The sequence below is a fragment of the Clostridium tanneri genome, assembly GCF_033659955.1.
GTDB classification, from domain to species: Bacteria; Bacillota; Clostridia; order Clostridiales; family Clostridiaceae; genus Clostridium_AM; species Clostridium_AM tanneri.
This window is the reverse complement of sequence record NZ_JARUJP010000020.1, coordinates 1-57,671: the sequence shown is the minus strand read 5'-3', so window position 1 is coordinate 57,671 and position 57,671 is coordinate 1. Positions and strand designations below refer to the sequence as shown.

53 protein-coding genes, 1 tRNA gene, 1 rRNA gene and 2 other annotated features (1 of these 57 running past the window's edge) are annotated in these 57,671 nt (G+C 31.5%); of the genes, 14 read left to right on the top strand and 41 right to left on the bottom strand.

Annotated features, from left to right (window positions below):
- From prdR to P8V03_RS14970, 6 genes are all read right to left on the bottom strand, one after another.
- Positions 1-756 carry the start of a sigma-54 dependent transcriptional regulator PrdR gene (gene prdR, locus P8V03_RS14995; protein ID WP_318798781.1) on the bottom strand. 996 nt of this gene lie to the left of the window's left edge, so only the first 756 of its 1,752 coding nucleotides appear in the window; its start codon is at positions 754-756; its stop codon lies off the left edge, out of view.
- Between the two features lie 47 nt (positions 757-803).
- Entirely contained in the window at positions 804-2,966 is a 2,163-nt protein-coding gene (locus P8V03_RS14990; protein WP_318798780.1) for a hypothetical protein, read from the bottom strand.
- A gap of 70 nt (positions 2,967-3,036) precedes the next feature.
- Positions 3,037-7,116, bottom strand: coding sequence for an AAA domain-containing protein (locus P8V03_RS14985; RefSeq protein ID WP_318798779.1), 4,080 nt, complete (start codon positions 7,114-7,116; stop codon positions 3,037-3,039).
- A gap of 204 nt (positions 7,117-7,320) precedes the next feature.
- Positions 7,321-8,316: a LacI family DNA-binding transcriptional regulator gene (locus tag P8V03_RS14980; protein WP_318798778.1), complete on the bottom strand. Its 996-nt coding sequence runs from the start codon at positions 8,314-8,316 to the stop codon at positions 7,321-7,323.
- Between the two features lie 238 nt (positions 8,317-8,554).
- Positions 8,555-11,662 (bottom strand): isoleucine--tRNA ligase, encoded by a 3,108-nt coding sequence (gene ileS / locus P8V03_RS14975; protein WP_318798777.1) that lies wholly within the window; start codon positions 11,660-11,662, stop codon positions 8,555-8,557.
- Positions 11,663-11,759: 97 nt separating this feature from the next.
- Positions 11,760-11,982 (bottom strand) — a binding site (T-box leader).
- Positions 11,983-12,083: 101 nt separating this feature from the next.
- Complete coding sequence (locus P8V03_RS14970; RefSeq protein ID WP_318798776.1) at positions 12,084-13,871, bottom strand: N-acetylmuramoyl-L-alanine amidase; 1,788 nt, start codon at positions 13,869-13,871, stop codon at positions 12,084-12,086.
- A gap of 301 nt (positions 13,872-14,172) precedes the next feature.
- Here P8V03_RS14970 and P8V03_RS14965 point away from each other — a divergent pair, with 301 nt between their 5' ends.
- Positions 14,173-14,805 carry an MBL fold metallo-hydrolase gene (locus tag P8V03_RS14965; protein ID WP_318798775.1) on the top strand — a complete coding sequence of 211 codons (633 nt, stop codon included), beginning with the start codon at positions 14,173-14,175 and terminating at the stop codon, positions 14,803-14,805.
- Between the two features lie 115 nt (positions 14,806-14,920).
- Here P8V03_RS14965 and nrdG read toward each other — a convergent pair whose 3' ends face one another.
- Positions 14,921-15,430 (bottom strand): anaerobic ribonucleoside-triphosphate reductase activating protein, encoded by a 510-nt coding sequence (gene nrdG / locus P8V03_RS14960; RefSeq protein WP_318798774.1) that lies wholly within the window; start codon positions 15,428-15,430, stop codon positions 14,921-14,923.
- A 77-nt stretch (positions 15,431-15,507) separates the two neighbouring features.
- Positions 15,508-17,625 (bottom strand): anaerobic ribonucleoside triphosphate reductase, encoded by a 2,118-nt coding sequence (locus P8V03_RS14955; protein WP_318798773.1) that lies wholly within the window; start codon positions 17,623-17,625, stop codon positions 15,508-15,510.
- 219 nt (positions 17,626-17,844) lie between these two features.
- On the opposite strand from P8V03_RS14955, the gene P8V03_RS14950 reads away from it, so the two are divergent.
- Entirely contained in the window at positions 17,845-18,021 is a 177-nt protein-coding gene (locus P8V03_RS14950) for a DUF3006 domain-containing protein (RefSeq protein WP_261670426.1), read from the top strand.
- Positions 18,022-18,085: 64 nt separating this feature from the next.
- Here the strand turns inward: P8V03_RS14950 and P8V03_RS14945 are convergent, their stop codons facing one another.
- The 12 genes from P8V03_RS14945 to P8V03_RS14890 form a co-directional block, all read right to left on the bottom strand.
- On the bottom strand, positions 18,086-18,274 hold the full coding sequence (locus P8V03_RS14945) for a ferredoxin (RefSeq protein WP_261670425.1): 189 nt from the start codon (positions 18,272-18,274) through the stop codon (positions 18,086-18,088).
- Positions 18,275-18,409: 135 nt separating this feature from the next.
- A complete protein-coding gene (locus P8V03_RS14940; RefSeq protein ID WP_318798772.1) occupies positions 18,410-19,255 on the bottom strand; it encodes an Mrp/NBP35 family ATP-binding protein in 846 nt (281 codons plus the stop codon).
- A 120-nt stretch (positions 19,256-19,375) separates the two neighbouring features.
- Positions 19,376-20,152, bottom strand: coding sequence for a YhfM domain-containing protein (locus tag P8V03_RS14935; RefSeq protein ID WP_261670671.1), 777 nt, complete (start codon positions 20,150-20,152; stop codon positions 19,376-19,378).
- 233 nt (positions 20,153-20,385) lie between these two features.
- Positions 20,386-20,973, bottom strand: coding sequence for a hypothetical protein (locus tag P8V03_RS14930; protein WP_318798771.1), 588 nt, complete (start codon positions 20,971-20,973; stop codon positions 20,386-20,388).
- Positions 20,974-21,108: 135 nt separating this feature from the next.
- On the bottom strand, positions 21,109-22,380 hold the full coding sequence (locus tag P8V03_RS14925) for a DUF7922 domain-containing protein (protein WP_261670422.1): 1,272 nt from the start codon (positions 22,378-22,380) through the stop codon (positions 21,109-21,111).
- 80 nt (positions 22,381-22,460) lie between these two features.
- Positions 22,461-23,297, bottom strand: coding sequence for a 16S rRNA (adenine(1518)-N(6)/adenine(1519)-N(6))-dimethyltransferase RsmA (gene rsmA, locus P8V03_RS14920; protein WP_318798770.1), 837 nt, complete (start codon positions 23,295-23,297; stop codon positions 22,461-22,463).
- 1 nt (position 23,298) lies between these two features.
- The gene (gene rnmV, locus P8V03_RS14915; RefSeq protein ID WP_261670420.1) at positions 23,299-23,841 is read right to left on the bottom strand and encodes a ribonuclease M5; all 543 of its coding nucleotides are present in this window, start codon (positions 23,839-23,841) and stop codon (positions 23,299-23,301) included.
- Between the two features lie 149 nt (positions 23,842-23,990).
- Positions 23,991-25,034 (bottom strand): resuscitation-promoting factor, encoded by a 1,044-nt coding sequence (locus tag P8V03_RS14910; RefSeq protein WP_318798769.1) that lies wholly within the window; start codon positions 25,032-25,034, stop codon positions 23,991-23,993.
- A 272-nt stretch (positions 25,035-25,306) separates the two neighbouring features.
- Positions 25,307-26,107: a TatD family hydrolase gene (locus tag P8V03_RS14905; RefSeq protein ID WP_318798768.1), complete on the bottom strand. Its 801-nt coding sequence runs from the start codon at positions 26,105-26,107 to the stop codon at positions 25,307-25,309.
- Positions 26,108-26,413: 306 nt separating this feature from the next.
- The gene (gene metG / locus P8V03_RS14900; RefSeq protein WP_318798767.1) at positions 26,414-28,348 is read right to left on the bottom strand and encodes a methionine--tRNA ligase; all 1,935 of its coding nucleotides are present in this window, start codon (positions 28,346-28,348) and stop codon (positions 26,414-26,416) included.
- Positions 28,349-28,432: 84 nt separating this feature from the next.
- Positions 28,433-28,690, bottom strand: a binding site (T-box leader).
- A 131-nt stretch (positions 28,691-28,821) separates the two neighbouring features.
- Complete coding sequence (locus tag P8V03_RS14895; RefSeq protein WP_318798766.1) at positions 28,822-29,340, bottom strand: spore maturation protein; 519 nt, start codon at positions 29,338-29,340, stop codon at positions 28,822-28,824.
- Between the two features lie 12 nt (positions 29,341-29,352).
- The gene (locus P8V03_RS14890; protein WP_318798765.1) at positions 29,353-29,931 is read right to left on the bottom strand and encodes a nucleoside recognition domain-containing protein; all 579 of its coding nucleotides are present in this window, start codon (positions 29,929-29,931) and stop codon (positions 29,353-29,355) included.
- Between the two features lie 170 nt (positions 29,932-30,101).
- Here P8V03_RS14890 and P8V03_RS14885 point away from each other — a divergent pair, with 170 nt between their 5' ends.
- Together P8V03_RS14885 and P8V03_RS14880 are read left to right on the top strand one after the other, a co-directional pair.
- On the top strand, positions 30,102-30,344 hold the full coding sequence (locus tag P8V03_RS14885) for a metal-binding protein (RefSeq protein ID WP_261670414.1): 243 nt from the start codon (positions 30,102-30,104) through the stop codon (positions 30,342-30,344).
- 12 nt (positions 30,345-30,356) lie between these two features.
- Positions 30,357-30,545 carry a hypothetical protein gene (locus P8V03_RS14880; RefSeq protein WP_261670413.1) on the top strand — a complete coding sequence of 63 codons (189 nt, stop codon included), beginning with the start codon at positions 30,357-30,359 and terminating at the stop codon, positions 30,543-30,545.
- A gap of 62 nt (positions 30,546-30,607) precedes the next feature.
- On the opposite strand, the gene P8V03_RS14875 is transcribed toward P8V03_RS14880, so the two are convergent.
- Positions 30,608-32,095: a glucosaminidase domain-containing protein gene (locus P8V03_RS14875; protein WP_318798764.1), complete on the bottom strand. Its 1,488-nt coding sequence runs from the start codon at positions 32,093-32,095 to the stop codon at positions 30,608-30,610.
- 283 nt (positions 32,096-32,378) lie between these two features.
- Here P8V03_RS14875 and rluF point away from each other — a divergent pair, with 283 nt between their 5' ends.
- The gene (gene rluF, locus P8V03_RS14870) at positions 32,379-33,110 is read left to right on the top strand and encodes a 23S rRNA pseudouridine(2604) synthase RluF (RefSeq protein ID WP_318798785.1); all 732 of its coding nucleotides are present in this window, start codon (positions 32,379-32,381) and stop codon (positions 33,108-33,110) included.
- Between the two features lie 19 nt (positions 33,111-33,129).
- On the opposite strand, the gene P8V03_RS14865 is transcribed toward rluF, so the two are convergent.
- Positions 33,130-34,026 (bottom strand): polysaccharide deacetylase family protein, encoded by an 897-nt coding sequence (locus P8V03_RS14865; protein WP_318798763.1) that lies wholly within the window; start codon positions 34,024-34,026, stop codon positions 33,130-33,132.
- 1,298 nt (positions 34,027-35,324) lie between these two features.
- Here P8V03_RS14865 and ispF point away from each other — a divergent pair.
- On the top strand, positions 35,325-35,807 hold the full coding sequence (ispF, locus tag P8V03_RS14860; RefSeq protein WP_318798762.1) for a 2-C-methyl-D-erythritol 2,4-cyclodiphosphate synthase: 483 nt from the start codon (positions 35,325-35,327) through the stop codon (positions 35,805-35,807).
- A gap of 58 nt (positions 35,808-35,865) precedes the next feature.
- On the opposite strand, the gene P8V03_RS14855 is transcribed toward ispF, so the two are convergent.
- Both P8V03_RS14855 and P8V03_RS14850 read right to left on the bottom strand, forming a co-directional pair.
- Entirely contained in the window at positions 35,866-36,417 is a 552-nt protein-coding gene (locus P8V03_RS14855; protein ID WP_261670669.1) for a DUF1836 domain-containing protein, read from the bottom strand.
- Positions 36,418-36,922: 505 nt separating this feature from the next.
- Positions 36,923-37,225, bottom strand: coding sequence for a hypothetical protein (locus P8V03_RS14850; RefSeq protein WP_318798761.1), 303 nt, complete (start codon positions 37,223-37,225; stop codon positions 36,923-36,925).
- 91 nt (positions 37,226-37,316) lie between these two features.
- Here P8V03_RS14850 and P8V03_RS14845 point away from each other — a divergent pair, with 91 nt between their 5' ends.
- From P8V03_RS14845 to P8V03_RS14835, 3 genes are read left to right on the top strand one after another with little or no spacing between them, the layout of a single operon-like run.
- Positions 37,317-37,493 (top strand): hypothetical protein, encoded by a 177-nt coding sequence (locus tag P8V03_RS14845; RefSeq protein WP_261670408.1) that lies wholly within the window; start codon positions 37,317-37,319, stop codon positions 37,491-37,493.
- Between the two features lie 16 nt (positions 37,494-37,509).
- A complete protein-coding gene (locus tag P8V03_RS14840) occupies positions 37,510-38,154 on the top strand; it encodes a PspA/IM30 family protein (RefSeq protein WP_261670407.1) in 645 nt (214 codons plus the stop codon).
- A 15-nt stretch (positions 38,155-38,169) separates the two neighbouring features.
- Positions 38,170-38,823 carry a DUF1292 domain-containing protein gene (locus P8V03_RS14835; protein ID WP_318798760.1) on the top strand — a complete coding sequence of 218 codons (654 nt, stop codon included), beginning with the start codon at positions 38,170-38,172 and terminating at the stop codon, positions 38,821-38,823.
- 454 nt (positions 38,824-39,277) lie between these two features.
- Here P8V03_RS14835 and fsa read toward each other — a convergent pair whose 3' ends face one another.
- Positions 39,278-39,922, bottom strand: coding sequence for a fructose-6-phosphate aldolase (fsa, locus tag P8V03_RS14830; protein ID WP_318798759.1), 645 nt, complete (start codon positions 39,920-39,922; stop codon positions 39,278-39,280).
- 716 nt (positions 39,923-40,638) lie between these two features.
- On the opposite strand from fsa, the gene P8V03_RS14825 reads away from it, so the two are divergent.
- The gene (locus P8V03_RS14825) at positions 40,639-40,884 is read left to right on the top strand and encodes an AbrB/MazE/SpoVT family DNA-binding domain-containing protein (RefSeq protein ID WP_261670404.1); all 246 of its coding nucleotides are present in this window, start codon (positions 40,639-40,641) and stop codon (positions 40,882-40,884) included.
- Positions 40,885-41,116: 232 nt separating this feature from the next.
- Here the strand turns inward: P8V03_RS14825 and P8V03_RS14820 are convergent, their stop codons facing one another.
- From P8V03_RS14820 to P8V03_RS14755, 14 genes are all read right to left on the bottom strand, one after another.
- Positions 41,117-42,181 carry a C40 family peptidase gene (locus P8V03_RS14820; RefSeq protein WP_318798758.1) on the bottom strand — a complete coding sequence of 355 codons (1,065 nt, stop codon included), beginning with the start codon at positions 42,179-42,181 and terminating at the stop codon, positions 41,117-41,119.
- Between the two features lie 259 nt (positions 42,182-42,440).
- Complete coding sequence (gene rsmI, locus P8V03_RS14815) at positions 42,441-43,286, bottom strand: 16S rRNA (cytidine(1402)-2'-O)-methyltransferase (protein WP_318798757.1); 846 nt, start codon at positions 43,284-43,286, stop codon at positions 42,441-42,443.
- 27 nt (positions 43,287-43,313) lie between these two features.
- A complete protein-coding gene (locus tag P8V03_RS14810; RefSeq protein WP_318798756.1) occupies positions 43,314-44,054 on the bottom strand; it encodes a tRNA1(Val) (adenine(37)-N6)-methyltransferase in 741 nt (246 codons plus the stop codon).
- A 161-nt stretch (positions 44,055-44,215) separates the two neighbouring features.
- Positions 44,216-44,983, bottom strand: a complete 768-nt coding sequence (locus tag P8V03_RS14805; protein ID WP_318798755.1) for a flagellar motor protein MotB — start codon at positions 44,981-44,983, stop codon at positions 44,216-44,218.
- A complete protein-coding gene (locus P8V03_RS14800) occupies positions 44,980-45,774 on the bottom strand; it encodes a flagellar motor protein (protein ID WP_318798754.1) in 795 nt (264 codons plus the stop codon). The genes P8V03_RS14805 and P8V03_RS14800 overlap by 4 nt, the downstream gene beginning before the upstream one ends.
- Before the next feature lie 196 nt (positions 45,775-45,970).
- The gene (locus P8V03_RS14795; protein ID WP_261670398.1) at positions 45,971-46,141 is read right to left on the bottom strand and encodes a DUF362 domain-containing protein; all 171 of its coding nucleotides are present in this window, start codon (positions 46,139-46,141) and stop codon (positions 45,971-45,973) included.
- An 81-nt stretch (positions 46,142-46,222) separates the two neighbouring features.
- A complete protein-coding gene (locus tag P8V03_RS14790; protein WP_261670397.1) occupies positions 46,223-46,426 on the bottom strand; it encodes a heavy-metal-associated domain-containing protein in 204 nt (67 codons plus the stop codon).
- An 11-nt stretch (positions 46,427-46,437) separates the two neighbouring features.
- Positions 46,438-47,352: a PSP1 domain-containing protein gene (locus P8V03_RS14785; RefSeq protein ID WP_318798753.1), complete on the bottom strand. Its 915-nt coding sequence runs from the start codon at positions 47,350-47,352 to the stop codon at positions 46,438-46,440.
- A 1-nt stretch (position 47,353) separates the two neighbouring features.
- Positions 47,354-48,298: a DNA polymerase III subunit delta' gene (locus P8V03_RS14780; RefSeq protein ID WP_318798752.1), complete on the bottom strand. Its 945-nt coding sequence runs from the start codon at positions 48,296-48,298 to the stop codon at positions 47,354-47,356.
- Between the two features lie 16 nt (positions 48,299-48,314).
- Entirely contained in the window at positions 48,315-48,644 is a 330-nt protein-coding gene (locus P8V03_RS14775) for a cyclic-di-AMP receptor (RefSeq protein WP_318798751.1), read from the bottom strand.
- A 168-nt stretch (positions 48,645-48,812) separates the two neighbouring features.
- A complete protein-coding gene (locus P8V03_RS14770) occupies positions 48,813-49,502 on the bottom strand; it encodes a dTMP kinase (protein ID WP_318798750.1) in 690 nt (229 codons plus the stop codon).
- Between the two features lie 80 nt (positions 49,503-49,582).
- The gene (locus tag P8V03_RS14765; protein WP_318798749.1) at positions 49,583-51,067 is read right to left on the bottom strand and encodes an aminotransferase class I/II-fold pyridoxal phosphate-dependent enzyme; all 1,485 of its coding nucleotides are present in this window, start codon (positions 51,065-51,067) and stop codon (positions 49,583-49,585) included.
- Positions 51,046-51,258: a sigma factor G inhibitor Gin gene (locus P8V03_RS14760; RefSeq protein WP_261670391.1), complete on the bottom strand. Its 213-nt coding sequence runs from the start codon at positions 51,256-51,258 to the stop codon at positions 51,046-51,048. Before P8V03_RS14760 ends, P8V03_RS14765 begins: the two co-directional genes overlap by 22 nt.
- A 143-nt stretch (positions 51,259-51,401) precedes the next feature.
- Positions 51,402-53,042 (bottom strand): cell wall-binding repeat-containing protein, encoded by a 1,641-nt coding sequence (locus P8V03_RS14755; protein ID WP_318798748.1) that lies wholly within the window; start codon positions 53,040-53,042, stop codon positions 51,402-51,404.
- A 151-nt stretch (positions 53,043-53,193) separates the two neighbouring features.
- Between P8V03_RS14755 and P8V03_RS14750 the strand changes: the two genes are divergently transcribed.
- The 3 genes from P8V03_RS14750 (at position 53,194) to P8V03_RS14740 (ending at position 56,370) form a co-directional block, all read left to right on the top strand.
- Complete coding sequence (locus tag P8V03_RS14750; RefSeq protein ID WP_318798747.1) at positions 53,194-54,360, top strand: zinc-binding metallopeptidase family protein; 1,167 nt, start codon at positions 53,194-53,196, stop codon at positions 54,358-54,360.
- Positions 54,361-54,492: 132 nt separating this feature from the next.
- A complete protein-coding gene (locus P8V03_RS14745) occupies positions 54,493-55,434 on the top strand; it encodes a magnesium transporter CorA family protein (RefSeq protein ID WP_261670388.1) in 942 nt (313 codons plus the stop codon).
- A gap of 18 nt (positions 55,435-55,452) precedes the next feature.
- Positions 55,453-56,370: a S66 peptidase family protein gene (locus P8V03_RS14740; protein ID WP_318798746.1), complete on the top strand. Its 918-nt coding sequence runs from the start codon at positions 55,453-55,455 to the stop codon at positions 56,368-56,370.
- Positions 56,371-56,437: 67 nt separating this feature from the next.
- Here the strand turns inward: P8V03_RS14740 and P8V03_RS14735 are convergent.
- Positions 56,438-56,511 (bottom strand) — tRNA-Cys (locus P8V03_RS14735).
- Between the two features lie 107 nt (positions 56,512-56,618).
- Between P8V03_RS14735 and P8V03_RS14730 the strand changes: the two genes are divergently transcribed.
- Positions 56,619-57,347 (top strand): NAD-dependent protein deacylase, encoded by a 729-nt coding sequence (locus P8V03_RS14730; protein WP_318798745.1) that lies wholly within the window; start codon positions 56,619-56,621, stop codon positions 57,345-57,347.
- 52 nt (positions 57,348-57,399) lie between these two features.
- Here P8V03_RS14730 and rrf read toward each other — a convergent pair.
- A 5S ribosomal RNA gene (gene rrf / locus P8V03_RS14725) occupies positions 57,400-57,516 on the bottom strand.
- Positions 57,517-57,671 lie beyond the last annotated feature (155 nt).

The following is a 57,671-nucleotide window of genomic DNA, read 5'->3' as shown; positions in this document are numbered from 1 at the left end:
TCTCTCATCCTCAAGCTGTTTAGTCAAGTTTACTGCCTCTGTAACATCTCTATCAGTTGATACTACAGCAATTAAATTATTTCTTGAATTATAAAGTGGTACTACACTTAACGCTACTAGCTTCCCTTTTACTGGTTCATGAATTACATTCTCAATTCTCTTTCCTAATTTTAATCCTTCTAAACTTAAAGCATTGGGGAAAAAGTCACCTATGAATTTATCTATAATGTTATTTGCTGTAACATTATAGAGTTTTTCAGCACTTCTATTCCAATACTTTACCAGTCCATTTTCGTCACATATACAAACAGCCTCATGAAGGTTATCAAAAACATTAGTTTGAAGATTGAAAAGTTCATCCATTTTTAAGTAAAAGGTGTCCCGTAAGTTTTCACTAGTTAAAATTCCTATAACTCTTCCGTTTTCCACTACCGGAAGTCTTCCTATATTATTATCTATCATTATATCTCTTGCATCTCTTGCACATGTATTGCAATCTATAGTAACTACATTTTTATTTGAAAACTCCACGACAGGTGAGCTGAAGCATATACCCTCATTTTTTAGTTTTGCTATATCTTTCATAGTGAAAATGCCAATTAAGTTTCCTCTTGCATTTGTAATTAAAACTTCATCCCTATACAACTCTATCATTTTATCTAATGCATCTTTTATACTTTCGCTTACAGGCACCTCTATAAAATTTTTAGTCATAATATCTCTGACTTTATAAACAATAAGATCGGATATACTCATTTTTTCACCTACCTTAGTCTTTTAATTTAATTATAGTGTTATATCTGCTATATTACAATTGGAATCTTTTTATATATACATTCTAATATATCCTGGAAGCTTATTCTAGTGTCTCCTTTATATATATTAGTATAACACTGAGAGTAGATTTCGAAAACCTTTCCAACTCTAATCAAATTCATATCTATAACAGATAAATTTTCATCTTCTAACTCTAGGTAGGTTTTTTGAAACTCAATTTCCACTTTTTCTAAAAATTCATTAATCTGTATTGAACAGTTATTATTATTTTCTTTTACCCTAGCCACTATAATAAGGTCATAATTCATTTTCTCTCTTCTGTTATCTATAAGTCCTGCTCTTAATTCTGTATGTACAGGATATGTCTTTTCTACTATAAAACCTGAGTTAAACATAGGCTGGGCTAAAGCCTGCCACCCTTCTGAACAACTGTTGTTATATGTAAGTATTAACGGTGCATCCTCCTTTAGAACTCTTTTTATTTCAGTAAAACATCTAGTTAACTTGAAAATGAACTCATCTTTAGTTATTCCTTTTGCTTCACTAACAGTGACCTCGTCATCGCTTATTATATGTTCCGATTGAAAAAAGTCGTATTTATTCTCTAAAATTAATTTAGACCAGGAATAGAAAAATTCACTTAGTTCTCCATAATTGATTGCTGAATAGTATGGTGGGTCTGTAATCACTGCATCTATCGATCTTGGCGGCAAAAATGATAGGTTTTCAGCAGAGCCATACCTCAATATAGTGTTTTTATTTTTGCTAGTTAATTCATTAAAGTCACTTGCAAACTCTGAGTGGAACTCTTCATTCTTTATAACCTTATTACTGTTTTTCCCGTCTACAATTAGTCTTTCGTAGGGAAAGTAATTGAATTTTTTACTTTGCAAAATCCCTTTAAAAGATTTTGTGAAACTTCCTCTGCCAAACCTTGTTCCCCATATATTGTTTTCCACAGGATTCATCACAGGTGCCATATGATGATCTCCAAATAAGGGTTCAATTTTCATACATTGAGAGTTATAAATACAAAACATGTTATTAGCGTTAATTGTATTAGAAAAAACACAAAGGAATAGTTCCTTTATTATTAGGTCTGGTATTTTATCTATCTCTTCTAGTAACCTTGACAAATAATATAATTGTCTATCGTTAAACATTTGTTTCCAATACCTATAATTATGATTTTGTATCTGTTTGGTATTGTACCCATTAGGTATTTTACTATGGGGAATAAACCTCGAAATATCAATTGTTATATTTTTAGCTTTCTTTCTTATAGCATTATATTTATTCAAATCCTCTTTATCAGGAACTTTAAACCCCTTTTTGCCAGTATCAGGATCATAATACTGTATAGCATACATGCTGGAAGAAAGGGGAGTTTTTCTTTTCCTCATTATATCTCTTATTAAATTAAATTTTTCACCACAACCTGAACATATAAAGTTTCTACCTTTATAGTTACCTCTGTCTTTTTCAAAATTAAGCCCGCAGTTACTGCAATGTAACTCTAATTCATTGCCTCTAACAATTTCTCCACACCGAGGACATACGTTATAATTTTCAAAACTTTTTCTATGAACCTTGGTTATGGAGTGTGTTGGAAATAGTCTTACATATTTTCCGCAACTGGGGCATTTAACTCTCTTTACCCAAAGTATATACATTATATCTACTTCTTTTCTAATTTTCTTATCTGAATCACATATTGTTGTAGTATAGATTTCTTTTATCTCTCTTCCAATGCTTTCTTCAAGTTTATGAAATTCCTCCTCTAATCTTCTTGTTAACTCTTCTATAGAATAATACTCTTCTCTCTTATTTCTATTTGGGAGCTGAAGCTCATTTTTAGTTATAAACCAAGCTACAGGATTAATATCTATTCCTACAACCTTTCCTCCAAATCTTAAGGTATTTACAAGAGTTACTCCCCCTCCCATAAATGGATCTAATATTATCTTTCCCTTTAAAACATCATGGTTATCCTTGTAATAATTATTACTAAACGTATCTATATTATCCTCGTCTAACTGCAATGATAAAAGTATACTTCTGAATATAGCATCTGTTTTCCTTCCAAACCACTTATGAACCTGGTATATAGGCTTCTTGCTATTTGCCTCTTTTTTAGAAATACCGGATATGAACTTTACGGGAATATTCTTATAAATCATCTTAACCATATAATCACCCTTGTATCAAAATAACATCTAATTATAATTATATACAGAAAATATTCTCCCTTAAATATTTTTACACAATTTTCAAATTGTTGCGAACATCATTTTTAACCTCATCCTGTTCTATTCCTATACTCCTTAACTTCCTTGATAACATCTCCATTGTTTCCTCTGGATTGTAATAAAACTCACATCCCCTGATTCTAAAAATATCCCACCCCATTCTTTTAAGCTCTAATTTTTCTTCTATACTCTCTTTCCTACTACTACTATAACTCCCCTCTCCCTCACATATAATCGCTGCCTCATTTCTTTCGCTTCTTATTATAAAATCTACTTTATATGTTCCTAAATTAACCTTAGGTATCACTGAATATCCTCTTTTAATCAGCATTTCATAAACATCTTTTTGAAGATTGGACTTAAAATAGAGTCCAAGATTATTGCCTTTAATAGGTTGACTTTTATGATTCAAACAATAGTTCAGTAAAGAATATCTTACGCAGTCTACCTTTAAATCCTTCAAATCTATAGAATGAAATAGCCACATTTGATTTTTTGCTCTAGTTGTTGCAACATTAAACCTCCTTATATCTGAATCCTTAGTAAGAGACGTAAACTTTACATTATTTGAAACTACCATAGATAAAAACATTACATCTCTTTCATCACCCTGAAAAGAATAGGCATCCCCGCAACTAATTTTTCTTTTAGCTATTTCATCCTGTCCTAATTTTTCTCTTATCATCTCTTCTATTAAGCAGCTTTGACTCTCCCCTAAAAGAGATATAACGCCAAAAGTCATTCCTGAATACCTTTTATCTTTACAACACTCTACCATTTTGTTAACTAAACACTCTGCTTCTAAAACATTTATTGGTTTATACTTATCTCTATATCCTCCATCAACTTTTATAGCCATGACTGGTGGCTTCAAACCTTCCCGGTATCCTGCATGCCTTAGTGAATTTATCGACTTAGAATAGCATGTTTCATTACTAAAATTAATTATCTCAGGTAAACATCTAAAATGCTCCTTTAAAATTAATCTATTAGGAAATACCCTTAGAGCTGTATTATATAGGCTGGTATGAAGGTCAAACAACTCATTGTTAGGTATCTTTTTTAGATACCTACTAATTAGAGCTTCAACTTGTTCGTAATTAATTCCAATTGGTTCAGGACTTAACTGTTTATCATCACCAACTATAACAGCTTTTTCAGCTCTAGCTAATGCACAAATAGAAAATATGTTACTTTGACTACTCTCATCGATAATTATCACATCAAATAGATTACATGATAAACTTATGTTTTCAATTACAGCATTTAGAGGCATAATCCATACAGGTATAGTGTCTTTACACTCCTCCATCTCCTTTTGAGCTATTTTTCTATACTCTAGTGCTGACTTTCCTGTTCCTCTACCAAGCTTTTTCATTGCTTGCATCCATGCAAAAAGACTTTTCTTTTCTCTTTCTGTAGTTTTTAATATCTGATTATATAGGGTTCTTTTTGCTACAATTTCCTCAATAATTTTTCTTTCTTTATCCTTTTCCTGATCTATAGAGTTTTCTATATTCTCAATGTCTATATCATTAATTCCTTTCAATAAACTATTCCACTTAGCCCACCTCCATGCATTTACCCAATCTTTATAAAGAATGCTGCTGTATTGCCAATTGTTAATTATTTTTTCAGCAGTTAACGGACATTTCTTCTGTAGCTTTTCTATAAGAATATTTAATTCTAAAAACTTATTTTTTAGTGCCTTAACTCTTTCTATCTTATTTAAAGCATGTTTTATTTTAATGGTATCTAACTCGTCAACAGCTGTATATAATTCCCGTAATTTTTCATTGTTACAAAGCCACTTTTTTGTTATTTGAATATAGGCTTTTAATCTATCATATTCATCCAAATTTCTTATAGCTTCAATACAACTTATTAGGTAATCATAGCTGTCCTTCTTATACCAATTAATATTATTAGGGGCAGAAATTCTACCTAGCATTGATATAACCTTACTCTTATAGTTCTTATTCCAATTAACCATTATATTTAGCTTTTTTATATACTCTTCAATTATTAGTAAGTCTAAATTACTTTCTACTTCTGTAATTATTTTTCCACCATATTGTTTTACGGTATTATTCCATAGTGCTTTTAATTCTCTCCAAATTATTTTTTTTTGAGCGTAAAGCTTAAGAATCGATACCTGTTCTATAGTTTCTATATTATTTCCATCAATTCTACACTCTCTAATAATATAGTTGCATTCTGGATGAGATAGTCTAAAAAACCTTCCTACCCTGCCTCTTAAAGTCAAGTTATTATATAATGTATTAAGGTCATTATTAAATCTATAAATATCAACATTTCCTGGGATTTGAACAATATGGTTTCCTAATCTATTTCTTATATTACTTAAAAGTGACATATAATCATTGCATTTGCGAGCTATATCATTAAAAGATTCATAAGCTATTTTATTATTGCTATAGTTACTTAATATGCCCTCAAACATGTCATTTTCCAATTCTTCTATTTTTGATCTGCATTGCTTCAATAGATTTAAAATACCATCGTAATTACATCTATTGTTATCAGGTACCCTCCATCCCTCTATATTACTTGTGTACTCTTTATATTTATTGCTTAATCTCTTAAATTCAGTTACTACTTTACATAATTTATCACTAATTGATAGCTTGTCTACTGTAACTGCTATGCTATCATATAACTCCATGTCTTCTTTTCTTATCTCCTTTAACAAAGATAGCAACTTGTTAAATTCACTTTCATTTAGAGGTATCTGTTGTTCCTTTTCTACATTATCTTCTATCCAAGAATATTCATTACCATGCTTTGTGACCCATTTAACAGCGTCTATAACCTTATAGTTTTGTCCTTGAAAACTAAAACCTCTATTTTCAACTTTTTCAATTTCGTCAAGCTTGTTGTACAAAAACCTTTCAGTTTCCTTACAATTTTTAAGTTGCATTTCAAGTTCTTCTAGTTTCTTATATACTTTATTCTTATCTAAAGTCAAATTAGCCGCTGTTCTCTTTATAGATTCTTCCAATTCCCTTAGAGAATTAGTATCCTTTCCTAAAATACTTAAACAAAAGGGCCTTACCTGCTCCGGTATTTTTTCAAGTAAGACTCTCAAAGCTCTATCCGTTTCACTAGTTACAAGTACTCTTTTGCCATTTGCCATCAAATGACATATCAAATTAGCTAAAGTATGAGTTTTTCCTGTTCCTGGTGTCCCCTGTACCACTACACCATAGTTTTTACTTATCCTTTTAACAATTTCTTTCTGCTCATCATTTGATGGTAAAGGAAAAAACAACCTTTCATTTAGCTTGTTCCACTTTTTAACATCTTGCTCATCCTCACTTAATTTTACATCTTTCACTAATGCCTTTATTGTTTTTGGTATTGGGTAACCTCTATCTAACTCTCTTACAATGTTAGTAATCTCCTTATTCCACAGTTTTGCATTGTTCCTTTTTATTATAAACACTGAACAATCATATATAACTGGATGATTTGGTATCTCCAGGTTTGAATTGAAGGCATCCTGTTTTATTACCTTTCCATCAACACTTAGATATGCTGTTAGTTCAGAAAAAATATTAATAATACTTTCTGTTTCTCTAGGGTCTAGGTCAATTTCTCTAATTCTACCTTCCATTTCGAATATACTTTTTAAATTGGGAACATCAATCCCACTAAAGATATCTGTCTCCATTAATGTTTTATGTTGTGGATTTAACGTAAAAACTTCTTTTTCAGAATTAAAATTCAGCTTCAGCTTAGTAGTTAAGATAGGATGGAGTATACCTTCATCAGCAACCTTCCATGCCATAAGTCCATGTCCCCAAACTATTTCTATGTCCTCATTTCCCTCATCTATTTCTCTATATAAACTAAGTAATCTTGTATATAACTCATTGGACTTTTTACCTACTTTAACCCACCACTTTTTATTTGGGTTTTTATTTATAACACATCCCTCTGTTTTCTTAAGCTGACTTTCCAAGTAAAACTTATCATATCCCCAAATATTCTTTACTACTTTTTCACCTAGTTTCTTTACATTAAGCAAATATAAGAAAATATCTTTAACACACTCTCTATACTCCATTTTATACCCTCCACAATTTAATCTGTAAGTATATTTACTTTTATGTAAAATTATACCATTTCATTTTAAATTGTTCAAAATTTTCGTTTACCATAATTCATTTTTTAATGACAGGGTTTTATAAGTATTACTAGAGTATTTTACATAAAAACAGTAAAAGACGACGTAACTTAGGAATTGTTCCCTAAATTACGTCGTCTTTTACTATTTACAAGAGTTTCTTTCTATTAATTCATGCTTAAGAACATAGTTTTTAAGCTCAACTTCCTGTTTATTTATTATTTTAATAAGCATTCTCATTCCCACTGATCCCATATCATACATAGGCTCGGCTATAGTTGTAATTTTAGGATAAAATATAGCTGCGGAATATATGTTATTAAATCCTATTACATCTACCTCTTCTGGAACCTTCATTCCTTTATCCCTTAAAGCATTTATTGCTCCCATAGCAATTTCATCACTAGCACAAAATACTGCATCTACTGTGTCTTTTTCTAAAATGCTTAGCATTCCCTCATAACCATCTTGAGATTTAAGTCCTCCAAAATATGCAAACTTATCATCTACTTTTAAGTTATTTTCTAATAGTGCTTTCTTATAACCTGTATATCTTAAAGCACTAGCATTTACTGCATCCTCGTGGGTTCCTATGTATCCTATTTTCTTATTTCCTTTTTTAATCAAATACTCTGCTGCATCGAAAGCAGCTTTTTCATTATCTATAGTTACGCTTGGTATATTGCCCTCTTTGCTTGTAGTTTCAATTAAAACCATTGGTATTTGCAGCTTGTTTATTAGCTCCAGTATACTTGGCTCAAGAGAAGTACTCATATATAAAACTCCGTCTACCATCTTTTCTCTCAGGACCCTAAGATACTCCATTTCCTTTTCAGGATCGAGATCACTGTTGCAGAGCATTAAATTGTAGTCATATATATTTGCCACATCTTCTGCTCCTCTTACTATTTCAGGATAAATCTGACTTGATATATCAGGTATTATTATTCCAATAGTCTTTGTCCTTTGAGTTTTTAAACTTCTTGCTACAATATTAGGTCTGTATCCTAGCTTATCTATGGCTTCTAGAACCTTCTTCTTAGTTTCTTCGTTAACAACATCTACGTCATTTAAAACTCTGGAAACAGTAGCAATTGATACTCCCGCTTCCTTCGCTACATCCTTTATTGAGGCTGGCATACTATCAACTCCCGCTCTATATTTTAATATACTTATAATTAATTTCTTACATCTAATATATAATTATTCTCTTGATTTATAATATAAACCTTTAGACAGATTTTTATCCACAATTATTTCCTAATATTGTGAAAAAGTCTTGTCCTACTCCTAAGAATTTTACTATTAAATATTAATTTTTTTGGTGAATAAAAATGTGTATAAGATACTGAACTTATCTTATACACATTTTAAGTTACTATTTTACTACTTCTACAGCGATATTGAACTCTTCACCATTGATTTTGCATTTAGCATATTCTTTTTCTGCATTATAGATAATACCTACTGTAAGAGTTTCTTTTTTAACAGCTTCTTCGTGTTTCTTAACTACATTTTCTAAGCCTTCATTTCCAGAAACATAAAGATTGATCTTGTCAGCTACTTCAAATCCGCTTTCTTTTCTCATGTTCTGAATCTTACTTAGTATTTCTCTAAGATTTCCTTCTTCTCTTAACTCATCAGTAATTGTTGTATCTAAGACAACTCCTATAGTTCCTTCACCAGCAAATGCAAAACCTTCTAAACCTTGCATTGTAACAAGTAAATTTTCCTCATTTAACTCTATTTCTGTCTCTTCATCAACATATATTAATACAGTCTCACCGTTTCTAATTTTTTGTGCAAGTTCCATCTGATTCATAGCTGATATTTCTTTTCTTATAGCTGGTATCAACTTACCGTACTTCTTACCTATTACAGGGAGATTAGGCTTAATATCGAAGTTAACATATTTTGATAAATCAGCACCAAATAATACCTCTTTAATATTTAATTCATCCTTTATAATATCTCCATAGTACTCAGGCAGTGATTTTGCACTTACAAGCATTTCTAAAAGCGGCTGTCTGTTCTTTATATTAGCAGAGTTTCTAGCACTTCTTCCTAGCTTAACTATTCTATATGCCTCTTCCATATCTGCTTCTAAATCTCTATCTACAAGTTCCTCGTTGTACTCAGGCCACTTGCATAAATGTACACTCTCTGGTGCATCTTTATCAAGATTTACTACAAGATTTTGATATATTTCCTCGGTCATAAATGGCACAAATGGTGCAGCTATCTTTGTTAAAGTAGTAAGAACTCTATATAAAGTTACATAAGCCCCTATCTTATCATCTGTTAAATCTTCAGTCCAGAATCTAGCTCTGTTTCTTCTTACATACCAGTTTGAAAGTTCATCTACGAACTCACCAATATTAAGAGCTGCTTGAGTAATTCTGTAATTATCTAAGTGGTCTGCTGTCTCATTAATTAAGGAATTTAATCTTGACATAATCCACTTATCCATTACATTGCCACTTACAAAATCCTTATAATCTAACGGATTGAAGTTATCTAAGTCAGCGTATAATATATAGAATGAGTATACGTTCCAAAGAGTTCCTAAGAACTTTCTTTGACTTTCCTGAACAGCTTCTTCATAGAATCTTGATGGAAGCCATGGAGCACTAGCAGTGTAGAAATACCATCTAGTCGCATCTGATCCTTCGTTTTCTAGAACTACTGTTGGACTTAATACATTTCCTTTGCTCTTTGACATTTTTAAACCATGTTTATCTAGTACGTGTCCTAATACTACACAGTTTTCAAATGGACTCTTATCAAATAAAAGTGTAGATATAGCCATTAAGGTGTAGAACCATCCTCTTGTTTGGTCAACAGCTTCTGATATAAACTGCGCTGGGAAGTTTTGCTCAAACAACTCTTTATTTTCAAATGGATAATGATGTTGAGCAAATGGCATTGATCCTGAATCAAACCAGCAGTCAATTACTTCACTAACTCTCGTCATTTCCTTTCCGCACTTATCACACTTTAACTTAACTCCATCTATATATGGTTTGTGAAGCTCTATATCTTCTGGTACACTTATTCCTTTTTCCTTAAGTTCAGCTATACTTCCTATACATTCCCTATGACCACAATCACATTCCCAAATAGGAAGAGGAGTACCCCAATATCTTTCTCTACTTAAGCCCCAGTCAATAGCACCTTCTACAAAGTTACCAAAACGTCCTGTTCTTACATTATCAGGATACCAATTTGTTGCATTTGTATTCTTCACTAATCTGTCTCTTAGAGAAGACATTCTGATAAACCAAGTTTCTCTTGGGTAATATAGTAAGTGAGTATCACATCTCCAACAGAATGGGTATGAGTGTAAAAACTTCTCATCTTTATATAATAAATTGTTTTCTTTTAAATACTCTATAATCTTAGGGTCTGCTTCTTTTACAAACATTCCCTTCCATGGTGTAACTTCTTCTGTAAAACGACCTTGAGTATCAACAGGATTTACGAAGGCTAAACCGTATTTTTGGCAAGTCATATTATCGTCATCACCGAAAGCTGGTGCTGTATGAACTATTCCTGTACCATCAGTTAAAGTTACATAATCTCCGTGAACAACCTGGAACGCTTTTCCTTCTGGCTTTACAAATTTAAGCAGTTGCTCATACTCTAATCCTATTAATTCTTCACCTTTGAACTTTCTTAATATTTCATATTCACCTTCTAGCTTTCCTAAAAGTCCTTCAGCTAAAATTAAATGTTCTTCTTTATTTAACACTTCTACATAATCAAAATTTTTATTTATAGTTAATGCTATATTACTTGGTAGCGTCCAAGGTGTTGTTGTCCATGCAAGCATGTATTTATCTTCATTTTTTAATTTAAACTTAGCATAAACTGATGCTTCCTTAACGTCTTTATAACCTTGTGAAACCTCATGAGATGATAATGCAGTTCCACATCTTGGGCAATAAGGGACTATCTTATGACCCTTATATAAAAGGTCTTTATCCCATATTTGCTTTAATGCCCACCAAACTGACTCTATATAATTATTGTGGTAGGTAACATAAGGGTCTTCCATATCCACCCAAAAACCTATTCTGTCCGACATTTCTTCCCACTGGCTTACATAGGAGAATACGCTGTCTTTACATTTATGAATAAACTTCTCTACTCCGTAATTTTCAATTTGAGGCTTACCGGAAATTCCAAGAGTCTTTTCAACTTCAAGTTCTACTGGAAGACCGTGGGTATCCCATCCAGCCTTTCTAAGAACCTTGTATCCCTTCATAACCTTATACCTAGGAATTAAATCCTTCATAACTCTTGTTAATACGTGACCTATATGTGGTTTTCCATTAGCTGTTGGTGGTCCATCATAGAAAGTGAAATATTCACCATCTTCATTTAGGTCAAAGTTCTTTTTGATTACATCTCTTTCTTTCCAAAGTTTCATTACGTCTTTTTCCATATCTACGAAACTTCTAGAGTTATCAATCTTTTTGTACATGATATTAGCCCCTTTCCTTTTGTTATTGTAGATTTTTTACTATTTTTGTTATTTTATACCTAATACTTATAATTTACAAATAAAAAAAACTTCATCCAAATAGGACGAAGTTGAGTTCGCTATACCACCTATGGTACTAAAATAGTTCAAGTACTTACATACTCTATTCTTTAACGCAGAATTACGAAAAAACTTACTAAAAATCATTCAGTTTCTTAACTCCCAGGTGATTTTCTTTAAGCTCTTCCTATGGATTTCCACCCTTCTCCACTCTCTGTAAGTAACTTAGCCTAAATACTTTTCCTGTTCAACATTTCTTAACCATGTTTTTTACAAATCTTTGTAATTTGTTATTATTATATTATAACAAATTTATATTGTCAAACTTTTTATAAATATTTTTATAAATATTCATAGATTTTTACATACCTAGAGTTCTAAGTATTCCCCAAGCAACACCTTCTGCATATTTTGCCTGATACTGTTCGCTTGCTAGCTTGCTCTCTTCATCAGGATTGCTTAAAAATCCAAGTTCTACTAGTGCTGCTGGAGCAGCTGTATTCTTTATAACGTAGAACCCTGCAGTTTTTACGCCTCTATCATAGGAGCCTACTGTGCTTACTAAGCTCGATTGTATCTCAGAAGCTAATCTTTGACCTTCACTATTTCCCGCATAATAATAAGTCTCAGTACCATAAGCATTTGGCGTACCTGCAGAATTATTATGTATAGAAACAAAATATGTGGCACCTGCTTCATTGGATATGTCGCAACGTTTTTGTAAACTGTCTATTACTTCCATCGGTGTAGAACGTTGATCTGTAGTTCTAGTATATACCACCTGAACACCATGGTCTTCTAGTATCTTACCAGTCTTTAATGTAACACTAAGGGTTACATCATCTTCTTGCACACCAGTTACACCAGTAGCTCCTGTATCTCTTCCAAGTCCATGTCCAGCGTCTAACACCACAACTTTTCCAGTTCCTGAGCCCGACTTAGCCTTAACAATTAATGTAAGATTCACAGGTCTTTCATATCCAGCTACAACACCTTGATATGAATAGGTTCCCACCTTAGTTGTGTCCACTGTCTTCGGATTCCATATAACATTTACTTTTTTAGAGCTTCCGTCACTCATCACTGCAGGTATATTCAAAGGAAGTGTAAATCCATTTCCCTCAACTACATTAGCAGATAAATCTTCTACAGAACTTATAGTTAAATTTTTAGTTTTATCTATATAACTTAGAGATTTTAGTATACCATTAGCTATTGCAGAGGCACTTTTGTTTTGGTAATCTTCTGTTCCTAAAGCTGCTCCTTCTTCTGCATTAGTTAAGAAGCCCAGTTGTACCATTACTGCACTTGCTACAGTTCCCCTTAATATTTCATGTTGAGCAAGTCCTACTTTTACTCCTCTATTTAAGCGAGAAGTTTGACCTATTAGCTCATCTTGAATTGATTGAGCAAACTTTTGACCAATAGTATCTGAATCTACATAATAAGTTTCTATTCCATTTGCAGCTAAATTTTCTGGGTATGAGTTACAATGTATGCTTAGAAAAAAGTCTGACTTAGCGTTGTTTGCTATATCAAAACGTGCCTTTAATTCATTATCTTTATTCCATGATACGGAATCGCTATTTCTTGTATAAACTACCTTTACTCCATTAGCTTCTAATATCTTTCCAGCCTTTAGTGCTACTGATAAGTTTACATCCTTTTCTTTTACCCCTGTTTGTCCTATGTTTCCACTATCAGTTCCGCCATGTCCTGCATCAATAGTAACTGTATATCCCTTATCAACTACAGCATTATCTTTAATTTTAAACTGAAGTTTTACTGGTTTAATCAAGGCAGCACCATTTATAGCTTTTAATCCATCCTTTATGAATAAACTATAAGTTTTGCCATAAGCATATTGATTTTTAGGCACCATTGTTACAGATTTTTTATCTTCTCCAAGAGCTACAGTTATACTTACCGGCTGATCATTTTCATCAGTTACTGAAAAAACAGAATCATTTACCGTGTTTTCATCTAGCTCCTTATTAAACCTTACTGTCCATACCTTTCCTGCATCAATATCTGCTTTTATACCTTTGTCATCATAGGAAGCAGCTTGTACAAGATTTAAATTACTGCTGGCAATTAAAATGAATAAAAAACTTATTAACAAAAAAATATAGCCTTTTCCACTTTTCACATTATCACCTCCAAGTTTATATAAGATACTTTAAGTGAAATATATCCCAATAAGTATTATTCACCATATACTATTATAATATAAAATAACAGAATTTCACACTAAAAAGTGGCTTGATTTTGTTATTAATACAAATTTCACTTTCTTTTTTAGATCAAATACAATATAACTTTAATATGACAAACCTGACATGTATTTACAGGAATGTTTCTTTTACTTATTTTAATAAAAGTAATTAAGGTTATAATATAAGTGTATACCTTATTTAAAACTGACAAATAAAAAGAAAGAGGTGCTTTTTGTGGAAATAACTTGGCTTGGTCATTCATCTTTTTTTATTAAGGACTCTAAAGGACGAAAGATTTTAATGGACCCCTTTGATGAAAGCGTTGGATATGATGTATTTAAAGGAGATGTGGATGTTGTTACAATAAGTCATCATCACTTTGATCATGATTATCTTGAAAATGTAAATTATGAACATTCCATAGATAAAGCTGGCTTTTTTTACCTATCTGATATACCTGTAACTGGAGTTCCATCTTATCATGACAAAGTACAGGGTGCTAAACGTGGAGAAAATATAATTTTTATTCTTACTATAGATGACTATAAGGTATGCCATCTAGGTGACTTAGGTTATGTTTTATCACAGGATGATATAGAAAAGATAGGAAAAGTAGATGTTTTGCTTATACCTATTGGTGGTAATTACACATTGGATGGTAAAGAGGCTTCTCAAGTAGCTAAGCTGATTAATAGTCCTTTAGTTATACCTATGCACTATAAAACTCCTATGCTTTCTTTTGAGTTAGAAGGACTAGAAAGTTTCTTAACTTACATGAAAAATGGTGAAAGAGTTGGCAGCAACAAGTTAACCTTAGAAGGACCATTAGAAGATATAAATAAGGTCATGATATTAGATTATAAATAACTTAGAGATTTATGAAATTTTTACTTGAGAACATCTCCAAGTAAAAATTTCATATTTTTTAATAATAAATTTAGTATCCTCTTTCTCTAAACCCTAAATATTTATTAACAAGATCCTAATCTTCCATAGTTACAATAGTTCCTGAAGATATGCTTTCTTTTACATCAATAATCCTTTGATTGCTAGAACCTCTAAACTTAAGACTATCATCTTTCTTATCTTCTTCAAACTTACCGTCAATTAAAACATCAATATTTGACAATAAATTTTCCCATCCCTTTTCTTTATTTGCTCTATCAATGATGCAATTAAATGTATATCCTGTGTAGCACCAAATGTTTAATCCTAATTCTTTTATCTTCTCTGCCATATATGCAAACTCTTCTGCTTGCTCAAATGGATCCCCACCAGAAAAAGTTACTCCCTTTATCATAGGATTTTCTTTTATACTTTTTACCAACTCATTTATACTTTTTAGTTCTCCACTGTTAAAATCGTGAGTACTTGGATTAAAGCAACCTTTACAATTGTGCCTACATCCCTGTGCAAAAAATACTCTTCTAAGACCAGGGCCATTAACTAAGCTTTCATAAGCTATTCCAGCTAGCCTAATTTGTCTATTCACTCTAATCCCTCCTAAAAAATTGCCTGTTATAGTTTTAAAAGACAGAGTATTCCCTGTCTTTTAAAACTATAATAAAATTAATAACTATTGACTGTATAAACCTGTTTATTGTTGCCATGTGATATTCTATCTGCTCTCTCAGCAACCTTACCTGAACCAAATCTTTCATCTAATGAAAGATATCCTGTTACTCTTGATACACCCTGAATATTACTGCTTTCACAGTTTGGACACTTTTCTTCTCCGTGAAGATATGTTCCACAATCTCTACAATATCTTATGTGAAAATTTATTCCTATATAGCTTATATTCGTATTATTATAAGCATAATTTAGTATATCCATAATAGTCTCTGGAGATGGGTAATCATCTATCTCTATATAACTTATATGTCCCGCATTACACAGCTTATGGTAAGGTGCCTCTATATCTATTTTGTCTTTTATTGATATAGGATATCCTACTGGTATATGATATGAATTTGTGTAGTAATCCTTATCAGTTACACCAACTACATTGCCAAATATCTTTCTATCTTGAAGTATAAATTTTCCGCTGAGTCCTTCTGCTGGGGTTGCATAACAACTCCAATTTAAGAGAGTCTCTTCTGTTAATCTGTCAGTGTATTGTCTAATATGAGATACTATTTCTATTCCTAATTCCCTAGCTTTTTCATCTTCTCCATGATGTTTTCCAACTAAAGCAGTTAGAGTCTCTGCAAGGCCAATAAATCCAATTGACCAAGTTCCTTGCTTTAGTATAGGTTCAATTGAGTCCTCTAATAAAAGATTTTCTGCTCCCTTCATTAAGCCCTGTCCCGCCACGAAAGGTAAATCTTTTACTCTTAGTCTTTTTAGAATTTCATATCTGTGCATCAAGGATTCTTTAGCTAATTGAAGTTTACTATCTAATAGTTTAAAAAACTTATTTATGTCCTTTTTTGCCATAAGACCTAATCTAGGTAAATTTATAGTAGTCGGAGCGATATTTCCTCTGCCCTTTGTTCCTGGTTCTCCATTTACATTTGAACAAACATAAGTTCTACATCCCATAGTAGCAGGTATTACTCCTTGGTCATAGTAATACTTATTAAAATCTGCATCCAGATTCATGAATGTAGGATTCATCCTCTTAGCTGCTACTCTACAGGCTAATTGGAATAAATAATAATATTGATCTCCTTGCTCTGCATTTACTCCCTTTTTAACTCTAAATATTATATTTGGAAATATAGGCTGTTCACCATTTCCTAAACCTTTTTCATATTCCTTTAAGAATACTTCACAAACTAGAGCTGCATCTTTTGAGTCTGGTATTCCTATATTAATAGATGAAAATGGCACCTGGCTTCCAGCCCTTGAATGCATGGTATTGAGGTTATAAACTATTCCCTGCATAGCCTGCTCTATAGTTCTCTTAAGCTTCTTCTCTACCATGAGGTTAAGTCTTTCTTCTTCTACTCCTAATTCCCTTAATTCTTTTATCAATTCCTGTCTAGTAGGCTCTACGAATACACCCATATCATTGTCAAAATCCGGGTGAGATTGTCCACCAAACATATCATTTTGTGTAGATTGCAAAAGTATGCATGAAAGCTCTGCAGCTGATTCTATTCTTCTAGGTGTTCTAATAGTTCCATATCCTGTATTAAAACCTCTTTCTAGTATTTCCCTAGTTGGAATATGTAAGCAGTTTGTAGTTAAATTATAGCTATCAAGATCATGATAGTATACATCTCCATTCTCATGAGCCTTAGAAAGATACTTTGGCATATTGGATAGATTATGCCACTTATTTGATTCACTTGCGATTCTTAGCAGTTTGGAACTAAAGTTGTTTCCGACATTAGCATTATCTCTATCTGTCTCTACACCTATTTTCTCTATAGCTTTCATTAAATCAGATTTTATCTCTCTTATTTTAGTTCTTTCTTTTCTATAGTAAGAATAAGCAATACCTATTTCTTTATGGCTATTTTCCAAAAGGATTGTTTCAACAATATTTTGAATTTCCTCTACATTAATTTCAGTTATATTAAGTTCCTCTATTTGTTTTATAGTTTTTTTAGTTAGATCTATGAAGTCACTTTCTTTTAAGTCATATCCTATTTCTTCAGAAGCTCCCTTTATGGCATTAGTTATCTTAATTGAATCAAATTCGACCTTTCTGCCATCTCGCTTCACAACATGTAGCATATTACATACCTCCGAACTACCATATATTGTGCTAGACACTTTGCTATTATACTATGCAAAATTTTTTTAAGCAATTTTGAAATTAATATTAAGAATATATTACCTCTCGTTAGTCTTATTTACCTTTATATTATTTTGTTTTTTATTGCAGTATGAGATTTGCTATTTAGTGAATAATTCGTAAAGAATAAAAACACACTATTATTGAGGTGATATGAAATGCTTGGAAAAATAATTGACATAAATCTTTCGGACGCTTCTGTAAATTTTCACGATGGAAGGACAATAAATATTGATATTTATCAATTACCAGCGGGAGTTAGAGTTGGTGACACTGTAAATATTCAAACAGGTTCCATGAGAATGGTGAATTATAACTCTGCTCACTTATTTTAAGGTTGTAAAAGCTTGTAATAGTAAAATAGAACTAAGAAAGCACATCGGCTTTCTTAGTTCTATTTTATTCTACTATTATAGCATTTACAGGACAACTTCCCTCTGCTTCTTTTGCTGAATCTACTGCATTTCCAGGAACCTCATCTACAACTGCTTCTGCCTTTCCATCATCATTCATCTGAAATACCTCAGGACATACTGACGGACATAATCCACATCCTATACAAGTCTCTTGATCAACTACTGCTTTCATCTGTATTCCTCCTAGTATATTTAATATTTGAACTTTATATATTTATTGTTATCAAAACAGTGTTTATTTATTATAAAAATAAATAAAGATATATAATATTTTTTTAATATTATATATCCTTATTGATATAACTTATTAATGAGCTTTTCCCTTGAAGTTATCTAGCAATATGTCATACTGTCCTGATTCCATTATATAACTTTCTACTTTGCCATTTTCCATACTTTCTACTAAATCTAAGTTTATTGGTAACTCAGCAAGTAAAGGCAATCCTATATACTCTGCTTGTTCCTCTGCTGATTTTTTACTAAACACTCTTATTTTTTCTCCACATTTTCCACAGTTAATATAAGACATGTTTTCTACTAAACCTATTATATTTACATTCATCTTTTGAGCCATTATCACTACTTTTTTAACTATCATTGATACCATGTCCTGTGGTGTAGAAACTATAACCATACCTTGAAGTGGAATCTCCTGCATTATAGTTAAAGCTATATCCCCTGTTCCTGGAGGCATATCTATAAGAAGATAATCCAACTCTCCCCACTCAGTATCTGAATACATTTGTTTTAATGCACCAGTAATAACAGGGCCTCTCCAAATCACTGGCTGCTCTTCTTCATCCGTTAACAGGTTTAAAGATATAACCTTAATTCCTGATGACGTCTCTACTGGTGAAAATTTCACATCTTTAGTATCTGCAACCTGTTTTATATCTGCTCTTTGATTATTTATTCCAAAAAATCTTGGCATTGATGGTCCTGTGATATCGCCATCTAGTACACCAACACTATATCCAGCCTTTTTTAGCTGAACTGCTAGTAATCCAGTAACTGTAGACTTTCCAACTCCACCTTTTCCACTTATAACTCCAATAATATTCTTTATGTTTCCATACTTAGGAACTGTCTTAGAACAACTTGTTTCATTGCTATTACAGCTTCCCTTACTAGGACATGTATTACAGTTTCCCATTTAAATATTCCTCCTTTGATTTACAAGTAAATACTATCATGCTAAACACTTGAAAATTTATAATATATAGTTAACTCAATTATAACACTACATTTTACATTATAAAAGTAAGAACACCCATTAAAACCCATCAGGTTTTTCCTCAGAAACCTTTATGCTCCACCTACCATTCTCATATTTATCAAATACATAAAACTTTTTCTCACTTTTCTCATTTTTATCCCAAAAAGTAATTATAGATTTATATAATGTGGATTTATATCCTTGAGTCTTTATTGTAACCCAAACATCATAATTTTCCTTGTCCTTATCTGCAATTTTAACACTCTTAAACTTATTGTTTAGATTATTCTTAAAGTCCTCTAAGTCAGTAGATAATATAAACTTTCCTGATTCCACATCATCTCTTAAGTTTATACCTACATTTGTATTTCCTTCCTTACCCTTTAGGTATTGACTCAAAGCATCTATTATAGAGCTATAATACACCTCACTAAAATCTTTTGGTTTTCTTATTGTCCAAAAACTTTTTATTATATCGTTATCTATTCTTTTAGATACGATATATATTTTATTATCACTATAAAGGTTTCCTGATTCTTTTTTATCTAGTCCAGCTACATAGCTAAATTTATGTACCTTGTTTCCTTCAATCATTTCAAAGACATAGTCTGGCTCTAGCGAACTTTTTGTTGTAGCTGCTTTAGCATTGGAAAGGATGTCATATAATTCACTAATTGCTTTCTTATCTGTAACTATAAATCTAAATCCCTGATCCCTTGTACTTTGTATTACAATTTTCTCTATTTTACCCTGCTTTATATATTCAAAATCAGTATTTTTAATCCCTAACTTTACTTTCATATCATCTAGCTTGGTACATCCAGATGAAAACATACAAAATATTAAAAGTACAACTAAAAATATTACTTTTTTGTTTCTTAAGCCTTGAAAGTTCTTATACAATTAGTTCTCCTCCTCATTTTTATTAAATAACAATACAGCACCACTGATTATATAAATATCTATATGCATAATCATTTAAAACTACAAATTACATTATATCATAATTAACATGAAAAAGTCCTTTTGTGATATTCAATCACAAGAGGACTTTTACTGGCAGCATGCTATTCTCTATAGTTTAGAGTCTGAACTATTGTTTTAAATACTGTTGGCATATTTTCTTTAAAATTCTCATCTCTCATGAAGAATGAAAATCTAAAGAATTTATCTTTATCCTTTATAAAGTATTCATATCCCTTATAATAAGTATTAGTATTGGTTTTTATTGTGTAGTTAACTAAATATCCTTCTCTATTATTTATGGTTATTGGACTGATATTGTAATCTTTATATTCATTTTGTTCACTGGATATCTTCTTACTTTCTTGAAGAAATGTTTTTAAATTCTTGTTTAGATTCCAAACCTCGATAAAGCCATGAACTTTATAATCTTTGTCCTTAAAGTCATTATGATATATTATTTCTTGTCCAGAAAAGTTTTGCTCTGATGTAGACCATTCTGATGGTAGTTTATAAGTCAGTTTACTGTCTAAAGCTTGATACTGTACTAACGAATTTATATTATTCTGCATAAGAGCAGCAAGCTTAAGCTTGGCATCAAAATGCTTTTCTAATCCTAACAAGACTAGCATAAGTCCGATTATTATAGTAGTTACCCCTAATCGCTTTCTGTTTATTATTATGACTTTCATAAATAACGCTTCCCTATATAATAAATATAAGTTCAGCCCTCACCTCCTGCACATGTTAATACATGATTATTAAATTATATGAAAATGGTACCAAAAATATTAAATATTTTTGGTACCATTTTGCGAGGTCATACATTATTTTTTTACAGGTATTAATATTGTAGAGGTCTTAAAATCATAAAACATAAGCCAGTACCCGAAAGTTTCATCTTTATCGACTGGTACCCAGGTAACAAAACCAGATCTTCCTCCAAAAGGCTGTTCTTTAACATCTTTTAAACCAGGCACTCCATAAATTAGGTACTTAACCTCTCCTGATTTATCACACTTATATCCAATTAAGCAATGACCATATTTTTTAATATACTGGAAATAACTTTGCATAGGATAGTATATTATTCTATGCCTATCGTGATCCCTCATATCCTGCATATCTTCTTTACAGCTAATAGGAACCTTGTACCATCTACATCTTTTAATTTCTCTACATATGCCAGGAAGTTCATCAAAGTCTTTTACTAGGCCTTTAAAAAACTTAGCTGTTCCTCCTCTTGGATAGTCTTCTTCATCGTTTCTATACTCATCAGCTTCACTATCACTAGTTTCATCACTTTGCTCGTTTTTATTATCTTCTTCTATAGATTCCTGATCATCCCTGTCCTGATTTTCCTCACCTAATAAAGGCACTGGCTCAGACTCTCTTTCTTCTTCAACTGAAGGCTCTGACACTTTCTCTTCCTCAGGGATCCTTGGAGACTCTTCCTCTCCATCTTCTTCAGTAGCCTCAACTATGTTCTCGTCCTTTATAACTGCATTTCTTATTTGCTGTAAATCATCCTGCTCTTCTGGAACATCTAAAGCTTCCTTTTCCTCTTCCTTAACACGTTCTATACTTTCTTCATACTTATCGAAGATGCTTTTTTCTTCGGCAGATTCTTTATTAATCACCTTTTCTTCTTCGTCAATACCTCTATCCTTATCTTCAATCATCTCAAAGCTTTTCCATTGAGGTATTTCTGTACTTGCAAAACCACTCATAACTGGTACTATATTACCACTTAAAACTCTAACTATAGCAGCCCCCGACACCTTATCCATAGATATACCACTACCTGCAACATTACCTACAGGATACTCATAACAAATGTCTGCTCTTCCATAATCATCTATGTTCATCTCACCAATCTTAATTATCTTTTTTACATCCTTCTTATTACATATTAAAACCATGTAATAAGGCGCTACTTCCTTTTTCAAGTTTTGCACATAGTACGATATTTTGCACTTGTCATTCTTTAATTCCAATTTAGCATAACCTGACGCTACCTTGTCAGAAGCTAGGGAGTATCCCTTTTCATCTTCTTGTAATATTATGAAATACCTACTATAACTCTTTTTTTGTGCCAACTTCGTATACCTCCATATATTTCATTCATTATAATATATGAGGTAATATTCAAAAAGTGAACAACTTGTCGGTAAAAAGATTATGATAAATCTAATATGCAGTCTGAAAGTCTTCCAAATTCAGCTAAAGATAGGGTTTCACCTCTTCTTTTAGGATCTATCTCTGCGTTACTAAAAGCAGTTTCCATAGTCTCCTTTGGCAATTTTAAACTTTTAAGAGCATTCCATAGAGTTTTTCTTCTCATATTAAAGGAATTTCTTACAATCTTAAAAAATAAATCTTTATCTTTAACATCAACTCTAGGATTCTTAAGCTTATCTAGCCTTAATACAATGGAATCCACCTTTGGTCTTGGAACAAAAGATCCTGGACTTACTTTTCTTATAACTTCTATATCACAATAGTACTGAACAAGTATTGAAAGCGAGCCATATTCCTTAGTATCAGGTTCTGCTGCAATTCTTTCTCCAACTTCTTTCTGTATCATTATAGTTAGAGAGTCAAAGTTATATCCTCCATTTAAAAGTCTTGAAATTATAGGTGTAGTCACGTAATAAGGCAAATTAGCAACAAGTTTAACATTTTTTTCTCCCCCTATAATTTCATTAAAATTTACTTTTAATGCATCTTTATGTATTAGTTCAAAATTATCAAATTCTTTAAGTTCTTCTGTTAAAATAGGTATTAGGTCTGAGTCCAATTCGATTGCATATACCTTCTTAGCCTTCTTTAACAATTCTCTAGTTAATGTCCCAACTCCTGGACCTATTTCTATAACAGTATCTTCTTCAGTTACATTTGCACTATTAACTATATCCATTAATACCGAGTTATCAATCAAAAAATTTTGTCCAAGGCTCTTAGAAAATCTGAACCCGTATTTTTCAACTATATCCTTAGTAAGTAAATTTTCCATATTATTTCTCCTTATCTATTCTTTTTATTGCTATTATAAATTCATCTTTAGTTATTCCATAGTTATTAAGTCGAGTTAAAAATTGGGCAGCATTACAATAACCTATTCCTAACTCTTTACCTAAAGCATCTCTTTTTTCTTTTGAATTAGTATTTCCTGCAAGACCAAAAAAAATCATATCATTTATGTCGAATTCACTTCTTTTCTCTTTCAACTCACACTTAGCTGCCTCTAAAGCTCTTATTATAGTTTCTGGTTCAGCATTTTCCACTCCTATATCCCCGTCCTTTGTACCATCCTTTCGAGATATATAAGCATGCTTAATTCCTTCTACTCTTTTAGATATAATCCTTCTTATTTTTTCGCCTGCAAAATCCGGATCTGTTAATACAATTACCCCTTGTCTTTTCTGAGCTTCTTTTATCCTATCTATAACCTTCTTATTTATTCCAAAGCCCCCTACTGCTATGATTTCAGCATCTACCGCTCTTTTAACTGCAGTAATGTCATCTCTTCCCTCAACTACAATAACTTCTTTTATCATAATTTCCCTCCGTTAGAATTACAAATATACTACATTAATAAGTATTAACACTTATTAATAATATCATAAACAATATAATGAAGTTAACTAAAAATGGTAGACATAGCAATTTTCCTAAAAGAAAAGTAGGAGCTACTTAAGCTCCTACTTTACTTAACCACATAAACATTTACCCATCTAACGCCCCAGTTGTCCGCTTCTGAACTAGAATTAAAAAACAAGTCTATTTTGTTTCCCTTTATAGCTCCACCAGTATCTTCTGCAACGGCATATCCATACCCATCAACATACAGCTTTGTACCAAGTGGAATAACTCTTGGATCAACTGCTATAGAGCTATAGCTATTACTGTTTCTTTTTGCAACAGTTCCAGTTGCTGTAATTCCAAATCCGGCATTACCAGGACTTTTACCTGTACTTTCATAATCTGCAGTATACGCAGTAGCCCTCATCCTCATGGATTTTGTATAAGCAACTTTTCCTCCACGGGAAGGGGTATATGTGCTAAGTGTTCCCATAGCTACAACTTTTTGTACAGGCTGTTTTTTAATTATTTCAGTTATTACTTTTCTTGAAACTTCTTTACCATTTTCATAAATAACTTTGGTTACAGTTTCTTTTTCTCCTAATTGTCCCTCTTGTATAACTTTATTTTTGCCCTGTTCCATTTCATCATCTTTTTTTACAACCGTTGTATAATCTATTTTTTTATTTTCTTTTACTTCCTTAGTTTCTACCCTTGTTATTACTACTTTTAATCCATCTTTAATTGCTAAATCCTTTGCTGGATATACTTTATCAAAATCTTGAAGTCCTATTCCTTCAGCTTGCAACATTTTCTCAACGTTTTGTTCCGCTGATTCAATGGTTACCTGCTTTCCATCTGCTTCCACATGAACCTTAACAGCTCTTTTTATGGATATTTTCTTTCCTTCTTCAACTCTACTGTCCAGACTAGGTGTGGTTTTGTCCTTTGGTCCTACAACTATATTGTTATTGCTTAAAGCTTTTTTGTAAGTTCTACTAAACGTAGTAATCTGTTTATCCTGTCCATCAACAGAAACTGTTATTGTCTTCCTTGTGCTGAAAATTAATACTGTCAAAGCAATAAGAATTATTGATACTGACATGAAAATAAATTTAGGACCATTGGAAAAGTATTTTTTTAAGTAACTTGTGATTTTTTCCACCATAAGAATACCTCCTCCGGGCAAGAGCGACATCAATCATTATAATTGCTATAACTTCTTATGTCAAATATCACTCATGCTTTTTAGACTGTTTAATGCACATACCTGCATAAAACTAAAAAAATAAAATATTATGATAGCAAATTATTTTAACAGTCTAATACGGCTTTCGGTGGAATTTTGTTAAACTATTATAATTATATTCTCTATGGAGAATCTTTATGACAAAAATTAATTTTTTGTTAATATTATAGATATTCCTTTTTGATTTTACACTACTTTCTTATGTTTAGCAACTTCTCAACATTGAAAATAGTCCAATTACTTACCTCTTCTGGTTTAATATCTTTAATTTCTGCCACCTTTTCTATCATATTCCTAATGTATTCAGATCTATTTCTTTTCCCCCTAAAAGGAACTGGAGCCATGTACGGACAATCTGTTTCTAATAGTATTCTATCAATAGGAACTTCTTTAACTACTTCTATAATCTTTCTAGCATTTTTAAATGTTATAACACCAGTAAAACCTATGTAATAACCTAACTTTAGACACTCCCTGGCAAACTCTACGCTTCCAGAAAAACAATGAATTTCTCCAGTTACTCCTTTAAATTGTTTTATTATGTTCAGAGTATCCTCATGGGCATCCCTATCATGTATTATTACTGGCAGATTTAGTTCCTTTGCCAACTCCATTTGCCTTATAAATACTTCCTTCTGTATCTTTCTATCTGGATTCTCCTCCCAATAATAGTCCAGCCCTATTTCTCCTATAGCTTTAACTTTTTCATTCTTAGCCAACTTTTTTAGTTCGACTAACGTATCCTCTCCGAATTTATCTGCATGTTCAGGATGTATGCCTACTGCTGCATAAAAAAAATCGTATTTATCAGCAAGGTTAACAGATTGAACACATCCCTCTAAAGATGCTCCACAATTTAGAACTCCTATTACATTGTTTTTTTTAAGCTCTTCTATTACTAAATTTCTGTCTTCATCAAACTGTTCATCATCATAATGGGCGTGAGCATCAAATATTTTAATTGCTTTATCTAGTTCAATGTTATCCATCATCTGTATCTTCTCCATTTCAAACACTTAAGTGTAAACTCTTTTGTTTTTAGTTAACCTAGAAAATATATGTAAAATTGACAGCCACCAATATATTACCATTTTATTACATTTTCAATTATAGTCAAGCTATTTTTAGTAAAAACTCATTTAACTTCTCATGTAAACAAAATTCCCTACTTATTTACAAGTTTTGTTAATAAAAATACCCCATAGGATTATTATCATATAGGGTATTTCTAAATCAATTTGTTCTATAATCAGTCTTTCTTCTAATAATCCTCATAGTAAATGATAATTTATATACTTTTATCTAACTACGCTTCCAGTTGGAAGTTCTCCAGGTATAGAAACTGTAAATAACTTACTATCATCATCTGTAGAAGCTGCTAGTATCATTCCCTGTGAAAGTTCCCCTCTAAGCTTAACAGGTTTCAAGTTAGCAACTAATACTACATATTTTCCTACTAAATCTTCAGGTTTATAATGTTTAGCTATACCTGATATTACCTGTCTTTCCTCTCCATTTAATTCAACCTTTAACTTAAGAAGTTTTTTAGCTCCTTTTACAGGTTCACACTCTAAAACCTTAACTACTCTTAAGTCTATTTTTTCAAAATCCTCAATCGTTATCTCTTCTTTTAAAGGTTGCATTTTAGGTTTATTCTCACCTAACTGCTGTTCTTTAAGAGCATTTAACTCTTCAATTTTCTTTTCTACGTCTATTCTTGGGAATATGATTTCTCCCTTATTAACCTTTGTTCCTGCACTGGTTCCATCAAAAGCGGCTACACTATTCCAACTAGTTAGCTCTACATTTAACTGCTTATTGATTTTTTCACTTGTTTCAGGAAGGAAGGCTGAAAGACATACGGAAGTTATTCTTAAGGATTCTGCTAAGTTATAAAGCACTGTTCCAAGTCTTTCTTTATTTGATTCATCCTTTGCAAGTATCCATGGAGTAGTTTCATCTATATATTTGTTAGATCTTGATATAAGCTCCCATATACTATCTAATGCTTCAGGAATTCTCAAGTTATTCATATTCTTTTCTACCTTTATAGGAGTTTCCAAAGCAAGGTTTATAAGTTCGTTATCAATAACATCTTTTGCTGTTGGTGCTGGTATTATACCATCAAAATATTTTTCTACCATTGTGCAAGTTCTTGATAAAAGATTACCTAAGTCATTTGCTAAATCTGAGTTTATCTTCTTTATAAATATCTCATTGTTAAATAAACCGTCTGATCCAAAAGGAATTTCTCTTAGTAGGTAATATCTTACAGGATCTGTCCCGAAATGGTTTACTAAAACTACTGGATCCACAACGTTTCCTTTAGATTTTGACATTTTTCCACCGTCTACTAAAAGCCAGCCATGACCAAAAACCTGTTTTGGAAGTGGAACTCCTAGGGCCATAAGCATAATTGGCCAATAAATAGTATGGAATCTTAAAATATCTTTACCTACTAAATGCACATCTGCAGGCCAATATTTGTTATATAGTTCATTATTTTCTCCTGCATATCCTAATGCAGTTATATAATTCGCTAAGGCATCTATCCAAACATATACAACATGCTTTTCATCAAAAGTTACAGGAACTCCCCAATCAAATGAAGTTCTTGATACACAAAGATCTTGAAGTCCAGGCTTTAAGAAATTATTTATCATTTCATTTTTTCTTGATTCTGGTTGAATGAATTCTGGATGGTTTTCTATATGCTCAATAAGCTTTGGGGCATACTTCGACATTTTGAAGAAATATGCTTCTTCTTTTGCCTTTTCAACAGGTCTTCCACAATCAGGACACTTTCCATCTGCTAGCTGAGTTTCTGTCCAAAAGGATTCACAAGGTGTACAGTACCATCCTTCATAAGAGTCCTTATATATATCTCCTTGATCATATAGTCTCTTAAAGATATCTTGAACAGCTTTTATATGATAATCCTCTGTTGTTCTTATAAACTTATCATAGCTTACATTCATCATTCCCCATAGATCCTTGATACCTGCTACTATTTCATCCACATATTGTATCGGAGTAACCCCTTTAGCCTCTGCTAGTCTTTGTATCTTTTGACCATGTTCATCAGTACCTGTTAAAAACATTACTTCATAACCTGTAAGCCTTTTAAATCTTGCTAAAGCATCTGCAGCTACAGTAGTATAAGTGTTTCCTATATGCAACTTTGCTGATGGATAATAAATCGGTGTAGTAATATAATATGTTTTTTTGTTCATTAATTTTTCCTCCTTTATTTTTCAGTTTTTAACTTTGACATTAGATTTTTATAATAAAAAGCCTCTATATGAAGATATCCTTCATATAGAGGCGTGCTTACGCTTTACCACTCTATTTTATCCTTACCTCGCGATAAAGACCTCAATAAGTAATTGAAATTTAGCATTCTCCTAAAATTCCTTATTACCCTGCAAAATAACGGTTGCTTCCGTGCTATCCTACTCTATTTTTAGATAACCTGCTCTGGAGCCATGTTCATAAACTATTGTGTCATCGGTTTTCACCACTTCCGACTCTCTTTAGACATTTTCATTTACTACTCTTTCCTTCATAGCATTTTAAATTAATAATATGTTATATATTCTATACTGTCAATATGATGTCTAAATTTTTAATAAATATTCCTTTTTACACCTAATAGTTTTATTTTTTACTAATTCTATATAGTTCTAGCTTCCAAACAAGTTTTATCTTAGAACATAATTTTCACAATATTTATCGCCAATATGACACATATCATATCTGCCATTATAGCTACCCAAAGGGTATGTCGTATTTTCTTTATCCCAACAGCTCCAAAGTATACAGTAAGGGTATAAAATATCGTTTCAGTAGACCCGATAATTATTGATGCAACTCTCCCTATGTAACTATCAGCACCAAACTTATTTAATGTTTCTGCAAAAATCCCCATTGCTCCACTTCCTGATAAGGGCTTAACGAGCACTAAAGGCACAACCTCCGGCGGAAGCCCTATGAACTTAACCACTGGTTTCACTATACTTATGAAATAATCTAATGCATTAGATTCCCTAAAGACCCCAACTGCTATAATCATCGCTAATAAGTAAGGAAAAATTCTAACACATATATATAGTCCTTCCTTTGCACCTTCTACAAAGCATTCATACACTTTTACCTTCTTAATCATTCCATAGGCAACGATTAAGAAAATAATAATGGGGATTATCGATTTTATGATGTAATCCATGCTATTTCCTCCTTAAAAATACCTTTGAAGTACTTTGCACATTGTTACTCCAAATATAGCCGCTATTCCAGTAGTAATAATTGATGGTATTATAGTTTCTGCTGGATTTTGAGAACCAACAGCTGCACGTATAGAGATAACTGTAGTTGGTATTATTTGAACACAAGCTGCATTTAAAACTAAAAATAGGGCCATATCATTACTAGCTACACCATCTTTATTCTTATTAAGTCGTTTTAGTTCCTCCATAGCTTTTATTCCAAAAGGGGTTGCTGCATTAGACAATCCCATCATATTAGCAGTAAGATTCATAACTATAGCTCCCATTGCCTTTTCATCCCTGGCAGCTTCCTTAAAAATTAGTCCTAACAACGGCCTTAGCAGCTTTGCCAGTTTATCTGTTAGACCGCTTCTTTCTGCAACTTTCACAACTCCACACCATAAACACATAATACCAGCTAGTCCAATAACAAGTTTTACTGTTGAATCTGCTGATACTATAATAGATTTTGATACCTCTGCTCCCCTTCCAGTAACAATACCAAAAATAATTCCGATAGCTAAAATAGAAAACCATATAAAGTTAATCATATTGTTTCTCTCCTTTTATTAATTGTTGACACTACTTATCATTAATGTATATGATAGAAATTAGCCAGTATTGCATAAATATTATGCTTTCATTCTATTTACTATTGAAAATAAATTTTAAGAATGTTAACATTTATGATGTGCATTATTTTTATAATTGGAGGTTAGAGATGACCATTAAGGATATAATGAAGTATATAGAAAGTGAGTACTATGTTATAAATGATACTCCTTGTGAAATATGTGGTGGAGGGTACATAGCTGAAAGCTTAAAAATTGATATTGTTGATGACGTACCTTATGACGTATGTGATTGTATCTGTTCAAGTTGCGGCTATGAGAAAACCTTCGAGTTTTGTGCACCATTTATAGATGAGGATGGATTTAATAAAGCTAAAAATATGCTAAACTAAAGGAGAGTTCATATGAAGGAAAATAACTTAAAATTAGCTCAACAGGATATTGATGAGGCTCTTTCAACTATTGAATACATGGAGAAAAGTCTTAACAACGAAAACCTTCCTAAAGATGTTTTAAAAGAAAAATTTATGTTTCTTGCAGAAAAAGTATCACAACTCGAAACAATTTTAAAAGAAGAAGGTATTCTTGAATAACATAATATAAATAATAAGCAGCTAGATTTACCAGTAAATCTAGCTGCTTATTATTTATATTCCTACTTATACTTAGGTATCTCAAAACTTAATACAGGATTTTTAACTTGAGACATAATATTATACATTCGTGGAATTTGCTTATATGCCCAAGAAACATCAGTTGCATACTGGTGAGTTCCAGGCTTTTCAGGATTCCATCTCATCTTATACAATGTGTCCTGTTTACCATTTGGATTATTTATGTATCTTGGTGAAATCCATTTTGCTCCTCCCATAATCGCTTCTTCCGGAGAAAACCATTTATTTTCATAGGCAGTTCTAGTTCCATTCAAATTAGGCTCTACATCAAAAGCACCTATTCCAAAAAAATTATATACTGGCACACCGTAATATGGGTTACCACTACTATCGTTAATTCCCCCATTAGCTAATTGAGATTTTCCATTTCCCGTTTCTAATAGCGCATGAGAAACTAGATAAGCAGGATTTATATTGGCCTCTTTAGCTGCATCTAAGAATACTTGTCCTTTTCCTTCTAATATGCCCTTTCCTTTTAATATGTTATCTAAATCCTCTGCAGTAATGCCTTCGGAGTAAGTTAACTTTAAAAATTGGTATTTTCCATAGTTATCTAAAAAATTACTAGGATTAACATAATACTTAATGTGATTCTTACTTGCTTCATTGCTCATATCGCTATACTCTACAAAAACCGGTTTTGACTCTACATTCTTCTGAATATTAATCATTTCATCAAGAGTAATACCGTAATTAGAAACTTGGCTATCTCCTATATTTGTGCTATCAACAACTCTAAAGTAATCCACGTAATAGTTATCATAATCAGTGTTTATATCTTTATGAGCGCCTGTGGTGTTTGCTCTCTTACTATATACTACAACTTTGTACTTCTCACCACTTGAACTACCTGTTAGTATTTTAGATGATGTAATTTTACCACCTTCAGCTGATACATATCCGTCTGTTAATTCCGTATATACATCTTTGTTATCTGCGTAGTTATGTACAAATATTCTATATTGTGCATCTGTTCCACTTTTAGAGTTTATAAAAAACACTGGTTTTTGATTTGATAAAAGAGAATTATAATCAAAACTTAATGATGCTATTTGCGGTACTCCTTCATAGCTTGTACCATCTGAATATTTGTTAATAGTATTAAATTGCATATTTATGGTTTTTCCCAAACTTTTTCCTGAGATTGATTTAACATCAGGACTTATTACTAGGTTATATTTTTTATTAGGGTCATATCCTGATACTATGGGACTTACTAATACAATATCTGAACTAGCCCCTATAGATACATTCACAGGGATAGTTTTACCACTATCATCAGTAACTAATATATTCTTATTATTGACTGTTTCCATTTTTAATGGACTATTGAATTTAACAACCCATTCCTTATTTATATCTATCCTAGGCGAACCTTCTGATAAATAATTAACTGCATAAACCTTCGACTGAATCAAAGATAATGAAAATATTAAAGAACAGGTAAGAGCCTTTAACCTCTTATTCATGTTTACCCCCCCAATTTCATTCCTACAATGTTATTATAAGGAAATTAAAAAGTTTTTTCCAACATTATTTTTAAAAGCTTAAAATTTGTATTTATATATTTTAAACAGAATTGTTTACTAAGCTTTAATTTCGTTATTAAATCCTTAGTTAATAAACTATATATAAATATTATCTTACTTAATAGATAATACTTTAGAATTTAGGTATAATAATTTACTGTAAAATAAATTAAAGAGGGGAGAATTTATTCAGTTGAGAAAACATCTAATAAATCATGAAGAAATGACCAACTCAGTAAGAATAAATAAATTTATAAGTGAAAAAGGCATATGCTCAAGAAGAGATGCTGATAAACTAATAGAAGAAAAACGAGTTACTATAAATGGAGTCATAGCTGAGACTGGCTCAAAAGTTGGCCCAGATGACGAGGTAAGACTCGATGGAAAATTACTAAGAAAAAAAGAGGGCAGAGTATACATAGCTCTAAATAAACCTGTTGGAATAATCAGTACCACCGAGAAAAAAGTAATAAACAATATAGTTGACTTTGTAAATTATCCAAAGCGAATCTTTCCCATTGGACGACTAGATAAAGATTCAGAAGGACTGATATTCCTAACTAACGACGGTGATATAGTTAATAAAATTCTACGGGCTGGAAATAATCATGAAAAAGAATATGTAGTTACAGTAAATAGACCTATAACTTCTGACTTTATTAAAGGTATGTCTTCAGGTGTTAAAATATTAAATACAGTAACTAAACCTTGCATAGTAAAAAAGGAAGGCACAAATACATTCAGAATTATTTTAACTCAGGGTTTAAATAGACAGATAAGAAGAATGTGTGAAGCCTTCGGATATACCGTAATAAAATTGAAAAGAGTAAGGATAATGAATGTAACTTTAAAAGACCTTCCTAATGGAAAATGGAGATATCTAACTTCAGATGAAATGGATACAATAAATAAGTTAATTTCAACCTCCATTAAAACAGAAGAGGCTTCCATATAAAGCCTCTTTCTTATTGCTATTAATTAGTATTATAATTTGGGTTAGTTAAGCGCCTTTTAAATTCTGATAATCCGTAATTAGCACTTATATATACTCTATTTAGTGTAAATATGTCCTGTGTTTTATTGGACCATCCTCCCTGAGTGGTAAAGGACATATTGTAACCTGCATACTTTGATGCTTTTACTGTATCAGTGTTGTATTTTCCAAAAGGATATGCTATGTATCTTATTTCTTTTCCTAATACTTCCTCTAGGTATTTTTTAGATCTTGTAAGTGTATCCAACTGTTTCTCGTAAGAAATCTTATCTAATTGCTCATGAGCTACTGTATGACTTTCTATATCTACTCCATTTTGTTCCATTTCCTTCAGCTGATTTAAAGTTAAGTAATCCTTTTCATTGTCAATAGCTCCTGTAATTACGAAAATAGTTGCATTAAACCCAAATTCTTTTAATGTAGGATACGCATTTTCATAGTTATCCTTATAACCATCATCAAAAGTTATAACAACTGACTTTTCCGGTATAGGTTTATTGCTTATAAAAAAACTATAAAGCTCATCAAGGGTTAAAGTAGTATAGTTATTATCTTTTAAATACTTCATTTGCTCTCTAAAGTTTTCTTTAGGAATTCTTAATTCATTTCCTTCTTCATACGCTATTGAATGATACATAAGAACTGGTACTGACTTATCGTTATATTTTATATTTACCCCAGTAAATTCTCTTTCCTTCTTTTCAATGATTTTAGGTTTATCTGATACTCCTTTATTTGCTTTGGTTTCATTATTCTGAATAAGCTTAGTATTATTAGCTTGTTGATTATCGTACTGCCTTAAGAGATAAAATATACTTACTCCTATAATTACGAGAAAAATAAAAATCCACAAAAAACCTTTATACTTTTTACTCATACTTTCACTTCCTCTAATCTGTTTTCTGAACATTAAAATATTTGTCATAATTATAATATAAATATTATATGATTAACAGTATGTATTGTTATTATTTTATCCACAACATTAATACCTAATCTGTGAATAACTTGTTAGTGTTACCTAATAGCAATTATTATTTTTCTACTTTTTTGTCACTTCTCTAATATCTTAGATAGTATCAGCAAACTCTATTATTCAGTTTATATCGCATTTTACTACAAATTACTTCTAAAATCTGTATCTATTAATATAACTAACTTTTTAAGTTGGTTATATCTTGAATATCTAACTTAAACAAACTTTATTCACATTATCCACAGTTTGCCTGTTTATAACTTGTGAAATTTATGTTGAATAATACACTTGTCTGAATATTCCGTCACATATTCACTAATTATCCATATTTAACATCACTTTTTATACACATTATCCACAATTTTGTGGACAACATGTGGATAATGTATATTATTTTCCACACTTTCTATTTCATATAATAATTCTTTATTATCTTATATCTTTCGAGAATATACTGTCGTAAATCAGATTATTTTATATGATATTTTTATTTAACTGGTGTACTGCTGTTTATATGAATTTTTAACTTATTTAGTTTAACCAATTTTACCTTACATACATATAATATTAGTAGCTATAAAGATGTAAAGCTCACTTAAATAATACATCCTTTCTTTATATGCCTTTAACCTTTTTTCCTTTAACTTTATTCTGGGGACTCCTGTCCCCAAACTTTATTATCCCTTTATGACTTTTAAGCTTAATACATATTTTCTCTAATGGAGTTCATTATAAGTTATAAGATACCTGCTCTTATAAATTAGTACATTTAAATTTTATATAAAAAATATACATAAAATCCAAATTATTTCTGTAATTTTCTTAAAATTCCAACTGTTTTGTGTTATTATTTTATTAGGAAGACTTATATTATGAAAGGTAGGGCTGTTTATGGTTAGTAAAATCATTCATGTAGATTTTAATAAAAATAAAAAAGATAAAAAGGAATCATTCCTTTCATTAATAAAAAAGATGTTAAAAAACCTATTTAGCTCTCATACTCCTCCTTCCACTCCTGACCCAGATAGCGACAAAAAAATTATATATTACAACAAAGGGATATCCTAGGTGCTAGTACAGCACCTTTTTTGTTATATTTAAAACAAATCATATTTAACAAGCTCAATGTGTTAAATTCTTATATAATCTATATCACTTCATGTTAAAATATAAGTAAAAAACTCAGGAGGATTTTGTTTATGAGAGTAGGAATTGGATATGATGTACACAAACTTGTTGAGGATAGGACTATGATAATAGGTGGAGTAACTATTCCCCATGTGAAAGGATTGCTAGGTCACTCAGATGCTGATGTTTTAATTCATGCTATAATGGACAGTCTGCTTGGTGCTTTAGCTTTAGGTGATATAGGCTATCACTTTCCGGATACAGATACAAACTATAAAAACATCTCTAGCCTTTACTTGCTTGAAAAGGTATCTAGTCTTATAGCTGATAATGGCTACGAGATAGGAAATATAGATTCTACTATAATAGCTCAAAAACCTAAGCTAGCGCCTTACATATATGATATGAGAAGAAACATCTCGGAAGCCCTAAATATTAACATAGATATGATTGGTGTAAAGGCTACTACCGAAGAGGGCCTTGGCTTTACCGGTAAAGAGGAAGGCATCGCAGCTCAAAGCATCTGCTTGCTTAATTCCATAATCTCTAAATAGTAGAACACCCCTTTAGCTGTTAGGTTAAAGGGGTGTTTTATAATACATAAACCAACATTTATGACATACTTTCTTTATCATAACTATTAACAATGTGTTGAACTAATCTTTTTATTGCACTGGCTTGACATATCAAGGACATAACAGCGAAAAATACTAATATTCTCTCCTGATCCTTCGATTCTAAATCCATTTCTTTAATTATATTTTGTAGTCGTTCTTCATTAAAATGCTCCCTTGCTAGAATATCTTCAAAGCTATCTTCCTGGATATCAGAGAAAATCTTATAAGCTTTTTCCCAAGATATAATGTCATCATCACCATTATTTATTTCGTTAAAAGCTAGATGAAACACACTTTTTATTTCCTCAGTTGTTAATATAGGTCTCATATAACTTAGAAGTACAAGCTGAGCTAAATGTACTTTGGTATAACCCCTTTTCTTACCATCCTCAGGCTTAGATATAACTTCGTTTTTAATATAATTTTGCACTATATTATTAGTATATTTATCACCTTCGAATTTATCATTTAAGTAGTCTATTACTTGTGATAGAAATAAATCATATCTAGGTAAATCATCATAAGGAACTATAGTATTCTTTGACATTTCTTTTGCTGTTTCATTTATATACTCAATACTAAACTTTCTCTTAGTCAATTTTATAATCTCCTTCTACAAATATATTATATTAACATTATAAGTTATGAATAAACCCTTTACAAGTTAAATATTATAAACTAATGTAGTACAATTAGACAAAATAACAAGGAATAATGAGCTATTGAAAGATTTAGTAACTCTTTGGAAGCAAATCGTGTTAAATTCCCTAAAATGAGTTAAATTAAATATTGTTATATGGTATGTTATACTATATAATATATTCATAAGCTAATAAATGAAAACTTAATATTATTTTTAACCTATAACTAAGGATAATATGCTAACATATAATAAAGAAAGAAAATTATTTCTCTTTATTTTGGGGGGCGATTAAAATTAATAAAAAACGGTTTTTCATATGTCTACTGCTTGCTTTTCTTTTTATATCTGTGGACATTATTACTCCTGAGTTAAGGAATTTTATGGCATGTAGCAATAATTCCGCTACTGTTTATGCAAAGGGTGGAGGAAGTCGTAGTTCTAGTAGCAAGAGCTCCGGAAGCAGCTTTAAGTCTGGAAGTTTTTCTAGTCCTAAATCCTCTTCAGGAAGTTCTACTTCTTCACCTAAATCTTCTGGAGGAGATTTTAAGTCTGGAAGTTTTTCTAATACACCGAAGTCCTCTTCAGGAGAGACTAAGTCTAATACTTCCAACACTACATCAAATTCATCCTCAAAGACAGTTAACTCTGGTACTTCTACAAGTGCACCAAAATCCTCTTCAGGAGACTTTAAGTCTGGAAGCTTTTCAAACACACCAAAATCATCTTCCGGAGAGGTTAAATCTGAATCAAATACTAATGCACCACCACCTAAGAATTATAATAGTGGAAGTAAAAGATCCTTTTTGCCAATTCCAATCCCTATACCATGGGGACATAGTAATAATTACTATGGGTCAGGTGCAGGCTATGGCGGACAAAGTCTTATGGGAAACATTATAGCTTCAGTGGTAGAGCTTATAATTCTTATTATTATTATTGTAGTTATCATTAAATTAATAAAAAAATATAGAAGAAGATAATTAAGGAGGATATTTTATGGGATTATTTAAAAGAGTTTCTAACATTTTTAGATCAAAGGTGAATTCTGCTTTAGACGAGGCAGAAAATCCAATCGAGTTATTAGACCAAAAAATAAGAGATATGGAGGAAAGCTTAAATAAAGCAAAACTTTCTTCAGCTCAAATTCTTGGAAATGTTCACGAAATAGAAAAGAAGATGGATGAGGCTAAAAGAACCTCTCAAGAATTCGAAGAAAATGTTAAGTTTGCAATGAGCAAAGGAAATGAAGAGTTGGCAAAAAAGGCTCTTGCAAAAAAATTAGAAGCTGATAAAACTTATAATTCATTAAGTACTAGTTACGAAGATGCTCGCAAAAAAGCTGAATCAATAAAGCTGAAGCTAAGAGATCTTCAAGAAGAAATAGACAAAACTAGAACTTACAGAGATGAAGCTGCTGCACGATACAATAATGCTGAAGCTAGTAAAAAAGTAAATGAGATTTTGGCAAATGTTGATACTGGAAGTAATAAAATAAACTTAGACGACATAGAAAGAAAAATACAAAAGAAAGAATCCCTAGCTGAAGGTCTTCAAGATCTAAGGGAAGATAATTCTTTAGAAAAAGAACTTGAAAAATTAAAAGAAGTAAATCTTGATGAAGAGTTAAATAAGTATAAATAGGACTAGGGGGGTACTATGGGTAGAACTGAAGACTTTTTAAAAAGTGAGAAAGATAAATACGGCAAAATTTATATAGATATAAATTATGCTATAGATAACATTTCTCCTTTTCTCGAAAAAGATTGCCTGAAAAACAGAAAGTTTGTATCTAGAGTTTCAACTTTGAAAAAATATATAGACTCTATTGAAGCAGCAGAGCTTCAAATGAAAAAAAGTGGTTTTTTTTCAAAGCTTAATGATGACAAATATATAGGTTTGATAAAGGGCTTCAAGAGGGATAACCTAGAAGCATTATCTCAACTAGAAAAATGTAGCCACTGTAAATGCTTGAATTGTACAGCTATGTGCAAATTTGATAGCTGTCTTGGTTGCAAAAGTCATTCTCGTATAGCTTATTGTGATCATAGAAAAATAAATGTAACAAAGCATGACAACTTTCTATTAAACTTAACTAACAATAATACAGGTGAAAGTGATAAATATATTGTTCTTGCAACTCTTCAGGATGTCCAGCTAAACAAAAAGTATATTATACTAGAAAACATGGTGTCAAAAGAAAAATTTATACTTCACTATTACCCTGGTATTTCTGAAGATAACTATGGTGAAATTACTGACGCAGAAGAATTTGACTTTATAGTTTCAACATTTCAAAATATAGAAACTTAATATAGCATTAATATAAGGACTTGTTGTTACAGGTCCTTTTTTTCAACAATATACGCCATTCAAAAAAATGATTTTGGCTCACTATTTATATTCAAAATAGCTAACCTTGAACACCTTTGTTAACTTGTCCACAGATTTTGTGGATTTACTAACAAAATCTGTGGATAACCCATGACCTTTGATAACATTCGTCTTAACAGAAATTTATAAAACTTTATTCACATTGTGGATAACTTTACCTGTTAATAACATTGAATTTTTTTGTCCAAACATGTTTATATAACTTTCATTTTTCATGTTAATCTTACCTATTACAAAAAATTTTTATTTGTTTATACAATATATTTATTTAATATTAAGGAGTAAAAAATAGATTTTTGAAACAATAACTTTAGCATATAAATAAAAGAGCCACCATATAGTGTACATTTATACACCATAGGGTAGCCCTTAACTATTTTTGCGACTTGTTATAATCCTCTAAGAACTTTTCTATACCTGCATCAGTCAGCGGATGTTTAAGCATTTGCATTAATACCTTATAAGGTATTGTTGAAATATGAGCACCCGCTTTTGCACACTCTAAAACATGAATAGGAGTTCTTATACTTGCTGCTATTATTTCTGTATCCAAACCATAAAAATCAAAAATCTGGGATATATCTTGAATTACTGTAAGTCCATTACTTCCTATGTCATCTAATCTTCCCATAAATGGGCTTACAAAGCTAGCTCCTGCTTTAGCAGCAAGTAATGCCTGCTGCGCAGAAAATATTAATGTAACATTAGTCCTTATACCTTCACTAGCTAGAATAGAAACAGCCTTAAGACCTTCTTCACACATTGGTATTTTTATAACTATATTATTATGAATTTTTACAAGCTCTCTAGCTTCTTCAACCATTTTATTGGATTCTAAACTTATAACTTCTGCACTTATTGGACCATCAACTATTGAGCAAATTTCTTGAACTACATCTTTAAGATCTCTACCTTCCTTAGCAATTAGGGATGGATTAGTAGTTACACCATCTAATACTCCCCACTTAGCAACTCTTTTTATTTCGTCAACATTAGCGGTATCAATAAAAAATTTCATACTATATTCCCCCAATACTATTTATTGTAACTAACATTATACCATATTAGTCATTATTTACATAATCCAAATATTAACTTTATGTGATTTATACAAAATCTCTTATTTAACATTCTGTTTTAAAGCTTGCAAATAGATTATTAGATAAAATTTAGTGTGGTGTATTACTTACTAATTATTTTGCTGTATTTTAATTTTAAAATACCTAAATAAAATTTCCTTATTTTTCACAATAGGGTTCATAGGTTCTTAAATTTTCACGTATTGTGTATAATAGTTGATGAATGCATGTTAATAAATTCAATAAATACCTTTAAATTCAACGATATTATAATCATATATCTTATTTTATAAAGTGTTAATCCTAATCTATTTTAAAAAACTTTAGTATTTCGACATTTAATAATTTATTATCCATTTAATTACTATTTTATTTCGCAAATATCTTCCAGGTATTTTCAATAGCATTCATATGTAAAAAGGTATATACTAACATTGAAGACATTGATATATCAACATTATCTGGTATAGTAAAAAAATGTATTGTCCCATAAAATATATTGACATTTGTATATTTTGGTAGTATATTAACTATAGATGGAATTTGTTAAGAAAATTGTAAATTTGATAGTAAAATTATATTGACTTTTACTGACAAATTTGTTACTATTTAATTGTAAATATGTCGAATTGTGGAGTTAGAGGAGGAAATTTAAATGAAATCAACTGGTGTTGTAAGAAGAGTAGACGAACTAGGAAGAATAGTTATTCCTATAGAATTAAGAAGAACTTTGGATATTGCAGAAAAAGATGCATTAGAAATATATGTTGATGGTGAGCAAATCATATTAAAAAAATATGAGCCAGCATGTATCTTCTGTGGGGATGCAAGAGATGTTGTAAACTACAAAGGAAAAAACATCTGCAAAAATTGCTTAAATGAATTAAAGGGCGATAAATAAGTTCCTATACATATAAAAATAAATAACACACCTTTTTACCCACATGATTATTGTGGGTTTTTTCTTTATTAAAAAACTATTTATAAAACAAGGGTTGTCCTACAATACGTAAATATGCATTGTAAGGCAACCCCTATGTGGTTTCTATACCTAAAGTTATTATCTTCCATTACCAAATCTTATATTAAATCGTAACACTTAATTCTCGTTACACTAATAATTGTATAATCAGTTATCTTACCCTTCTAGCTCCACTATAGTCTGATCTATTTAATGGTGATATTTTAACTACATCTCCTGTTCTAGGCGCGTGAATATAGCAGTTGTTTCCAACATATATACCTACATGAGTAGCTGGTGAACCAAAGAAAACTAAATCTCCAGGCTGTAGTTGATCTCTTGACACTGAAGTGCCTACACCTTGCTGATCTGAAGCAATTCTTGGTAAACCTATACCAAAATGAGAATAAACATAGCTAGTAAAACCAGAACAGTCAAAACTGTTTGGTCCATTGCCTCCCCACTGATATGGAGTTCCTAAGAAGTTTGAAGCATAGGCAACTATAGAATCAGATGAGGCAGCAGTTGCAGAGCTTGTCCCTCTTGAGATTCTAGGAGCTGCATCTCTAACCTGTTGAACTCTGCTTTGGGCAGATGTAACAAGATTAGTAGTTGTTGTATCTCTTAATGCTAATATTTTTTCCTTGTCTTTCAAGTCTGATATAAGTTTCGTTTGATTTGATTTATCAATATTCAGCTTGGACAACTTACTTTCATTATCTTTTTTTAGTGATAATAGTTTATTATTCTGGTTATTTAGCTCTTGCTTTCTATCAGATATGGCAGCTTTTTTACTCTTTAAATCATTTACTATATTATTGTCATAATTTACTACCTTTTTCACATTTTCAACTCTTGAAATAAGATCCCCTAAATCATCTGCCTCTAGAACTACATTTAGGTAACTGTCTACCCCATTTATGTACATAGCCCTTACTCTTTTGCTAAACAGGTTCTGCTGACCTTTTATATTATCCTCAGCCTTCCCTAATTCTTCCTGAGTCTTTCTTATTTCCTTTCCTATCTTATCGATATTTCCCTTGTTGTCATCTATTTGCTTCATCACAGCAATAATCTGACTATCTAACTTCTCTACTTTTATTTCAAGTTCCTGTCTCTGATTTTGAACTTGTTTTAATGAAGTAGATCCACTATTAGCTGGTGCTGCTAGTGCCATTCCGCTTGTTGATACCGCTAAAGTTAGCGCTATGATAGCTGATAACATCTTTTTTTTCACACTCTCTACCTCCCAATATCAAAGTCCTATTTATGTTATTTAAGTAATCCTTAAATTAAATCATCTATAAACAACCTAATTATTTCTATTATATCATTAAAATACATAAAACCTCAATATTTAAATGATAATGTTTTCCAAAATAATAGAAATACACAATCATACTATTAAATTCAACAACATTTAGCACAAGTATTTTAATAATATAAATACTTGTGCTAAAATTAACTTACTTAATTAATATATAAGTACTTATTATCTATATATCAATAGAATACTTATATATCTCAGATTTTGATAACTTCCTATCCTTAGCTACCTTTTTTACCGCTTCCTTCTTACTTAAACCATCTTCTATATACATTTTAATATGCTGCTCTACAGTTAAGCTGTTCCACTTTGCTATTTGCTCACTAGCTATTTCTTCTTCTGTCTTTCCTTCAATAACGATAACAAGTTCACCTTTTACACTTTTTTCTCCATAATATTCTATTGCTTCATCTAAAGTACATCTTAATATTTGCTCATGTAATTTAGTAAGTTCTCTGCAAATCGCTATTTTTCGATTTCCAAGATTCTCTTTTAAAAAATAAAGAGAGTCCTTTAGTCTGTGTGGAGCTTCATAAAAAATTAATGTTTCTTTTCTATCCCTCAATTCCTCTATAACAAACCTTCTATCCTTGTTTTCCCTAGGCAAAAATCCTCTAAATATAAATTTAGTAGTATCAAGGCCTGAATATACTAATGCTGTAGTTACAGCAGTTGCACCTGTTAATACCTCAAACTCTATATTTTCCTCTATACATTTTGAAACTATCAAGCTTCCTGGATCTGATATGCCAGGAGTTCCAGCATCACTTACTAAAGCTATGTTTTTTCCCTCTCTAAGCCTTTCTAATAAATTTTCACTCTTACCCTGTTCATTGTGTTGATGATAACTTATAAGAGACTTTTTTATGTTAAAGTGATTCAATAGCTTAATACTTTGCCTTGTATCTTCTGCTGCTATTAAATCTACTGAATTTAACACTTCCAGCGCTCTTAATGTTATATCTTTTAAATTCCCTATAGGGGTTGGTACTAAGTACAACTTGCCACTACTCATTTTGTTAACCCTCCATTATTCAACGTTTTATCTACCATATATATCATTTAATTCATTAGTATAACTTCCATCAAGATTGTATATATATAGAGGTGCTTCCCACTTTAAAAAAGTCCCTCCATGATTTTGACCTTCAATCAGAACCATAGTAGGCGCCTTTTTAATATTTGGGTGAATCATTTTTATAAGCTTAGGTTCTATCTTATGTTTTCTCATAGTACATATAATATCTGCCAGTCTATCTGGTCTATGTATCATGTACATCCGTCCATTATCCTTTAGTACAGCTTTGACTCCTTTAATCACATCTTCTAATGTACAACATATTTCATGTCTCGCAATAGCATTTTTATCATTAGGATTTATGATCCCGGAGTTTTTAAGCTTGTATGGAGGATTCACTGTTACTATATCTACCTTTGGTAGCCCTTTAAGGAACTCTATATCTTTTAAGTCTCTGTTTATAAACTCTATTCTATCTCCTAATTTATTAAGCTTAACTGACCTTTGAGCCATATCAACCATATCTTCTTGTATTTCTATTCCTGTAATATTTACTGCTTCTGTTTTACCTGCTATTATAAAAGGAATTATGCCGGTACCACTGCATAAGTCTATAACTTTTGCACCTTTTTTTATCTTTGGGAAGTTAGCCAAAAGTACTGCATCTACCCCAAATCTAAAAGCATCTTTTTTTTGTATAACATGAATTCCTTTTAGTTGTAAATCATCTAATGTTTCTTCATCTCCTAAAAAATCTTTATTCATAATAACTAACAACCTCGCTTCATTTCTAATTATTACCCTAATTATACTTAATTATCATTTATGTACTTATAATTGTCAAATTCATTAGTATAAGGCCTCTTACTTTATATAAGTCAATAGCTAAAAAACCTTAAGATTATCATCAATCTTAAGGTTTTTAGCTATTTTTTATTATCAAGTACAGGATTACTTCCTGAGCCATTGTTTTCTATCTTATTAAACTTACTACTTACTATTATTATATCTACTCTTCTATTTCTAGCTCTTCCTTCTTCTGTAGAGTTGTCTAGAATCGGCCTATATTCACCATAACCAACTGATGAAAATCTCTCAGGAACTATTCCACAATTAGCAATAAGAAACTCTGTAGCATTAGCAGCTCTTACTGAGGATAACTGCCAATTTGAAGAGTATTGGCTAGTTCTTATAGGTATGTTGTCTGTATGACCTTCAATTCTAATATAGTTATCAATCTGATTTAATATCTTTCCTATTTCAATAATTTTTTTTTGAGACTCTGGCTTTATTTCCGCTGTTCCAATATCAAAAAATACAGTGTCATTTAAACTTACTACAAGTCCTCTCTCATCAATCTGAGTAGTTACACTGTCTTTCATTCCATTTTGTTCAAGATACTTATCTACTTGGGATTTTACCTGCTCTAACTTAGCGCTTTCACTTTTAGCCTCAATATCTTCAGTAACTTTATCACTATTTTCAGACACACTTATTGCATCTTCATTTCCTACTATAGTTTTTCCTCCTCCCATTGCAACTTTTAAGGATTCAGACATTTGTTTATATTTTGCTGCATCTACATTGCTCATAGCATACATTATTACAAAAAATATCATCAATAAAGTTATTAGGTCAGAGTAGGTAAGCAGCCATCTCTCATGATTCTCTGGTTTTTCCGGTTTTCTCTTCATACCTCAGTTTTACCATCCGTTCCTTCAAATTTTGATAATTCCTGTCTATTTAAGAATCCTTTAAGTTTTTCTGCTATAGTGTTTGGATTTATTCCCTCTTGAATATATAGTATTCCTTCGATTATTAAGGTCTTTTCCTTAATCTCTTTTTCATCTGCCGCTTTTAGCCTATGGCCTATAGGTAGCCATAAAAGGTTGGCTGATGCAACTCCATATAGTGTGGCTATAAATGCAACCGCTATCTTAGGACCAAGTGAACTAGGATCACTTAAATTACCTAGAACATGAACTAAGCCCATAACTGTTCCTATAATACCCATTGTTGGTGCAAAGCCACCTGCTTGATCAAATACTGCCGATCCCTCTCTATGTCTTTCTGATGTTGACTCTAATTCTAATTCTAATATACTTCTAACTGCTTGAGGATCTACACCATCAACAACTAATTGTAATCCCTTTCTTACAAAAGGATCTAAATTAGGGTCATTTGTTATTTCTTCTTCTAAGCTCAGTAATCCATTTTTTCTTGTTTTATAAGATACGTCCTTAAAATATGATACTAAAGATGGTAAATCTGATTTTCTCGGATTGAAAAGCACCTTAAAGATTCCTGGAAGTCTCTTTAAGGTTTCTGCTGGGAAAGCTAGTCCTACCGCTCCAATGGTTCCGCCAAAAACTATGATGCCTGCAGTTCCTGCTAAAAGAGCTCCTGCATGTCCCCCTTCTAGTAAAAAACCACCTATTAGGGATGCTAAGCCGAAGATGATAAATATAATAACTGATATATCCATAATTACCTCCATTCAATAAATTCTTCTTTAAGAAGGCCTTCTCGTTCCTATATAAATATTCGTTAAAATTATTGTAATCTTTATACAATATTATATATTTATGTTATATGTAAATTACTATAGCTACTCTAATTTATCTTAGCAAAACCTTATAAAAAATAAAAAAGCTGCCATAGGCAGCCTTTTTATTTCTAAATTATTCTTGAACTGGTGCTCCTACTGGGCAAACATTAGCACAGTTTCCGCAATCGATACAAGTATCTGCATCTATAACAAATAAAGTATCTCCTTGACTTATAGCATCAACTGGGCATTCTGAAGCGCATGCTCCACAGCTTACACATGAATCTTCTATTTTATATGCCATATGTAACACCTCCTTATAAATTTAGATGACAAGCATCTAATTTATATTTTACCACGTTTACACTAACTTTTAAAGTTAATTTTATATCACTGCGTACCCTAAATCCTCTATAGATTGCAGTAAAACCTCGCTAGTTACAAAATAGTCATCGTATATAATACTTACTTCACCTTTTTCCTTACTAATCTGACAAGCTACTACTCCCTCATTATTTGAAATTGCTCTTCTTATTTTATTAATATCTTCAGAGGTGTGCATATTGCAAATTTTAAATACAGATTTCATCCTTTACCTCCTTAGTTCTCTTTAAATAATTCCTTAATTATATCTGCATCTTCTGCGTCTTCAGGTTCAACATCGATTTTAATTTCATCTTCACTTATACTTCCTTCATATCCTCCAGAAATTAGGTCCATATCATGTATAGATACTTCCTTAATTACTTCTTCACCTTCTTCAGTTTTTATTCTGACTTTTGCACTTTCTTTTACTACTGAATTTGAAATTACTACAGCTCTTCCATCCGGAGTCTGAACAACAGAATCCACCTTCGGCATCTTTTTCCTAATATGTTCATAGGTTTCCTGCTCATAATTTAAGCAGCACATAAGTCTTCCACATATTCCTGAAATTTTAGTTGGGTTTAGTGATAAATTCTGTTCTTTAGCCATTTTTATAGATACAGGTGCAAAATCCCCCAAGAAGGTTGAACAACAAAGAGTTCTTCCACAAGGACCAAGTCCCCCTATCATCTTAGCTTCATCTCTTACTCCTATTTGTCTTAACTCAATTCTTGTTCTAAAAATAGATGCTAAATCTTTAACAAGTTCTCTAAAATCTACTCTTCCATCTGCAGTAAAATAAAATATAACTTTATTATTATCAAATGTATATTCTACATCTATAAGCTTCATCTTTAGACCATGCTGTTGAATTTTTTCCAAGCATACTTGAAAAGCTTCCTTTTCTTTTGCTTTATTTTCTGTATGCCTCTCTACATCCTCTCCTGTTGCTATTCTTATAACACTCTTTAGAGGAGATACTATTTCACTTTCATCTATTTGCTTAGGTGCTATAACACATTCTCCAAATTCTATACCCCTAGCAGTCTCTACTATTACGTTACTATTGTCTTTAACCTCTAGCTCACCTGGTGAAAAATAATATATTTTACCGGCCTTCTTAAAACGCACACCTACAACTGTTATCATACTATACCTCCTGAAGTTTCACCAACATAGAATCAAAAACTAGCGTTGAATTAACATTTCTATCTAGCTTGTTTCTAGTATCCTTAATAATATTAATAATACCATTTAGCTTGTTAAATGAAAACATTTCTGCTATATCTTTTATTTCCTTTATCTTATCAATATTTATTATTAATTCCCTATTTCCTATTTCTTTATAAATTAAAGCATCTCTTATATAAGATAAAAAACAAGTTAAAACCTCTTGCCACTCATTTTTATACTTTAGAAGAAATTCTGAGTATTTGTTGGATGTATCTAAGACATCTCTACTGCATTCCTTTAATATATCTACTACAGTATCTCTTATCTCCATTAAGGACTTATCTTCTATAAACCGCTCAGCTCTTCCTGGAACCCCATCACTAAATGCACCAATAACCTTTATTTCGTCTTCTGATAAGCTCTTATACTTATTAGTTAAAAATATTAGGATTTCCTTTTCACTTAATCTATTCAGTTTATAGATTTGACATCTTGACTTTATTGTGTCCAAAATATTCTCTAATTTCTCACAAAGCAATATTATAAAAATTCCCTTCGGAGGCTCTTCAATAGTTTTCAAAAACGCATTTTGAGCTGCTTCTGTCATTTTATCTGCTTTATATAATATAATTATCTTTTTATCACCTTCATAAGGTTTTTTATTAGTTTCTTGTATTATTTTCTTTATTTCATCAATACCTATAGATTTTTTATCCTTTAACATTGTAAACTCTACTACATCTACGTACTGTTTATCCTCATTTTTTCCTAAAAGCCTTATAGCAATTTCCCTGGCAATAAGACTTTTTCCAATGCCATCTTCACCTGCAATAACATAGGCATGTGAAAATCTTCCACTATCTATAGATTGGGTTATCTGACATCTTATCTTTTCATGCCCTACTATGTTATTAAAGTTCACTTGTTAACGCCTCCATCTAAATTTTTATAAATCTATCTACATCTACTACAAATATAGTTGCTCCTCCAACCTCTATTTCTACAGGATAAGGCACATATGCTCCTGTGGAGCCTACTATTGGTGATGGTGCAGTTATAATTTCATCTCTTACCTTACAAACCTCTTGTATTTGAGATATGACTCTATCTACAGCAGCGTCTTCCACTCCTATCATAAGCGTAGTATTACCAGCCTTTAAAAATCCTCCTGTGGTTGCAAGTTTTGTTACCCTAAACCCTGACTCTGTTAAAGTATTTATTAAATCTCCAGAATCATCATCTTGGACAATTGCTATAATTAACTTCATACAACTCATCTCCCTTTTACTATACCCTAGTACTTAACCCTAAACTTAATACTTAAATGTATTATATGTTAATTTATTCTATTTTACTATATCCTCTATAGCCTTAATATTTATATAACAACTCAATATAGTTATCTAGGCACTATATATAAGGTCCCTAAGACCTTATTAACCTGATATCATATCCTTAACTTCCCTATATATTTCATGATGTATTTCTTCAACGGATTTTAATCTTTCCTTTTCTACACACCTCACTCTTTTCCAATGATATCTATCAGATATATCGCAAGAGTTATTATATGAATGAACCAAGTACTTAAAATCTTTCTCATGTATATCCTTATCACTATGTCCTGTTATTTTGTTAGCCCTCTCATGCATAAGTTCCCTACTGTACTCAGGCGGCATATCTAAAAAGAATACGCAATCTGGAACTGGTAATCCAAATATTCTAAATTCAAAATCCCAGAGCCAATCTAAGAATTTTGTTTTTTCTTTTGTATCATTAATTTTAGAAGCCTGATGTACCATATTAGCAGTGGTATATCTGTCTGCTATAACTATTCCCCCATTTTCGTAGAAATCCTTCCACTCCCTTTTGTAGGATGCAAATCTGTCTACTGCATAAAACGTAGAAGCTACATAGGCACTTACATCCTCTGGACTACTTCCAAAATCTCCGTTGAGATACATTTTTACTAAGGCAGAGGAATCACTTTCATAGTTTGGATACTCTATTTTTTTTACTTTATACCCCTCTTTTTCAAGCCTTTCATATAACTTTTTTGTCTGAGTTGCTTTTCCACTTCCATCACAACCTTCTATAACCATGACTCTTCCTTTTGATAAACTCATATTAATTATCCTCCGTAAAATATAGAATAGTTTCATATATATACCTAATTATTTGTTACATAATTAAATCTTCTTATATCTTAATTATCAATTACTTCTATCTTATCATTTTTTAATCCCAATACATCTATACCACTATTTTTATAATAATTAATAACATCTAAAGAATCCTTATCAATTAATTCCCCTGCAGTTAGAATAGGAATACCTGGTGGGTAAGGCACAATACTTGACGCACTAATTCTGCCTAGACAATCTTTTAGATCAATATGCGTCTTTTTTTTGTTCATAACTTCAAATGGCAACATAACCATCTCAGGAATATTGTAATCAAGTAAACTTAGATTCTTTTGCTTTAGCTTACTTAAATCACATGTTTTTAAAACCTCATATAATCTTTTAAACTCGTACTCTTCATTAAAAGGTGAAAAGATTAATACAACATTAGAACTATCACTCATTTCAGCTTGAATTCCAAGCTGTCTTAAATACTTTGAAAGTAAATGACCGCTATAGCCTCTTTCTAGATTAATTACATATCTAGTAGTATCTATATTCCAAATTGTTTTTATATGATTACTAAAGTTACCTGAAGCTTTATACCTTTTATCTACAATCTCTCTGCTAAAATTATCTATATCTTCCTTATTGACTATATATATGCCATTTATCTCATTTATTTTATTCTTATAATAATTACATATACTTATGAGTCTTTCATATTCTTTTAGCCCATACCTTTCTAGATAAAACCTTGCATAATCCATAGCACATAGAAACATATATGAAGGACTGGTGCTTGAAAAAGAACTAACATAAAAGTCCGCTTTTTCTATATCTTGTCCATTGTTTATATGCAAGTAAGCTGTTTGAGTCAAGCTTGAAAGTGTTTTATGAGCACTCATAACTACCATATCAGCCCCTAGTCTAACAGCACTTTCAGGAAGCTCTTTATGTACCCCAAAGTGACAACCATGAGCTGAATCAACTAATACCTTTATCTTATACTTTTTCGCTATATTAATTATGTATTCTAAATTAGTACATATTCCATAGTAATTAGGATATGTAATTATTATTCCTTTTGCATCCTTGTTATTATCTAAAACCTGTAAAAAATGCTCCAAGTCTATCGATAGAGGAGCATTTAGTCTCTCACTTATTACATTTTGAATATATATAGGTTTTAATTTTCTCATTATTATAGCATTAAAGATAGACCTATGGCAGTTTCTCTCAACTAGTACCTTATCTCCTTCATTGAAACTACTGAATATCATAGCTAAGTTTCCAGAGGTACTGCCATTGACTAAAAAATAAGACTTTTTACTTCCATAAAAAGAGCTTAATAACTCTGATGACTCTTTTATTATACCTTCAGCATTGTGAAGATTGTCTACCCCTTCTACTTCTGTAATATCAAAATTTAAGAGGTTAGTAGCAAACTCCCTACCAATTGGAGTATTAAAAAAACCTCTTCCTTTTTTATGTCCTGGCATAGCAAAAGGTATATTATTTTCTCTAATGTATTTTAAAACACCTTCTAAAATCGGTAATTTTGACAACTTATTTCCTCTCCTCTTATAACAGCTTGAACTATAGCCTTTTTAATACATTCTTTATAGTAAATATAAAAATCTGTTTCTTCATTTACATTAATCATTCTGCCTTCACAGCATCTGCAAATTCCTCTTCCATATATCATTATACCATTATTTAGAGGCTTCCCACATATAATACATCCCTGTTTTTTCATTTAATATCCCCCTTATTAATTTCTAATACCTTAAATTATTGCCTCTCATAATATATAATATTCAACTGCTTCCATAAACTTATTTTGTCCACATAAATAAATTTACCTCAGTATAATTTTATACTGAGGTAATAATTCAAATATTAATCTTTTATTGTTACCAATGTTCCCTGTGGAACATTATCATAAATCCATTTTGCATCATTATAAGGAAGCCTTATGCACCCATGAGATGCCTTTGAGCCTAATTTCTCATATTCTGATTCTACAACATATCCATTTAAATCGTAAATAGCGCTATGGAAAAGGTAGTTATTATCAAGCCTTGTCCAATAGTAACATATGCTGTTTGAAGAGGCGTAGAAAAGCTTACCTTTACCTCCTACTAAAAACCTACCTGATGGAGTTGGTGTTTCATCTTTTCCTGTAGAGCACACAAACTCCTTATCAAGGGTTTGTCCATTGAATATATACACCCTTTGTTTACTCTTGTCTACAAGTATGTTATAAGGCCCTGATGGCGTTACCGTAGTAACCTTAGAAGCAGATACATACCCCTTTACATTATTCAAGGTATCATAATCTAGTATTTCCACATAATAATATCCATCTTTGCTATCCAATATTTTTACCTCTGAAAGGCTTCCATAGGTTGATGCAATATTAGAAGCATATGAACTCGGTGCGCTTTTTATATAAACTCTCTCAGTTTCTCCTGCATTCATTACATTAAAAGAGCTTGTCCATTCTGGTGCTTGAGGTCCTGTAGGTTTTGGACTTTCAGACTTAGGTGGTTCTGGCAGCTTATCCTCAAGCCCAACTAAATAAAGTGATTTTAGAGAAACTGCTCCTTCTAAACCTAATACATAAGTATTTTTTGCAGAAGCCAAAATATTTTTAATGTCATTTTGCTGACTTTCACTTATATATTCACTTACTAAGATCAACGGAGATCTATTTTTTTGTGCCAAAGCAGCTCCAGAAAGAGAATCCGGGAAACTAAGTGCTGAAGCTAAATATATATTTTCCATATTTAATGAATCCTTAAACCTACTTATAACCGCAAGATTCGTGCTATATCTGTCCTCTCCTGATATCCTTTCTGCATTTGTAAACTGAGATTTCACATTATCACTTATAGACCCTTCAGATCCTATTATATAAGTATACTGAATATCCTTATCAGCTAGTGAGTCTTTAACTGAATCTGGGACATAATCCTTATTTACAAGAATGATAGGAGTGTCCATAGAAGCAGCAATAGGTGCGATAGATAATGCATCTGGATATCCTTCTCCTGAAACTAAAAATACTTTATCTTTTATCCCTACGTAATCAGCTACCAAGACAGCTGTCTCGTACCTATCCTTTCCCCCTATCCTCACATACTCTATTCCCATATTACTTAAACTATCCTCTACATCCTTTGATATAGATTGTCCTATAATAAAAACTCTAGTAGTCCCATAGTTCCTAAGCTGTTGTGCTACTCTATCCTCTAGCTTCTTTTCTGTTGTCAGCATTATAGGCGCATTATACTTTTTCGAAAGGGGACTTGCACATAAAGCATCTGGGAAGTTTTCTCCAGATACCAGAATTGCATATTCAGACTTATCACTAAAATTCTGTGATATCTTTATGGAAGTTTCATATCTATCAGATCCACCTATTCGTTCATACTTTCCCTGTGCATAAACCTCTGATGTAGTGCTAATAATAAATAGAAGCAAAAGTAAAAGCTTAAAAGTATTCTTTAGTATGAATTTATTGTTTATAATAACCACTCCTCATTTAATAGATTTCTTGGGTAAGTATTGTGATTTGGCATTATATTATTAAGTTACATACTTAATTTTAATATTTTTTGGTAATATTTTCAACAAAAACATATAAACTATATGTTTTTCTTATTATAAACCTATCGGAGGTATATGTATGAAACAAGAGATAGTAACTCACTTAAGTATGCTAAAAGATGAAATATTTGATTTATCTAAATATCTTTATGAAAATCCTGAAAAAAGTTTTCAGGAATATAAAGCTTGTAATTATATAGTAAATATGCTTAAAAAAAATAACTTTAAAGTAACGGAAAATTATCTTGAGATACCAACAGCCTTTTATGCTCAATATGGTACAGGTCACCCAAAAATTTGCTATCTTTGTGAGTATGATGCCATAGATAAGGAAGGACACATTGTAGGCCATAATCTTATATCAGCTATATCTCTAGGGGCTGCAATATCCTTATCTAAGGTTGTACCCAAAATTAATGGTAGTGTCATAGTTATAGGTTGTCCAGGTGAATTTCTTGGAAGTTCAAAAGTTACTATGACAAAGCAGGGTTCTTTTAATGATATTGATGTAGTACTTATGGCTCATCCTGATGTAATAACAGCTGAAAGCGGCAGCTCTATGGCCATTGTTCCTATTAAAATAACTTATAAAAGTAAAGAAGGATTTGCTTATAGAAAATCAAAGGGCCATTCTGCTTTAGATGCATGCCTTTTTACTTTTAACACATTGGAACTACTTTCTAAAGGATTTGAAGAAGATACTTCAATTGACGGGGTTATATTAAGAGGTGGAAGTTCGCCATATCTTTTACCATCAGAAACAGAATCAAAGTTTTATATTAGAGCTCCAAAAATGAATGCAGCCTGCAACATAGAAAAAAAATTAAGAGAGCTTGTTAAGATTACAAGCAGCATAATGGAGATAGAGTCTGACATATGCTTATATGAATTGCCTTATGATGAACTTGTTCCTAATAAAGTTCTATCTAGAATATTTTCTCACAACTTAAAGGAAAGCGGCATAATAGAAATAGGCCCTCCTAAGGATACAAATTCCGGATTAAGCCTAGGTACAGTAAGCCAGGTAGTACCCTGCATACATCCTTATATTTCTATTACAGAAGATAATAAAGTTCCCTATTCATCTTCTGAGTTTGCAAAGGCTACAGTATCTGATTTTGCACAGGATAGAGTTATGAAAACTGCTCAGGCGCTTGCTTTAACCGGCTTTGACCTAAGTGAGAATGAATCATTGCTTAGTCAAGTTAAAACTGAATTTTTTAACAACAAAAAAGAGACTGTTTAGTCTCTTTTTTTGTTTTATGAATGATTTAAAATACTGATTAAGAAATGAAAACTTAAGTTAGTATATACAGAAATTATTTTCATAATATATAATATAACTAGTGATTAAACTGAAGTTACTTAGGAGGAAAATATGATTTCAATATATAAAACTGTAGATGAGCTAGGCACGCTACAATCTCTAGATACTATAGAACCTGGTTGTTGGATTAACATCGTAGCCCCTTCAGATGAAGACCTGCTTATAATATCTAAAAAGGTAGGAGTCTCCCTTGAGTTCTTAAGAGCAGCATTAGATGAAGAGGAAACATCTCGTATAGATATGGAAGATAATAATTTGCTTGTAATTGTTGATATACCCTTTACAGAGATGGAGGAAAATACTTTAACCTATGACTCATATCCTTTGGCAATTATTCACACAGAATCGACTATAATAACAGTATGCTTAAAAAATAGCAAAATTCTTACTGATTTTATAGATAGAAAGGTAAAGTCTTTTTTTACATTTAAACGCTCTAGATTTATACTACAAATACTTTATAGAATTGCAAGCTATTATTTACTATATCTAAGACAAATAGATAAAAAAAGTGTTATGATTGAGCAAAGACTTCATAAGTCCATGAGAAACAAAGAACTCATTCAACTGCTATCTTTAGAAAAGTCACTAGTTTACTTTTCTACATCTTTAAAATCAAATGAAATTACTTTAGAAAAAATGCTTAAATTAGAGCTGCTACAGAAGTATCCTGAAGACCAAGATATACTTGAGGATGTAATAATAGAGAATAAACAGGCTATCGAAATGGCCAATATATATAGCAATATTTTAAGTGGAACTATGGATGCCTTTGCGTCTATAATATCAAATAACTTAAATATTGTGATGAAACTTCTTGCTTCCCTAACTATAGTAATGTCTATACCGAATATAATCTTTGGTTCCTTTGGTATGAATGTTAACGGAATACCTTTTAGTAATAGCCCCTTGGCATTTTGGATTATTTACGGCTTAACCGGAATAATATGCTTAGTTTCAATAGCTATACTTCGTAAAAAAGATCTATTCTAATCATAAGGGTGTGATAAATTGATAGCTAAAAGATTGGAAAAAGGAGATACAATTGGACTTGTTTCTCCAGCTGGTCCTGAAAACCCAGAAAAAATAAAGGAAAGTATTAAAATTTTTGAATCTTTAGGCTTTAAAATTAAAAAAGGAAAACATATATATGATAAATTAGGGTATCTTGCTGGTACTGATAATGACAGAGCAGAAGACCTTATGAATATGTTCTTAGACAAAGATATAGATATGATTTTATGTGTAAGAGGAGGATATGGTTCCATGAGAATCCTCCCTCTTATAGACTTTGACATTATAAAGAAGAATCCTAAAATATTTGCAGGTTTTAGCGATATAACTACGTTATTAAATTGCATCGTACAGAAATGCCAATTAACAACCTTTCATTCACCTATGTGTAATTCTAACTTTTATGATGAGCCTACCATTAAAAGCTTTCTCGACACTTTAATGCTCGGTTACAAACCATTTATAATAAAAAATCCTAAGCGAATAGCAACAATAGGTATTGATAAAACTCATGCCATAGGACAATTGGTTGGAGGTAATCTTTCTTTGATTTGCAGTACCCTAGGAACTCCCTTTGAAATAGATACTAATGACAAAATCTTATTTATAGAAGAAGTAGGAGAGCAACCCTATAAAATCGATAGAATGCTAACTCAACTTCTTTTATCAGAAAAACTACAAAAATGTGCCGGTATAATACTCGGTCAATTTACTAACTGTAGGCTTCCTCACTATGAAAGAAGCTTAACCCTGCAGGAAGTAATTGAAGATAGAATCTTATCATTAGGTATTCCGGTACTAACCAATATTCAATCTGGACACTCTTACCCAAAACTAACATTACCTATCGGTGCAAGAGTTAAAATAAACTGCAAAAAGAGAGTAATAGAAGTACTAGAAGCAGTAGTAGAATAGTAACTAAAATAGCTTATTTTGTTTGTTAAATAGAAAAACACCTCACAAATTGTGAGGTGTCTTCTTATGGAGGCGCCACCCAGATTTGAACTGGGGATAAAGGTTTTGCAGACCTCTGCCTTACCACTTGGCTATAGCGCCATAATCTTAACATCTAATGCTCTTACATGATATCATCTTTATTCAATATTGTCAATATTTTTTTGCATATAATTAATATATGATATAATTATTAATGAGGTGATTTTATGATTTATTCAAATTTAAATTCTATCCTTAAAGAAAGTGATAACATCGTCTTTTTTGGTGGTGCCGGAGTGTCTACAGAGTCCTCTATTCCCGATTTTAGATCTGAGGCTGGGTTATATAAAACTAAAAACAATCTTTCATACCCACCAGAAGTTATGTTAAGTCGAAGTTTCTTTAATTCTCATACTGAAGACTTTTTTAGCTTTTACAGAACAAAAATGATATATAAAGAAGCAAAACCTAATTCAGCACATTTTGTTTTATCTCACTTGGAGAAACTAGGTAAGCTAAAAGCTATAATAACTCAAAATATTGATGGCCTACATCAATGTTCTGGTTCAAAAAATGTACTAGAATTACACGGTTCTATACATAGAAACCATTGCATGAAATGTGGTAAGTCATATAGTCTAGATTATATTATTAATAGTGAATCAATAGTTCCAAGATGTGATATATGTGGTGGTATAGTAAAACCAGATGTAATTCTCTACGAAGAAAGCCTCGATATGGATGTGCTAGAGAGTTCCATTAGATTTATTAAAAGTGCTGAAATACTCATTGTTGGAGGTACTTCTCTTGTGGTTTATCCAGCTGCTGGCTTAGTAGATTATTTTAAAGGAAAAAAGTTAATTCTAATAAACAAGTCTTCAACATCTTATGATAATAAAGCAGATATAATTATTAACGACAGTATAGGGAAAATTTTTAGCGAGGTTATATTATAATCGTTAATATAATAAAGACACTAAGTATTAATACTTAGTGTCTTTAACGTTAACCTAGCGACGTCCTACTCTTCCACTCAGTCTCCCGAGCAGTACCATCGGCGCTGAGAAGCTTAACCATCGTGTTCGGAATGGGAACGGGTGTAGCCTTCTCGCCATAATCACTAGATATAAAAATTGCTATAAACTTCGCATTTCTGCGTCAAATCCATCGCTGCGGTGCTCATTTACATCAGTAAACTCTGCTCCTCGCTCAGGCTTTTCCTTGAACTGCTCGTTTCTATCAATTTTTGAGAGTGTTCTCTCAAAATTGCACAGTGATAT

What these genes read in the sequence shown, in the direction of transcription:
- P8V03_RS14990 (WP_318798780.1), bottom strand. Translation starts at nt 2,966, where the DNA reads ATGGTTAAGATGATTTATAAGAATATTCCCGTAAAGTTCATATCCGGT.
- P8V03_RS14985 (WP_318798779.1), bottom strand. Translation starts at nt 7,116, where the DNA reads ATGGAGTATAGAGAGTGTGTTAAAGATATTTTCTTATATTTGCTTAAT.
- P8V03_RS14980 (WP_318798778.1), bottom strand. Translation starts at nt 8,316, where the DNA reads ATGCCAGCCTCAATAAAGGATGTAGCGAAGGAAGCGGGAGTATCAATT.
- ileS (WP_318798777.1), bottom strand. Translation starts at nt 11,662, where the DNA reads ATGTACAAAAAGATTGATAACTCTAGAAGTTTCGTAGATATGGAAAAA.
- P8V03_RS14955 (WP_318798773.1), bottom strand. Translation starts at nt 17,625, where the DNA reads ATGCTACATGTTGTGAAGCGAGATGGCAGAAAGGTCGAATTTGATTCA.
- P8V03_RS14950 (WP_261670426.1), top strand. Translation starts at nt 17,845, where the DNA reads ATGCTTGGAAAAATAATTGACATAAATCTTTCGGACGCTTCTGTAAAT.
- P8V03_RS14945 (WP_261670425.1), bottom strand. Translation starts at nt 18,274, where the DNA reads ATGAAAGCAGTAGTTGATCAAGAGACTTGTATAGGATGTGGATTATGT.
- P8V03_RS14940 (WP_318798772.1), bottom strand. Translation starts at nt 19,255, where the DNA reads ATGGGAAACTGTAATACATGTCCTAGTAAGGGAAGCTGTAATAGCAAT.
- P8V03_RS14935 (WP_261670671.1), bottom strand. Translation starts at nt 20,152, where the DNA reads ATGTTTTCATCTGGATGTACCAAGCTAGATGATATGAAAGTAAAGTTA.
- P8V03_RS14930 (WP_318798771.1), bottom strand. Translation starts at nt 20,973, where the DNA reads ATGAAAGTCATAATAATAAACAGAAAGCGATTAGGGGTAACTACTATA.
- rsmA (WP_318798770.1), bottom strand. Translation starts at nt 23,297, where the DNA reads ATGGAAAATTTACTTACTAAGGATATAGTTGAAAAATACGGGTTCAGA.
- rnmV (WP_261670420.1), bottom strand. Translation starts at nt 23,841, where the DNA reads ATGATAAAAGAAGTTATTGTAGTTGAGGGAAGAGATGACATTACTGCA.
- P8V03_RS14910 (WP_318798769.1), bottom strand. Translation starts at nt 25,034, where the DNA reads ATGGTGGAAAAAATCACAAGTTACTTAAAAAAATACTTTTCCAATGGT.
- P8V03_RS14905 (WP_318798768.1), bottom strand. Translation starts at nt 26,107, where the DNA reads ATGATGGATAACATTGAACTAGATAAAGCAATTAAAATATTTGATGCT.
- metG (WP_318798767.1), bottom strand. Translation starts at nt 28,348, where the DNA reads ATGAACAAAAAAACATATTATATTACTACACCGATTTATTATCCATCA.
- P8V03_RS14895 (WP_318798766.1), bottom strand. Translation starts at nt 29,340, where the DNA reads ATGGATTACATCATAAAATCGATAATCCCCATTATTATTTTCTTAATC.
- P8V03_RS14890 (WP_318798765.1), bottom strand. Translation starts at nt 29,931, where the DNA reads ATGATTAACTTTATATGGTTTTCTATTTTAGCTATCGGAATTATTTTT.
- P8V03_RS14885 (WP_261670414.1), top strand. Translation starts at nt 30,102, where the DNA reads ATGACCATTAAGGATATAATGAAGTATATAGAAAGTGAGTACTATGTT.
- P8V03_RS14880 (WP_261670413.1), top strand. Translation starts at nt 30,357, where the DNA reads ATGAAGGAAAATAACTTAAAATTAGCTCAACAGGATATTGATGAGGCT.
- P8V03_RS14875 (WP_318798764.1), bottom strand. Translation starts at nt 32,095, where the DNA reads ATGAATAAGAGGTTAAAGGCTCTTACCTGTTCTTTAATATTTTCATTA.
- rluF (WP_318798785.1), top strand. Translation starts at nt 32,379, where the DNA reads ATGACCAACTCAGTAAGAATAAATAAATTTATAAGTGAAAAAGGCATA.
- P8V03_RS14865 (WP_318798763.1), bottom strand. Translation starts at nt 34,026, where the DNA reads ATGAGTAAAAAGTATAAAGGTTTTTTGTGGATTTTTATTTTTCTCGTA.
- ispF (WP_318798762.1), top strand. Translation starts at nt 35,325, where the DNA reads ATGAGAGTAGGAATTGGATATGATGTACACAAACTTGTTGAGGATAGG.
- P8V03_RS14855 (WP_261670669.1), bottom strand. Translation starts at nt 36,417, where the DNA reads ATGTCAAAGAATACTATAGTTCCTTATGATGATTTACCTAGATATGAT.
- P8V03_RS14840 (WP_261670407.1), top strand. Translation starts at nt 37,510, where the DNA reads ATGGGATTATTTAAAAGAGTTTCTAACATTTTTAGATCAAAGGTGAAT.
- P8V03_RS14835 (WP_318798760.1), top strand. Translation starts at nt 38,170, where the DNA reads ATGGGTAGAACTGAAGACTTTTTAAAAAGTGAGAAAGATAAATACGGC.
- fsa (WP_318798759.1), bottom strand. Translation starts at nt 39,922, where the DNA reads ATGAAATTTTTTATTGATACCGCTAATGTTGACGAAATAAAAAGAGTT.
- P8V03_RS14825 (WP_261670404.1), top strand. Translation starts at nt 40,639, where the DNA reads ATGAAATCAACTGGTGTTGTAAGAAGAGTAGACGAACTAGGAAGAATA.
- rsmI (WP_318798757.1), bottom strand. Translation starts at nt 43,286, where the DNA reads ATGAGTAGTGGCAAGTTGTACTTAGTACCAACCCCTATAGGGAATTTA.
- P8V03_RS14810 (WP_318798756.1), bottom strand. Translation starts at nt 44,054, where the DNA reads ATGAATAAAGATTTTTTAGGAGATGAAGAAACATTAGATGATTTACAA.
- P8V03_RS14805 (WP_318798755.1), bottom strand. Translation starts at nt 44,983, where the DNA reads ATGAAGAGAAAACCGGAAAAACCAGAGAATCATGAGAGATGGCTGCTT.
- P8V03_RS14800 (WP_318798754.1), bottom strand. Translation starts at nt 45,774, where the DNA reads ATGGATATATCAGTTATTATATTTATCATCTTCGGCTTAGCATCCCTA.
- P8V03_RS14795 (WP_261670398.1), bottom strand. Translation starts at nt 46,141, where the DNA reads ATGGCATATAAAATAGAAGATTCATGTGTAAGCTGTGGAGCATGCGCT.
- P8V03_RS14790 (WP_261670397.1), bottom strand. Translation starts at nt 46,426, where the DNA reads ATGAAATCTGTATTTAAAATTTGCAATATGCACACCTCTGAAGATATT.
- P8V03_RS14785 (WP_318798753.1), bottom strand. Translation starts at nt 47,352, where the DNA reads ATGATAACAGTTGTAGGTGTGCGTTTTAAGAAGGCCGGTAAAATATAT.
- P8V03_RS14775 (WP_318798751.1), bottom strand. Translation starts at nt 48,644, where the DNA reads ATGAAGTTAATTATAGCAATTGTCCAAGATGATGATTCTGGAGATTTA.
- P8V03_RS14770 (WP_318798750.1), bottom strand. Translation starts at nt 49,502, where the DNA reads ATGAGTTTATCAAAAGGAAGAGTCATGGTTATAGAAGGTTGTGATGGA.
- P8V03_RS14760 (WP_261670391.1), bottom strand. Translation starts at nt 51,258, where the DNA reads ATGAAAAAACAGGGATGTATTATATGTGGGAAGCCTCTAAATAATGGT.
- P8V03_RS14750 (WP_318798747.1), top strand. Translation starts at nt 53,194, where the DNA reads ATGAAACAAGAGATAGTAACTCACTTAAGTATGCTAAAAGATGAAATA.
- P8V03_RS14745 (WP_261670388.1), top strand. Translation starts at nt 54,493, where the DNA reads ATGATTTCAATATATAAAACTGTAGATGAGCTAGGCACGCTACAATCT.
- P8V03_RS14730 (WP_318798745.1), top strand. Translation starts at nt 56,619, where the DNA reads ATGATTTATTCAAATTTAAATTCTATCCTTAAAGAAAGTGATAACATC.